The organism is Arcticibacter sp. (genome assembly GCF_053551015.1).
In genome coordinates, this window is the sequence record NZ_JBMQOB010000020.1 from 1 (window position 1) to 57,671 (window position 57,671).

A 57,671-nucleotide genomic window follows, 5' to 3' on the forward strand; every position below is an offset into this window, starting at 1 on the left:
ATTCACATAACGGAGCAGAAAAGAGCAGAAAGAAAGAGAATTCAAGATATCACTGAACCGGCCTCTGAATTATCAGCGGATATCAACAAATATTACACAACTAGTTCATTACTTTTGTCCAACTAATAAGGGGTCGGTACAATACTCCAGTATGTTCCCTGACTTCAGCTAAGTTGAAGAATAGGTATGCATCTAAAATCTCCTTGCGATAGCTTCTATTAAATCGTTCTATGTACTTATTCTGAGTGGGCTTGCCAGGCTGTGTATACTGGATACGGATACCCTGATCTTTTGAAGAAGAGCCTAGATTATTAAACCAAGTAGTCAAACAGAATACATAAGGATAATTTGAATATTCTCGCTAATTTTATTCTACCTAAATGCCTTAAAATGTTGACGTTTCAAATCCTTTCAGCGTTGTTTATCATTGTAGCAACGTTTATGTACGTACGATTCACACGAACACGGTCCTCACTTGCCGCATGTAGACTCGAATTAACGGAAGTGACTGTCAAGCTCGAAAAACACGAAAAGGATCTTCTTGATCTCAGCAAAAAGTACAAGCCTATAGTTGACATCGATTTTGCAATAAAAGAGAGAGAGGTTGATCTCAAACAAGTACAACATGATTTATCCGAGCTTCGGCAGAAGTATTCCAGCAGTCACGAGATATTTAAAGCTTTGGAGAAAGAGGTTTCTTTTTACAGAAGCGAACTCGACGTTATGGAGTTTGGTTTATATCAGCCACAGTTTGATTATCAAACATCAGAAGAATTTAAGAGGCATCTGGAGAAGAACTACAGGACGCAAAAGGAATGTATAAGCTCAAATGATGCAATCAGATGCCATACAAATTGGACAGTAGAGGGGAGTGCCGCGAAGGGAAGGCAGATGACAAAACAGTACTCGAAGCTTATGCTTTATGCGTTCAATGGTGAGTGCGACTCGCTCATTGCAAAGGTCAAGTGGAACAATGCTACCAGGTCAAAAGAGCAGATGCTGAAATCGTTCCGAAGTATAAACAAATTAGGAGAATCACACCAGATTGAGATTACGACAGAGTTTCTCGATCTAAAGCTACAAGAGCTTGCTCTCTCGCATGAATACGAAAATAAGAAGTTCGAAGAAAAAGAAGAACAGCGGCGAATTAGGGAGCAGATGCGCGAGGAGGAAAAAGCTCAGAAGGAATTCGAAAGGGCAGAAAAGGCGGCGGACGAGGAGGAGCGAAGGTATCAAAAAGCATTGCAGCGTGCAAAAAGCGACTTGGCAAATGCTAGTGTATCCGAGATAGAGATATTAAATGAACAAATCCAACTGCTGGAAACGAAATTGGCTGATGCCCATGATAGAAAGGAGCGCGCAATATCCATGGCTCAACTAACAAAGGTGGGTCACATATACGTAATCTCGAACTTGGGTTCGTTTGGAGATGACGTTTACAAAATCGGAATGACTAGAAGATTAGAGCCGATGGATAGGATCAAGGAGCTTGGTGATGCGTCTGTTCCTTTCCAATTTGATGTTCACGCCATCATCTATTCAGAAAATGCTCCCCAACTAGAATACGAAATACATAAGAAGTTCCAGGATAGAAGGTTAAATCGGATCAATGGGAGAAAGGAGTTTTTCAAGGTTTCACTAGACGAGATAGAAACATTTGTAAATGCTCATGCCGGTGCTGAAATTGAGTTTACTAAACTTGCTGAAGCAAAAGAATATAGGGAGTCTTTGGCGATGTTGGACCGTCTCCTGACGTCGGAGAGACCTGTGGAGAAGGTCGAGCTATTCCCGAGTAGTCTTGATTAATGTTAAAGATGGTCGACATATGCTGAATCGTACAATTGACGCAGTCTTGAACCGAGTGGCAGTCGACTCTTGTATTCTTGTTGGTATCAATTTACTTGGGCTGCTAATTTTCGGTACCGTCCAGGAGAGTGGCGATACAAACGCCGGAAGCATGTATGGCCTTTTTATTATAGCGTTAATACCGCTCATCATAGGGTCGGTGGGGATGATTCAGCTGGTAAAAGGATATTGCAACTTTTCACATCGGGTCAGTTCGTTTATGCCCTTATGTCTTTTAATATTTGGCATATGGTTAGATCAGAAGATATTGGCAATCTTTATTGCTGCGATATGTCTGGTAGTTCTATATAGCGTTCTCCGGCTATTGCTGAAGGTCTTTCTGAAGTAAATCGAGTTTGTACTAAGCAGATGCAGAAATCAGGGATATGACAGCGAAAAGTAAAATGGGACTTGCCGGTGTGACGGTGATGGCTTTGGTGTGGGATTAGGGTAGTGTCTTGAATTTTGTGTAAGTAAAAAAAAGTAGGCCATTTCTATTGTGATTAGAGAAAATGCAGAACTTTAATTACAACAAATGGAAGAGAACAAATTAGGATTACCGAAGGACTTTTTCAAGCAGTTCAAGTCCAAAGAACAGTTTCAGGAGTTCTTTCAGGAAATGTTCAAACAGGGTGTTCAGGAGATGCTCCAGGGGGAACTAGACGATCACCTTGGATATGAAAAACATGCCCCTGAAGGTCGTGGCAGCGGCAATTCCCGCAATGGTTACAGCAGTAAAAAAGTGAAGAGTGAAAGTCTTGGGGATGTGGTATTGGCCATCCCCCGGGATCGTAATTCCAGCTTTGAACCCAAACTGATTGCTAAGCACCAGCGGATGAGCGAACAGCTCGAGCAAAGTATCATTGGCATGTACTCCCGTGGAATGAGCACCCGTGATATCGAAGATCAGATCCGGGAAATGTATGGTGTAGAGATTTCTGAAAGTACAGTTTCTACTGTGACCAGCCGGGTGATTGATCTGATTAAAGAATGGCAGGTCAGGCCCCTGGAGCCTGTTTATTTTACCTGCTGGATGGATGGTATACAGTTCAAAGTCCGCCACAACGGTAAGGTGATCAGCAAGTGCATCTACCTGGTAATCGGCCTGAGGAATGACGGGCTCAAAGAGATACTGGGCATGTGGATCAATGAGACGGAAAGTGCTTCTTTCTGGTTAAGTGTGCTTACTGACTTAAAAGCCAGAGGTGTAGAGGATATCCTGATCGCTTGCACGGATAACCTTACCGGTTTTACCAAAGCCATAGCTCAGGTATTTCCGCAAACCATTACCCAGCTTTGTGTCGTCCATCAGATCCGTAACAGCTGTAAGTATGTGTCATGGAAAGAGCGTAAAGAATTCAGTGCTGATCTCAAGCAGGTTTATGGTGCTGTCAACAGGGAGGCCGCCAGAGCCGCTTTAGATGCTTTTACAGAAAGATGGGGCGGTAAATATGGCTATGCCATCACAAGCTGGGAAAACAACTGGGATGCGCTGACCAGCTACTTTGACTTTCCGCTGGAAATCCGCAGGATCATTTACACCACCAACGTAATTGAAAGCCTCAATAGCGGCATCAGAAAGTTCACTAAATCCAAGAACTTGTTCCCTGACGACCAGGCAGCCATCAAAGCCGTGTATTTATCCGTTATAAATATCCAGAAAAAATGGACCATGCCCATCAGGGACTGGGGCAGGATCATTAACCAGTTTAGTATTATATTTGAAAACAGATGTAGGATTTAATCGCACTAGGTTTGGCCTCTTACACAAAAATCTGCACAGGCTCGGTGATTACTTTCATTAGCATCAGACTTTCCGGACATCGCCATTCGACGGGAGTTCTTTTCCTAGGGCTGTTGTTTATTGACGTTTTTGCATTGTTAGTTGGCGCGTTTTTTCATGCGGTAAAGCTCCTTCAGTTTAGACATTTTTTGATTTTCTTTCAGTTCGTTGTGGCTACGATCGTTCTATTTTTACTATTTCATAGTAGCTACGATAGTTACCGCGAGACCAGACGCGTGTTCTGGGGGCTCAATGGCGAATAATAATCAACGATGAAAAAAGTAGCAGGCTCATCATTGAAGATTTTAGGACAAAGAAGACCATTATGCCTAAACGCTTTGTTGACGATCGCTTTGGCGATGTGCTTATGGTACTACGACCCGTTTCATAAAACGGTAGAACCGGTTGATAATCTAATCGGAAGGGACTACTCTTTTGCTTTGAATTACCTTGGTTCGGAACCAAACGACTGTTCTTCTTTTAAAACAACAGATGTATTGAACGAATTTCAAGCCGGAGTGCTTTCGGTGAAGGTAAAACCAATAGACAGCCGAATCAGTCAATGTACATGGAACTTCAGGAGACATAAAGTAACCATCTGGACCGCAAGAACAGCTAAGTTGCCAAATGAAATTATTGATGCAGTCAGATATAAGAACAACGTGCAATTCTGAAGGATGCTCAAATTCTTGCCAGTGTCTCTGGAGCCGCAGAATCAAAGTTCCGTTAGAACAAATTTCCTCGGAACTGTAAATTCTTTTTAATTTGAGTAAGGGTAAGATGACGTCTCATTGTCTAACAATTGATGAGGTCAATATCAAAGACAGATTGCAGTCCGACTACTTGCAGATAACATTTCATGACAGACTTAGATTCAGATAGCCAGAGTTTCGATCAGATCTATCTGGAAAACTTCAGGACTTTACATCGGTATGCGTATACTCTCCTGAGGGATAAAGAGCTTGCAGAAGAAATGGTGCATCAGGTTTTCCTTAAAATCCTGGAAAGGGCTGTGCCCTTGGATATCCATACTTCATTGAAGGCATACTTACTTCGGGCGGTAAATAATGAGTGCCTTAACTACATAAAACATCAGAAGGTTAGGCAAACCCACCAGTCATATACGGCAACTGTTATGCGGGATCAGGTTGAGCATCCATCTAACAGGCTTGCCTACCAGGAGCTGGAGCTGCATGTTGAAAAAGCGATCAATGATCTGCCGGAACAGTGTCGAACCGTGTTTCAGCTGAGTCGGTTTGAAGAGCTGAAGTACGCGGAAATAGCTGACCAACTTGGTATATCTGCCAAAACGGTTGAAGCCCACATGAGTAAGGCATTAAAGCGGCTTAGGCTGGAACTGGTAGACTATCTGCACCTTATTATGTTGATGCTGGTGATCAGGTTATGGTAATAAACGAAGAAAAATGGAAATCAACGATGATTTATTAATCAGTTATCTTCTAAATGAAGCATCAGATGATCAGGTTCGGGAGATTGAGATCTGGTTATTGAGTGATCCGGCCAATCAAATGAGGTTTAGGCAATTCAAGCTGACCTGGGAGGCTAGCAGGATGCTGGATTTGGATGAAGAGGTAGATCCGAAAAGTTCCCTCGAAAGGTTGAAGAGAAAGCTTCAGGATGGCAGGGAAAGGCGCTCGGGTATTCGTCTGCTTCAGAGAAGATCGGATTGGCTGAGGGCTGTTGCTGCTATTGTCTTAATATTTGTTGCAGCATGGTTTTACATCTCGAATCTACATGTCAGGGACCTGAAGTCTGCGACGGATCAGCTTGTTAAAACGGATACGCTTAGTGATGGATCAATAGTGACACTGAACAAAAACAGTGTGATTGAATATCCCTCAAGGTTTGTTGATGATAGCCGACAGGTAGTCTTACAGAAAGGGGAGGCGTTCTTCGATGTGATGCCTGATAAAAGCAGGGCTTTTTTGATTGAATCGGGACCCGTGTCGATCAGGGTTGTGGGTACCTCATTTAACGTCAAGCTTGTAGATGGGGCGGCAGAAATTATTGTAGAATCTGGCAAGGTGGAGGTGAATAAAGATGGCAAGAAGATCTTTCTTGAACCGGGTGAAAAGACTGTCGTGTCTAAGCATACGCGGGAGCTGGAAAAGATGGTTAATCCTGACCAGCTATACAATTACTACCGGACGAAGGAGTTCGTTGCAGATGATACTCCACTCTGGAGGATGGTTCAGGTATTGAATGAAGCGTATGGTAGTCGCATTGTAATCCGCAACTCAGCCATTAAAAACCTTCTACTGAATACGACCTTTAAAGATGAATCTCTGGAAGAAGTCCTACAAGTGATTAGCCGAACTTTCAACATTACCGTAGAAAAGAAAGGCGATCTGATTATACTCAAATAAGCGCGCAATCAATGTCCTGTTTCCCCGGATTTGGGAGATCTATCTCCGCAATCGTATTCTTGTTCCTCTTTATAGTTTCTTTTAATAAAGCCTTGGCGCAAAGTCTTTTAGACAGGCAAGTGTCTGTCCATGTGATCAGGCAGCCGATTGCGTCTGTTTTAACGGATATCGGCCTCAAAGGTGGGTTCTACTTTTCATACAATGGCAGAACTGTTCAAAAAGATAGCCTCGTGTCTTTTACCAGCAGCGGTCAAACTGTTTATAGAACCTTGATTCGCTTACTTGGCGAGGGGTATGAATTTGAGGAACGTAACAGTTATATCATTATCAGGCCGGCTTTGAGGCGCATGTCGTTCATTAATACGGATATCAACAGTGAAAGTAACAGCTATTCTATAAGCGGAATAATCGTTGACGAAAGAACAGGCGAACGGTTGGTGAACACGAGTGTTTATGAAACCGAGCAACTCGTATCTACCTTAACGGATGAACACGGATATTTCAAGTTGAAGCTTAAATCTGCAAACCTGGCCCAGGTTCGTCTGACTGCCAGCAAGGTCTTGTATCGGGATACCTCTCTTAACTTTTTGAAAACGGTAGAGATCTCCAGGCGAACGCGGGCTGGAAATCTCTACGACAGTGAAAAGGATGTTGGCAATAAGGAAGTGGGCCGGTTCTTCACGACGGCAGCGCAACGGTTGCAAAGTATGAATATCCAAAATTTCTTCGCAAGCCGACCATACCAGATCTCGCTGACTCCGGGAGTGAGTTCTCATGGAGCACTAAGTTCTCAGGTAGTGAATAAATTCTCGCTGAATATGGTTGGTGGATATACTGCGGGCGTTGATGGTTTGGAGATAGGCGGGCTCTTTAATATCAATAAACGGGATACGAGGTACCTCCAGCTCGCTGGAATATTTAATCTTGTGGGCGGAAGGGTAACGGGAATTCAACTCGCAGGAGTGAGCAATCAGGCCTTGGATACGGTAAAAGGGGTTCAGGTATCCGGCTTCATCAATAAGGCGGATAGTCAGGTTTCAGGACTTCAAGTTGCTGCATTGAATAACAAAGCTCAGGTATTGAAGGGAGTTCAGATTGGACTAGTGAACGTCGTTGATAGGTCTGAGGGTACTAGTATTGGATTGATTAATATCATCAGAAATGGCTTTTATAGATTAACCTTGTCGACAAATGATCTGACAAACACAAACGTTTCTCTTAAGACAGGAACGCATGGCTTTTACAGCACTTTGTTGTTTGGTGCCAACATATCGGGAAATAATAAAATGTACTCGCTTGGTATGGGCGTTGGGCACGATGAAATGATTACCGACCAGGTTTATCTATCGGCGGAAGCGGCTTATCAGTTCTCGTTCACGGGGCTTTGGGATGATAGGTGGGCGCAAGCTAAGCTTTTGCTGAATTGGCCGCTGACGGAGAGTCTTTATTTGGTTGCAGGACCAACCTATAACAAATACTCTTACACGGGAAGTCAACCTGGTTATCAAAGGAAGTTCGTTAAGTCCCTACATTACAATGGGAATAGCAATCCTGTTAAAAGGTGGGTTGGATGGGAAGCGGGGATCTCGACGACTTCAGTTTTTAGTCCAAAGCGCGATGTTAAGAAAGCACGTCGATCAAGCGATCTTTTTGTAGGAGTTGCCGCAACTGCAGGCTTCGGCTGGCATGGCCCATCAACCTTGGTAACAGGAGGTGAAATTCTTTTCCAAAAGGATTTTGGCGGTTCTATGTCTGGTACATTATCGGGCGGATACGTCTACCATGATGCTGATGGGGGTTTTGTATCAATCAATACAATACAAATGACTGAATTTCGGGTCCGAGGGTATAAAGCCATTCCATTTAAGGCTGGGATCAGAACCTATACCGGTAAGCGATTTTTCTTTTCTGGAGAACTAGGCGCAGCCGTAGGGCTAAATCAATCTGGGATTCTGACCGTGACTGATATGGTAAGTACTGAAGTCACTGTGCGCAAGGAGGATCGGGCTCACAGTTCGATTTTGTATGCTGTGTCTGGTGGATACAGTTTTGACAACGGATTAGAAGCGGGGATAAAATTCGAAGATTATGCGAGGTTCAACTACATAAAGCAGTTTAATATCCGTCTGGCCTACCGTTTTAAACTGTAGACATAACTCCGGGAAAATAACCTAATGGTTTGATAAGGGTAAGGCAGGGTGCTTGTTGTCTTGTTAGAAAGATCACACACATGAAAACATTCCACCTTATCGTTTTTATTTTATTTTCTGTTTCTCTGGCATCTGCAACAGGGAAAGATGGCACCGGCACTGATAGCCTAAGTTTTACGTCTGATCTGATGATGGGATCACGCTTAAACTCAAACCTTAATTTGGCCGATGATAGTTATGAGAGCCTCATCCTTGCTAAAAGAGAGGCTCGTCGGCCAAGCGATCTTTTCCTTGGCATTGCTGCGTTCGGCGGGTTGTCCCTGAAGGGGGCGCAGTCTTACGCACTTGGGGGAGAGCTTCTTCTGCAGAAGGATTTTGGCGCTTTGTTGTCTGGTACACTATCAGCCGGGTATGTTCGAAATGAGTTTGAGTCTGATCGGACGAGATGGGCTATCCACAACCGAATGGACCAAATAGATGAGTTCTTTGTTTCTGGATATGCAGCAATTCCCATAAAGGCTGGCATCAGAATCTATACGGGTAAACGGTTCTTTTTTGGCGGTGAGGTTGGCGGCTCCTTCGGCTTAAAACAATCAGGCATATTGCGCACGACTGATAGAAGTGGGAGCGTTGAACGGAGTGAGTCAAGAGTTTATAACTCTTTTCTATATGCGGTATCAGCAGGGTATAGCTTTGACAATGGCTTGGAAGCAGGTATTAAGTTTGAAGATTATGCCAAATCTTCAAAGCTTGAGAACCTGAGTGTTCGTGTTGCTTATCGTTTTAAGCTGTGAATGTTGGCAACGTTAGCGGACTTGAATTGGAACATGGTGGGGGAATTTGATTTGAAGGTAGGGTAAAGCAGGGCGCTTGTTGTCTTAATGAAGGAGAAGTTAAGTTGACAGGCGCACCGTATCGTCCTATTTAGAAGGTTTCGCCAGACCGGGTTTAGCTTCAATGATCTTTCAGCCTTCAGTGATTAGGATCTAGAGCAATATCTGGACTTAACAAAAGCCGTTGTACCGGAGGATACTGATCCCCGCAAGGCCCATTTTGATAGCTTAACCCGAATACTTCGGAAGTGAGTTAAAGCGCACCGGGGTTACCCGCCTGCTGTTCTGGTAGGAATATATCCGGGAGTATCCTGCGGGCTTTCAATACTCACGGTTTTGCGAGCTTCTCCAACAGCACTTTAAGACCAGAAACGCTGTTATGCATTTTGATCACCAGCCTGATGAAATGCTGCAGGTAGACTTTGCCGGAGATGAGCTGCAGTATATTGAATGCCTTGACAGGAGAGGTTGTTAAGTGTCCTGTATTTGTTGCTGTTCTTCCCTTTAGCGGATACGCCTATGTGGAGGCATTAAGTGATGCTAAGCTACCGCAGGTTGTCTCCGCCCTAAACCATGCGCTGGCATATATGGGCGGAGTGGGATCGCGTATTCAGTTATGGCCTTTTATCACCTTAAACCATTGCTAGCATAGAATTGCATCAGGAGGTAATAAGAGTATAGCTAACAAAATATGAAGCAATCTTGAACAGAATAGTAATCGCCTCTTGTATTCTCATTGGAACCAATTTTATTTGGTCTGCTGCTTTTTGGTACTATACAGGACCATGGCGATACAAATGCTGGAAGCATGTACAACTGTTTGGGAGAGATATCTTACGCTTTATATTCTAATAAGAAGCAACAACAAACTTTGGGGATAATTCGCTTTATTGTTCTACTACCTCCATTTTACTATCCGTAGGAAGCACCATTTCCTGGTTGAAATTTGGTAGCAGCTTTGTAATGGTTTGGTTGTTTAGTTGTTCAGATAAATTCAGAAAGGTCCATTTCAACCCATTGTCGCTACTTATGGCAAGAAGATAACCTTTTGTAATAATCTTTTTATCGGATCCATACTTCATGATAAGCTCTTGTGGGAGAAGACAATGTATTTCATTACCTGCTTTGAAAAAGTTTCCAGGTTGTCCCAGTTTAACTGAGTCTATCTGGACGCCTTGTTCGGTCATGGATCCCATGGTCGAGGTAAGGAACTTCAACATTGCGTCAGTTCCACCTGCCAGCTTGATAGCAGATGCATGTGTGTACTTTATGATGGTGGGGGAATCTAATGTCTTGGTAGCATTTGCGACTATGGTGGCCTGCTGTATAATTAAGTTTTTGTCTTGTGCCGCAGAGAGGATTGGGACTAGTAGTAACAGAACAAAGTGTAGCGTTTTTTTCATCTATTAAATATATGATAATTCGGCAGCTATACTAGGGTTCCGAATTGGTTCATTGGTTTGTTAGGGAGCAGAATGAGGATGAATATGGCAACATCACATCTTACGTGTTGTTAATGAGCCTATGCCTGTTTTGGCTGCTTTGCTGTGATACGTTTTCTAAATGCTGGGCAAGCTACAGCATGCCCGGCATTTAGTGACTATCTCGTTTAATCCGTATGTGATTTTATTTTAGTAGCCTAAACCTCGGGGGAGGTCAGCCTAAAGTTCGTGTATTATTTAGAGCTCTTTCAGTTCGCTTACTACTTTAGACATAGAAGACTTTGCATCTCCGAATAGCATTAAACAGTTTGGAAAGCCGAACAGTTCGTTTTCGATACCTGCATAGCCGGCGTTCATACTTCGTTTAGACACGATTACTGTACGAGCTTTGTCGGCATTTAATATAGGCATGCCATAGATAGGGCTTTGTGGATTGCTACGGGCGGCGGGATTCACTACATCATTAGCACCGATTATCAACGCGATATCGGTATTAGCGAATTCGTCATTAATGTCGTCCATTTCAACCAGCTTATCGTAAGGGATATTTGCTTCTGCCAAAAGTACATTCATGTGCCCTGGCATACGTCCCGCAACAGGATGGATAGCGAACTTCACAGAAATATTTCTTTTTTCTAACAGATCGGTTAATTCTCTTACCACATGTTGAGCCTGTGCTACCGCCATTCCGTAACCGGGAACAATGATTACAGAGGAAGCCGAATCAAAAAGCATAGCTGTTTCTTCAACACCTACTTCTTTGGTCACTATTTCCTGTTCACTTTTTGAAGAAGTTCCTACGGTTTGACCAAAACCTCCTAACAAAACGTTTGCTAAAGAACGGTTCATGGCTTTACACATAATTTGCGTAAGTATAATGCCCGAGGTTCCAACTAGTGCACCAGCGATAATTAAAACCTGGTTGTTTAATATGAAACCTGTTGCGCATGCTGCGATACCGGAGTAGGAGTTAAGAAGAGAAATTACTACTGGCATATCGGCACCACCGATAGGAATGACAACCAGTATGCCTAAAACCAATGCAAGAATTAGTAGGGAGAACATCCAGACTTCGGTGTTCGGACTGGCAACCATCATCGCAGATAAAACGATGATTACAACTAAAAAAGTTGCATTTAGAAAGTGTTGCCCTTTAAAGGTTACAGACCCTCCATTTACCAGGCCTTTAAGTTTGCCGAATGCCACCATTGATCCTGTGAAAGTGACCGAGCCGATGATTACACTTAAAGCTACCGTCACTGCAACAATAGGCTCCATGGTTAAAGCTGGATTATGTGCTAGTTTCCAGTATTCGGATGTAGCCACTAAAACAGATGACGCACCGCCAAAGCCGTTTAACAAGGCCACCATTTCGGGCATCTGTGTCATCTCTACCTTCCTGGCGATGTATAAGCCAACGGCAGAGCCGAGAAGGATAGTGATGAAAATCTCCGTAAAACTTAATACATTCTTGTCCAGAAGCGTTATCAGAACGGCGATTAACATCGCTGCAGAGCTAAGGGTGTTTCCTTTGCGCGCGGTTGCTGTTTTTCCAAGCATCTTGATACCTACAATAAATAGGACGGATGCCACCAAATAGGCTATTTTTATTATAATGTCTTGATTCATTTCTTCTTTTTAAACATCTGAAGCATTCTGTCGGTAACGGCATAGCCGCCTACCACATTTAGCGTAGCTAGAAAAAGTGCAGCTATTCCTAAGACTTTACTGGTCGACCAAACATCCGGACCGGAGGCTACAATGGCGCCTACTATGGTAATTCCGGAAATGGCATTAGAGCCGGACATTAATGGCGTGTGTAAAGTAGGAGGTATTTTTGCGATTAGTTCAAATCCAATGAAACTGGCTAACACCAGCACATAGAGTAGTACGATTAAGTTTTCTGGGTTCATGATTTATTTTTCTTGAGTATTTCTTTGGTAAATTCGTTCACAACTTCACCGTTATGGGTGATCAGGGATCCCTTGGTAATCTCATCATCCATGTCCCATTTGAAATTGTCCTTACCTGCCAGGTGTAACAATAAGGTGCTGATGTTTTTTGCGTAAAGTTCGCTGGCATTCACTGCAACCAGTCCCGGTAAGTTAGCTTCGCCAACCAACGTAATTCCATGTTTAACGATGGTTTGATTGAATTCGCTCAACTCACAGTTGCCCCCGCTTTCTACGGCCATATCAACAATCACAGAACCGGGTTTCATGGTTTTAACCATTTCTTCGGTAATCAGTAGCGGCGCTTTTTTTCCAATGACAAGAGCCGTGGTAATCACAATATCAGCTTCTGCTATATGTTTGGAGATAAGTTCTTTTTGCTTCTGTAAATACGCCTCAGAAACTTCTGTAGCGTAACCACCTTCGGTTTGAACACCATCTGACTCTACTTGTAGAAAGCGTCCTCCCAAAGATTCTACCTGTTCTTTGGTTTCAACGCGCACATCGGTAACTTCTACAACTGCCCCAAGGCGTTTAGCGGTGGCCACAGCTTGCAGGCCGGCAACTCCAGCGCCAAAGATCAATACTCTTGCTGGTGTGATGGTGCCTGCCGCGGTCATCATTAATGGAAATATTTTTCCTAATGCATTTGCGCCCAGCAATACTGCCTTGTATCCCGCTAAGTTTGCCTGTGAGCTTAAGGCATCCATCTTTTGAGCTCGGGAGATCCGTGGAACTGCATCCATTGCGAAGGTGGATATCCTTTTTGCATTACAGGCTTCCACGATTTCCGGGATAGTGTATGCATACATAAAAGCGATAATTACAGCGCCTTCCTTCAGAAGTGATACTTCATGGAGTGAGGGTGCATTTACTTTTAGTAGAATCTCTGAATCACCCAGTAATGATGCTCTGTCGTTTTCAATTACTGCGCCTGCTGCAACATAAGATGAGTCATAGAACCCGCTTCCATCTCCGGCAGAGGTTTCAATATGACATTTGAACCCTGCTTTAACCAGTGTCTTGACAACGTCTGGAGTTAACGCCACCCTTTTTTCGGGATTTTTTTGCTCTTTAAGAACTGCTATCTTCAATGCGCTATGAATTAAGTTTTTTCGATATGGTTTATTGGCTACTTGCTTTTAAGCTTATGCATCCAAAAGTAAGAGGAATGACCTTAACGCAAAATGTCTTACATCATATTTTAGGATGAAGAGCGTTGTTGGAAATCGGCAAATTGTTGGTGGGTCACCATTTTCGGTGCCATACGTTGATGCTTCAAGTGGCAGTTTTCATCTTCTCGCTGATACTCCATTCTATCCGAAGAATTTTCATTTGAAAATATTGAGGTAGTAGAGCGTAAATTTCGAGCGACCACGATCACTGTTGGAAGCATTGTTGTATATTTATTGTCTAATCCTCATGCGTGAACTTATAAAATCCTTTGTCATCTTTTGCACTGCCGGACTGCTTTCAGGGTGTAGTACAGTGCCCCAAAAAGCTAAGGTAGCGGATTCGTCTTCTGATGCTGCGGAGATCACTTTTTCGCGGGGTGATAGCGTAAAACAAGAGCAAAGGGAAGCTGCTGAATACACCGGTTTAGGCAGTGATGAGGTAGAATCGTACTACATTGTTATAGCTGACACGGGTTTGAGTTATTACAGCCTCAGAGATAGAATGTTATCGCTACAGCAAAAAATGAAGAACCCCATCGATACCATGGGGCGATTTTACAGTGTGGCAAAAGATCTTATTTCTTTACCCGACGACGATGAAGATGAAATTTACAGAGGTGATTACTTCCCCAGGCGTTTTCCTTCAAATACGCTGAGCTTAGAATATTTAAGTTCTTACGATACAGTTGCCGCTGGTAAGACTATTGCTCTTGTTGCCGGCATATACGAAAGCGAAAATAGTGCTGATAGCGCATTAGCTTCAGTGAGGAAATATATGAAAGATGCCTATACCTTGAAAGCTGACATGTATGTGGGCTGCATTCATTAGGAGAAACTGTGATCAAGTTAAATTAACTGATAAACTAGCGGGGGTGCCTTGATCTTTCTGAAGCATTATAAGGGTTAGCGAACAGCGATCAAGCGACTAATAATTTCCTTTCTATGAAAATAATTTTTAGCTCTCTTCTGCTTATTGCCTTTTTCGGAGTGACAAATGCACAGACAAGGTCCGTAACTATCAAGGGCCATGCGAAAGTTAAGGTAGGCAATCAGGAATATTACCAATTCGAAAGCGTTTATCGTATATTCATATACTCACATAGGGACGTAAATTCTGTGCTGTTATTTAATTATACTGAATTTGAACAGCTTGCTAATTGATCAGTTCGTTTTTACGGTTGAAGGACAGCGGTATTTGAAAAGTTCTCACTATTTTATCCTGTTCGTACCATGATAGCGAGCATACAACCATGTACTGTAATAATGAACGACGATATCAGAACATACAATGACAATCAAGCGGACGGAGATAAGGAAATTTGCGACCGGCTTGCCACGCTGATCGATAGCGGATTAGAGGAAGCGGAAAGCAAAATCTGGCATTCGCATCCGGTATGGTTCCTGAACGGGAACCCTATTGTGGGTTATAGCAAACAAAAAGGAGGGATTAGACTGATGTTTTGGAGCGGTGCCGACTTTGGAATCGAACGATTAAGTCTCAGGGGAAAAAAGTTTAGAGATGCATCCGTTTTAATCGATAGCGCTTCTGCAATAGATGCCAGGGAACTCGAAAGCTGGCTGCGATTATCCAGAGAAATTCAATGGGACTATAAAAACCTGGTAAAGAGAAAGGGAGAGTTGAAAAGATTGAAATAGTACAAAGTTTAGCGGATTCTGCTAGTCTTTCTGCAAACATCATTCTTGTATTGATTTGTTGTATATTTAGAATGCACTCACTCATCAAGCATGAAGATGAAATCGTTTATCAAAGGAGTTTTCTGTCTTTCTGTAATTTGGTTCTCGTATTCTGCAATCGGGCAGGCCCAAATCATAGTCAATCCTGACGGTACGCATTCTGTCGTGACAGGAAACATTGTGGTTAATCCAAATGGAACACATTCCATTATAGCAGGAAACATTGTGGTTAACCCGGACGGGACGCATTCTGTTGTGGCAGGAAATGTTGTGGTTAATCCCAATGGAACCCATTCAGTTCTTACGGGAAAAACGTCGGCTGATCCAGGTGGCGCGAATAAGATGCTCCCAGATGATTCAGATGATGAGAATACGTCTCGCATACGGACCGGAAGCTCCGTCGATGGAGTTAGAACCTGGCTTGAATATCGCCAGTCCAGATCAGCCCGTAAGGAGGAGAGGCAAAAGGCGCGCGCGATCCGCCGTTTGACGGCTAAGGAAAATAGTGGGGATACTGAAAGTCCTAAGTAAGTTATACGAATACTGAACAAGTCTTATTAATACATCGGTGTGAGTTAGAAGCCCAAAAAAGAATTTATGAGAGCAATAAATCCCTGGATCAACTTTAATGGAAATGCTGAAGAAGCATTCACTTTTTACAAAGCAGTTTTTGGTGGAGAATTTGTAAAAGTTATTCGTTTCAAGGACTTAGCCAGCGATGAATTTACTGTGCCCGATAATGAGGCAAATAAAATCATGTACATTGCTTTGCCTATTGGTGAAAACAACGTATTAATTGGCAATGACGTTCCTGATTTTATGGGGCGGGTAAATGAAGACGAAAACAGGTCTAAGATCTCCATCAGCGCAGAGAGTCGGGAAGAAGCTGACCGACTATTTGTCGGGCTATCAGCGGGTGGAAGTATTGAAGGGGAAATTGGGGATAGCCCATGGGGTACTTACGCCGGAATGTTCAGAGATAAGTATGGCATTGAGTGGATTGTGGAGTGTGAGTAAAAATCAATTTCAATTAATCTTAAAACTTGAGGCAAGACCTGTATATTGTCTTAAGTTAATTCCATCGTGTACTCTAAAGTTTTTATGAAATATATTTTGTTCCTGCTTGCATTCTTAAATGTAGGTCTCTTGTACGGTCAGAAAGCCGGTGATGAAAAAATGAAATGGCTGAATCCGGCACAGCTTGGCTTCTCTGTTCTCGAAGGTCAGGCCTGGCCTGCTGAAGTAAAGAATTTTTATGATCGTTTTCCAGCTAAGGCAGAGAAGTCTGTAAGGAAAGAAGTTTGGCAACTATCGCGCAATGCTGCAGGAGTGAAGTTGAGATTTAAAACTGATGCGAAAAATATTACCGTACGATACAAGGTAGAGAACAAGAACTACGCTATGAATCATTTCCCGGCAACGGGCGTAAGTGGAGTAGACTTGTACTCCCGGAATCGGGATGGAAGCTGGGCCTGGGCAACCGGTAAATACAGGTTCGGGGATACTATCTCCTATAGATACCAGAACCTGGATCTGGACAGTGAGAAATATCCAGAAGGAAGAGAATTTCATCTGTATCTGCCCCTGTATAATACTGTGAGTTGGTTGGAGATCGGAGTTCCTGAACAAAACTCATTTGAGATGCTTCAGCCTCGAAAAGAGAAGCCGATCGTGGTGTATGGAACATCAATCGCCCAGGGAGGATGTGCGTCGCGACCTGGTATGGCATGGACCGCTATTCTGGAAAGAAAGCTGGAAATGCCTCTTATCAACCTCGGTTTTTCGGGTAATGGCCGTTTGGAGAAAGAGGTTGTTGATCTCCTGTTAGAAATCGACGCCGGTGTGTACGTTTTAGATTGTTTACCTAATCTCGAGGGATTTGAGTCTTCGGAGGTCGAAAGTCGCATTCTGGCGACGGTGAAGGCGATAAGAAAAAAAGACCCACGCGTGCCGATTGTGCTTACTGAGCATTCAGGGTTTATAGAAAATCGACTTGACTCTTCCACCCGTCAATCGCTAAATAGAATCAATGGTGTTTCAAAAGCTGCTTTTCGGAAGTTGCGCGCCGAAGGGATCAAAAACATACATATGCTTCCAAACAGTAAAGTGACGATGGGGACTGAGGGAACAGTGGATGGGGCCCATCCGTCGGATTTAGGAATGATGCTTTATGCAGAAGCGTATGAGAAGTTAATCAAATCCATCCTATGATGAAATAACGTCCAGGGGTGTATAAGCGCGACCAGATTAAATTGAATTGCTACCTTTGCGCTCCAATAATTTTAACATCATGAACGAACTAGCACCTTGCCCGATCTGCAAATCTCCCTATACTTATGAAATGGAAAGCCTACTGGTTTGTCCGGAATGCGGACATGAATGGAAAGCTGTTGAAGAACAGGATGGTGAGACCGCCTTTGTTGTAAAAGACAGCAATGGAAATGTCCTGGCCGATGGTGATTCAGTGATCACGATCAAAAACCTTCCGGTAAAAGGCAGCCCTAAATCTATCAAAGCTGGAACAAAGGTCAAGAATATCCGCTTGGTAGATAGCGACCATAACATTGATTGCAAGATAGAAGGGTTTGGTGCGATGGCGCTTAAATCGGAATTCGTTAAAAAAGCCTGATCTTCAAGTTTGTTGACGACCAGGCTTCAGATTTGATTTAACGGCTTAAATTATGCTTCCGCTTGCAGGAGGTTGAAGCCGCTTGCAGCAGCACAAGGGTGTGGATAGGGCTTAATGAAAGTTCTATTTTGCCCAGTCTTTTCCCTCTGGGGTAAACCTCCATTTGAAGTAAGAGTCCAGTACGTTCAATGATTTTTCATCGGGAACAGGACCGACATGAGGTTTAGCGGTTAAATACATTACCTGAGGACTTGTGCCCTTAAAGGCTGGCCATTCGGGTACTCCATTTCCGTTCGGATTGCCGGTTTTTGCGAAGTTTGTCCAATAGGTGCCGATCATATCTGAGAGTTGCAGGTCTGAAGGCGTGATATCAGGATTCTTCTCGTTCAGGGTTTGAAACACATAGGCTACATCCTGGCCATGAGGTGAACCTTGTCCATATCTTGGAGAGTTTTCCGGATATGCGGGATGCTGGTCAAAGTAATAAAGATAGACGTTGGCGCGGCTGGTTTGAGATTGAAGCTTTGCCCAGCTCCAGGTGTGCCAGCCGAAAGCTGCATCGCGGTGTAGGTCGCGGGCAGATTTAGGTATGCCGTTTTGGGAAAGAGGATAGGCAGCTAATAGCGGACCTGCATGTTTTCCAAAACGTTTTTCGACATTGGTTTTGAATTCCTGTGGGTCCTTCTCACGGGTAAAGCTAAGTCCCTCATCTGAATTGTAGCCAATGAGCACAGGTATGATGTTGTACTTTCCTTGGCTGTAAAGCTTATATTGATCATCTGGAAGGACATAGCCGTCGATAATTGGCCATGCGCCGCCCATATTCATACCCATCGGCAGTTTTTCAGCATCCAACTCGCGCAATTTAGCCAGGGAAGTGGTATTTACGGATTGAGCATAACTTAGTCCGTCAGCTTCTGCCTGCTTGAGGGTCTTCATGTTCTCGCCGGGATATGTGGTAGCGCGTGTTGGACCGAATGAGCCTCCGCTTTGGGAGATAGCTCCATGGAACAAGCCTTTGGCTAAAGGAGATGCACAAAGCATACTTACAGATATTCCGCCGGCCGACTCTCCGAATATGGTTACTTTCCCGGGGTCGCCACCAAAGGCTTTAATATTCTTCTGCACCCATTTCAGTCCTGCTATTTGGTCAAGCAGTCCATAATTTCCGGATACTTTGTTTGGATCTTCGGCGCTTAATTCGGGATGAGCCATGAAGCCTAACTGACCAACCCGGTAAGCCACACTCACCACAATTACGCCTTTTTTGGCGAGGTGAGCACCGGTGGTGTTGGGGTCGGCCGTCGTTCCAAAGCTAAATCCGCCGCCATAGATCCAAACCATAACGGGTAGCTTTTCTGTCGGTGATTTTGCAGGTGACCAGACATTTAGGTACAGGCAATCTTCACTCTTACCAGCAGCAGGAGTTCCGGGCTGGTAGGGGGAAGGGGCGAATTCAGTCGCTTGCTTGACGCCTTCCCATTTTACGGGTTGTTGAGGAGCTTTCCATCGTAATGCTTTCACTGGTGGTGCCGCAAATGGGATTCCTTTGAACACAGCCAGGCCATCTTCGGCCTTGCCTTGCAGGAGACCTTCCTCTACTCTGACCTGGAGAGGGGCTTTTTGTGACTGCGCATTGGTGGTCAAGGCAATTGACATAAGTAAAATACCTAAAACTTTAGCTTTCATTTGTATGGTTAATTAGTTGGTTAAGTTATTTGATCTTCTGTTCATGTGGAATGTTTTGGCTGATTTGAAGAAGAATTACCTTGTTTGTAGGTTATTCCAAATGGGCGGTGCCTGACAATCAGAGCTATTTCTCTTATTTTATTCATTTAGGTGGTTTTGGACGGGTAAAGGGTACAGAGCGCGAGTACTTACCTGTAATTGGTACCTGGATGCAATTTATTATTTAAAGCGGAATATTTCCAGGAAGAGAAAAGATGATTTAAGCACACAACAAAAAATCGTTCAAAAGCCCCTTTGAAATCCGTAGTTTTGGCTGTACGCAAGTGGATAGTAAACTGCTTCAGTTTCCTGATAAGCTTGTAGTGAAGAGAGATATCCATCCCCCTTGAGGTATATCTGAATTAAAAAATGAAAATGAAAAAGCTTTTAACGTGTTTAATTGGAATTATCCTGTACTCTTCGGCAGTAGCACAGAGCTCCCGGGGAAGTCGTAAGTTTTTGCTTAGGGATGAGGGACTGTCTCAGGTTTGCTTTGTCAACCTTGATGATTCGACTGCTAACTGGCAGGTAAAAGTACCTCCTGGCCGTGATCTGCAACTGGTCGGCAAAGGAAGCGTACTCATTGGTACGGGGAATGGATATCAGGAAATTGATATACGTTCAGGAAAGACGCTGAAAGAAATTTCTAATTATTCTGGATCGATCATGGCCCGACGACTGAAGAACGGCAATACGATGCTCGTTGGTTTGAATTGGGAAAACAAGAAAGGTATTGTTCTGCTTGAAGTTGCCCCTGACGGTGCAAAGAAGAAGGTTCTGAATTTTCCTGAATATAATTATGTGCGTCTGGTAAGAGAAACTCCTAAAGGAACTTACCTCATCACAGCGAATAATGTGGTGTTTGAATCAAATTCAAACGGGGAGATTATATGGAAAGCTAAACTCACCGGACCTGAGAAGATTCATGCATGGCAGGCGCTGCGTTTGAAGAAGAAAACTGTTGTTAGCACGGGCTATGGGGTTAATTTTCAGGTTCTCAAGAAGGACGGTACTCCGGAAAAGATCTTCACTGGCCCTGAGCATGTGAATCCACATTTCTTTGCAGGTTTCCAGGTTTTAAACAATGGGAACTATCTGGTCTCTAACTGGCAGGGGCATGGTGTGGGTCATGGCAATAGCGGGAACCAGCTGCTTGAGTTCACGCCCAATGGCAAATTGGTATGGTCATGGAAACAAGATCCTGCAAAGTTTTCTTCGTTACAGGGTGTTCTAGCGCTGGATGGCTTAGATCCACAATACTTATATATCGAGGGTAAGAACGGTAAGCTCAGGAAGCAAAAGTAATCAAGCTTTTGTTAGGTCTATTTTGAGCATACGATAAAAGTCCTTATAAAGTAGAGGCGCGGTTCAATTTGGTGAACCGCGCCTCTTTTATTTAGTAATCACTTGATATTTAGAATCCGTACCGTAAACCGAGTTGGAACTGGTAAGGGTTGCCGGATGGGTTTACAATACCAGCATTGTTCACCCGGTAGTTGAACGAACGGGTTGCTGCATCATAGTTCGGCACGGCAGGAACTTCAGGCGTAGTAGCAGTAGCTTCTACTTTTGGCTTTCCGTTCAATGCATATAGTGCTTGATTTCCCAATGATTTATTTACGCCCCAATCCTTATTCAGGAGATTTGCAAAATTGAATATATCGCCTGATACTTCAAGAGTATGGGTGTTGTACAGCTTGAACTTCTTGCTGACTCTCAGATCTACAATTCCGAAGAATTCATTGATCCCTCCGTTACGTTCTGCAATTTGTCCGGAGTATTTATTAATATAATCCTTTAAACTCTGACTAGCTTCAGGATTATCCATTATGGTCTGTAATCCGGTACGCACGTTTTGGGGTACATTGGCATTGTTCCTGTCAAAGATAAAAGCCAGGTCATTGGTAGCTACGAAGTCCCCATTGTTGTTTGTGCCTGATAACAGGCTATAGCGTGTGCCTCCGATTCCTGAGTAGCGAACGCCTACCGTTACGCCGTAGAATGTAGGCAGCGTACCATAGATGACGACCTTATTTCTGAAATGATTGTCAGAATAGCTCATATTGCTTAGGTTCCTCGGATCATCTTTTACCGGAAGAGAAAGCGTTGCCGAATTGGCCACATTACCGTTGAAAGAGGTATTGTCTTTCGTATCATTCCAGGTATAGCTTGCTGAGATTTCACCATCCCTGAAGTATTGCCATGTTGCGTCTACAACGACGGCAAACTGGTTTACTTTTCCTTTGCTGTTTAGTTCCAGAACGCGACCGAACTTTTCGCTGATGCGTCCTGTCTTCCAGTCGGGGGTTCCGTTGGAAGGCATTACGGGTACAAACACGCCTCTGTCTGCCTCGTTAGGGAGTGTGAAATAGGCGTTAGCAGCCATATTGCGGTCCACATACATGTAGTTGTTCCGGCCAAATGTTGCATAGCCCGTTACTCCGAGTTTTAGCCTGTTTGTGATGAGCTTGCTATATGACAAATTTGCTTTATAGACGACCGGAATCTTTGCATCTTCTGCATAAGTGTTAATTGTTGGTACCTGCAGGGCGGCTAAATTTGGTGCCTGTACGGTTCCATTTCTGTACCCTATGAAGTCTGGGGTAGGTACATTGGCACCGAATACGTCAACTGTTGCCAGGTGTTTACCATCAAATGTCAGGTTGTTGATCGTTACGTAGTTGTTTACATCAGATCCGAAGATACCTGCTCCAAAGCGTACGAAGTCTGTTCTGTTTTCATTGATATCCCAGTTAAGCTGGATTCTGGGTTGAACCAGGAACTGCTGCAGTTCATTATCTGTCCTTACACCAACTTCATCCATCAAGGTCTGATTAAGTGGGGAGGTGGGATATTTGCTGTAGTCGACCCGCAGACCTCCGATGAAGTCTAATCCTTTAGCTAATTTCGTCTGCATTTGTCCGTAGAGCGCCGTGTTCCAGATTCCTGCTTTAACCGTCGGATCATCCACCAAAGGCACCTCCCGGTAAAATCTGTTTGGAACCAGATTGTTGAAGTTCTGAAGGGATGTAGCCGAAGTGGAGTTGGTATATTCAAAACGTCCGTTCACTTCACTTCCATAAAGCGACTTGGCATGGGTGTACATCAGGTCGACACCAAAAGTATAATTGATCTTATCGGTATTGTAGTAGAAGTTATCGACCAGCTGGAACACGTTGTTCGTAAACCCTTCCTGAGCAAAGCGGTGCCCACCGATCTGTATGGCTGTGTTGGCTAATGATCCGTCAGACAAGGTTGATTGAACGTTTCCTACAATCGCTCTGGGGATGGCGAAACCGAGCTGATCATTCTGCGTACTTGCCTGGTAGGTGTACAGGTGCTGCACTTTTAGTTCATTGGTGACTTTGCTGCTTAGCGTAGAACGCAGGGTTGCGAGTAAGCTATTGTCAATATTCTTATCGTTACCGTAGCTCTCAAAGAAGTTGATTGCAGTGTTGTCTCCAAGGCCCAGCGGATTTCTGTCGTTGGTGTAGTTGTCGCGGACAGTTAGTAGGTTGCGGTCGTTGATCTGCCAGTCTAAACGCGCAAATGCGGCATCACTTCCACGTTTTTTGTCGAAGGTGCCATATTGTGGGGAGTTGGATACACCGTATTTTGCCCTCGCGATGGCAAGGAAGTCAGTCAGCGTAGTATTAGAAATACGGAATCGTGCTTCATCTGCAGGTCCGTTAACATCTGCAATAATCAAAGGGCGCGCATCTTTCTGATGGTCTAACCCGACAAAGTAGTGGAGTTTGTTCTTAATGATCGGTCCGCCTAAAGTAAATCCATACTGATAGGTGGAGAAATCGTTGTCCCGTTTGATCCCTCTGATATCGTATGGACTAGCTAGCCAATCTGCGCGGCCATACATGAAGGCGCTTCCACTGGTGGTATTGGTTCCTGATTTGGTTACCGCCGTTACAGTACCGCCACCTGCTCTCCCCATGGTTACATCATATTGGTTGGTCACGACTTTGAATTCGCGCACTGCTTCGATGGAGATGGAGTATGGCGCACCACTTCGGCTGGTTGTGCTACCTGCGGAGGTGGGGTTCTTCGCCGTCATACCGTCAATGGTGTAGTTGGTAGATGAACCGAGCTGGCCTGAGATACCTCCGCCGCGACTTAAGGGAGAGAGGTCCATTAAGTTAGAGAAGTTCCGTCCATTTACGGGCAATTGGTTCATGGTTTTCGCGGAGATCTCCGTGGAGGCACCGAAGTTCTGAACCTTATTCTGCAATCCTGATGCTACAACCTGAACGGCTTCCAGGTTGTGCGATGCTTCCTCAAGAATAATATTTGCGCGCACCACATCTCCGAAGTTGAGCATGTAGCCTGTTTTGGTTTGTTCTCCGTATCCCATGAAGGCTACTTTAACAGAATAGGGGCCACCAAGAGGCAGTTCCCGCAGGGTGTATTCTCCTTTTGCATCGGTAGAGGTTCTTGTGGTGAAGCCGGTGGAGTTATTTGTTACTTGCACGGAAGCTCCCGGAATGGGTTTTTTATCCTGTCCGGTAACAACACCTAGAATAGATGCCTGTGTGGTTTGCGCAAGCAAGGTATTCTTGATGCAAAGACACATGATAAGCGCTGTAAAAAGCAAATTTTTGACCATAATAGTTAAGTGGTTTTATGGCACGAAGATGAAGCTGTGATGTTAACAGGAGTTTTTGTACAGATTAAGAAATGGTTCGGGAGGTGTTATTTTGATGAGGCTAGAATTTCTGTCAAGACTAAAGGCCAGTAAGTAGCAATGTTGCCCGCAGTGGCAGGCGATTATATGCTTACTGTCAGCCAGGTAGGAGCTGTTCAAAAATCTTGACGGACTAGAATTATCCACCAGAGTGAGGAAGTGGCTACTTTCAGCTAAAGAGACACTTTCGGAGCTTTACTCAAATTTAGGAGGTTAGATTTCGAAAGCGACGTTGTAGGGTTTCCTATCAGAACCGTAGCTGCTTCCGGGTTCAGCCTAGTCGTTCAGTGAAGTGATGCCTCGATCCAGAAGTTTGGAAATGCCCTCACGCATGATTCTAATCTGTTCCGGATCATGTCCGTGCCAGGCGCTCACTTCACCAACAACTTTGAAAGGGTGGACTGAACGATATGACTTTGTCGGGTTGCCCTTGAACTTCCTATCCGTTAAATCAGGGTCGTCCTCTATCGGTCCGGTGGGTTCTACTAAATAAATTCTTTCGCGTGCTTCTCCAAAGGCTAGTTCCGCTCCCCAGATAGCGGCATCCAGGGTCGCTGATAAAAAGATGTATCTGGTCTTCTTTCGCTGACCGAAGTTTGAGCTGAACCCGGGTTTTATGTAATCCCCGATTTTCAGGTTTGCTTTGGTGCCGTGGAAATAGGTTTGAGCAAAGGGTGTCGCTTTGGTGCCGGATAGTTCGTTTGGATCTCTTTCATCGCTATTGAATATCTTATACCTAAGGTATTGATCATGTTTTTTCAAAATGCAGGTTTGATAGTATATTTTTTTTAAAGAAATATGGGAATAACCTTCACGTTATGTTTACAACGGAAGTGTTAGAAAATTAATGTTATATTGGCAACGGATCATCCGGCACCCTATTTAAAGGTGAATGAGTCCTGCTATGGTAAAGGAAATTAATTGATCTGATTTTACAACCTTAGCTAAGTACCCAGATTAAACCTTAATCAATCAATATGAAAGTCTCTATTGTCACACTCTTCTTTGTATTATGCACCCTTGTATCGTTCGGTCAGGAAAATAGCAGCTACAGGTCGTCGCTGATGAAACTGATACAGATATCGGGATCGGAGTTGGCGTACAAAGGCGCTGTAAGTCAGATGATCTCCATGTTCAAGCAACAGCAATCGAATGTACCCGAAGAATTTTGGAACGAGCTATCTGCGGAAATGAACAAAGATGTAACGAATCAGCTTCTTAACTTGCTTGTGCCAGTATACCAGAAGCATTTAACTGAACAAGACATACTCGGCGTTGTCGCATTTTATAAGACTCCTGTGGGTAAGAAGTTCGCGGAGAAGACCCCGCTGATCACCCAGGAATCCATGACTGCAGGTCAGGAGTGGGGTAAAGAGATTGGTTTAAAAATTGTGCAGAAACTAAAAGAGAAGGGATATAGTCAGAATTAGGCTTCTGAACACATGGGTTTCTTAAGTTGTGTTTGATCTACTAAATTGGTTATTACATGAAGAAAATTGGCTTCTTATCATTCGGACACTGGTCCAATCATCCGTCATACGCAACTCGTACAGCGGGTGATACTTTGCTTCAGTCTATTGATCTGGCTGTTGCCGCGGAGGAACTCGGTTTGGATGGTGCCTATTTTCGCGTTCATCATTTTGCCGCACAACTGGCATCTCCGTTCCCGTTGTTGGCTGCAGTTGGCGCTAAAACGCGTAGTATAGAGATCGGGACAGGGGTAATTGATATGCGATATGAGAACCCTTTGTATATGGTGGAAGATGCCGGTTCTGCTGATCTGATCTCCCGTGGCCGTTTGCAGCTCGGGATAAGTCGGGGTTCACCAGAGCAGGTGATTGACGGGTGGCGTTATTTCGGTTATGAACCTGCAGAAGGAGAAACCGATGCCGATATGGGGCGTAAAAAAGCATTAGAGTTTTTAGATAAGCTAAAGGGTGCTGGGTTCGCCAAGCCTAATCCGAATCCCATGTTTCCTAATCCGCCGGGTTTGTTACGACTGGAACCTCATTCAGAAGGTCTCCGGGAACGTATTTGGTGGGGAGCTGCATCTAACGCTACGGCGGTATGGGCTGCTGAAAACGGAATGCACCTCCAGAGCTCAACCTTGAAATATGATGAAAGTAGAAAGCCATTTCATGTGCAGCAGGCCGAACAAATCAGACTGTTCAAAGAGGCCTGGAAAAATGCTGGTCACGAGCGTGAACCGCGTGTGTCCGTAAGTCGTTCTATTTTCGCATTGGTTACTGATCAGGACAGACATTACTTCGGGCAGCAGGGCGGTGGCAGTGACAAAATTGGCTATATCGAAAGCGATAAGCGGGCAATTTTTGGAAAGAGTTATGCTGCGGAGCCTGACCGGCTCATCAAAGAGCTTGCTGAAGATGAAGCGATTCAGGAAGCGGACACGCTGCTTTTGACGATCCCTAATACATTGGGGGTTGACTACAATGTGCATGTACTGTCGTCGATTCTGGAACACGTTGCGCCAGGATTAGGCTGGAGGTAGCCGGTAAGCGTCTGTCTGAAGAGACAGATCTGGATCTGAGCGAAACTAATTGTGAGTTTAGATGTTTCATGTTCAGATGATTACCTGAAATGTTCAGGTGTCCGTACAAGAAGCCCTTATTAAACAGAGATGGTAAAAGCAGTCTCCAAAGTATCTGGTTTATGGATGTACGTGCTTGTGGCGGCGGGTCTGCTAGTCTCCTGTACCAATAATGATCCTGTTCAACAGCAGTCTGCTGCTGTTGAACAGGGATTTCCTCAAAAAAGCTCTTCTGGTGCAGTCGCACCAGGTAATGACCATTCTGCTGAGGCGGCGAAAGCCGCAACACCCGGGGTGGTTCACATCAAAACGTCTTATAGTGGCAGTCATCATGCAGAAGGATTGTTCGGCGACCTTTATGGTCGTGATGATGCGCCTGCTGCCGGATCGGGGTCAGGGGTTGTGATCAGTTCTGACGGGTATATTGCCACTAATAATCACGTGATCGAAAATGCGGAAAAGGTAGAAGTGGTATTCCCTGACCGACGTCTTTTTACAGCGAAAGTGGTGGGGATTGATCCCAATACGGACCTGGCTTTACTAAAGGTTGATGCTAAAGATTTGCCTTATGTGATGCTTGGGAACTCTGACGACGTTCAGGTCGGTGACTGGGTTCTTGCAGTAGGTTATCCTTATTCCCTGAATACTACAGTGACGGCCGGGATCGTTAGCGCAAAAGGGAGAAGTATCGGAATTATAAACGGCTCTTCTTCCCGCGGCTCCGGAAAGCAAACCAGTAGTGCGGTGGAGTCTTTTATTCAAACTGACGCGGCGATTAACCCGGGTAATAGCGGGGGGGCATTGGTTAATATGAATGGGGAATTAATTGGAATTAATACTGCCATTGCTTCACTCACTGGTAGTTATGCCGGCTATGCTTTCGCGGTTCCGGTGAACCTTGCAAAAAAGGTCCTGGATGATATGAAAGCATTCGGGAAGGTGAAGCGCGGGCTGCTGGGGGTATCATTCCCATCCCCGCAGGTCGAGGACGAGTACCTTAAACAACAAGGTATTGCGCCAGGCTCTGTAAAAGGGATTTTAATTACAGGAGTGCAGAAGGGGAGTGCTGCTGATGGTGCAGGCCTTCGGCAAGGCGATATTATTCAGCGTCTGGATAGTGTTGAGTTGTCGTCGTCTGCTGAGTTCTCCGAGCGGATCGCCCGGCATCGTCCCGGAGATAAAATTAAGATTGACTTCATCCGTAACGGGAAGGAACAAAGCACTGCTGCTACTTTAAAGGAAGAAGTCGTGCAGCTTGCGGCGGCTGATAACAAAGAGTCTCTCACAGATATTTATACTCAGCTAGGTGCTACGTTTGCTCCTCTTGATGACCGGCTCAAAAAACGGTTCGGTATCCATGCAGGCGTGGTTGTGACGCGGATACTAAGGGGCGGATTTTTCAATCAACTGGGAGTGCCGCCGGGCACCGTCATCGTGTATATCAATGGTAAGCCAGTGAATAGTCCCCAGGATATCGACACCGCCCTCAAAGCAGCCAAGGCTTCGAGACTCCAGATCTTAGGAATTGCGCCGGATGGTTCACGGATTGCATTTAACTTTTCTTTGGGTACTTAAAATTCTTATGCGGGAGGTAGTTGCGGGACGATCGTTGGTTTTGTATTGACCTACTTCCTGACTTTACCTGATATGGGTATGATGGGTATGTCATCAGATACCGTTGTGCTACTATGCCGCTTAACGTATGTTTCTATAGTGCTCATTCAATTAAATTCTATTCTGAAGTTTTTTTCAAAGCAGGATATAGGTCAGATCGGTTGAGACGGTGATTTGATTGTTTAAGGCTGCTGCGAGAACTGCCTGGCTGTTCATCTGTCTTGCTATGAATGCTCAGATGACAAATGTCCTAGAAATTTTGACAAAACTGCGATTCCCCACCGCTTTTATCCATTACTATTGTGGAATCCCGATTGCTTGTCAACCAGGGAGTACGCTAATCTTTTTCTAATCGACTAAATTATAAACCACAGAGATCTTCTATGAATAAGAAGTACGTAATGGCCCTGCTTCTCGCGGGCGTTGTTTTTTCATCGGAATTAAGGATACAAGCCCGTTCAGTAACTGCAGAATTTAAGAATAAAGTCATTATCCAGCGCGATTCAGTCGTGGGAATTGATGCTTATTTCACTCCCTCAACATCGTCTAAAAAGGCGCCTGATGCGGAAGGATTCATTCAACGATGGCTGCTCCTGGAGCCGATTAATAAGCCAAACCGTAGCAACACAGTTTTTACCGACAGCTATTTAAGAGAAGCGTTCGCAACCAAGTACTTTCCTAATCAGTTTACCGTCATTCCAAAAGACGGAGATATGGTCAAAGCCGGAGACCAGCAGTTAAAATGGCATGCACTCGACAGCAAAAACTTCAATGTGAAGCTATTTAGGTTTGCTCATGGCCTGGAGAAACAGATTTATGGAGTGTTATTCTGGGCTGTGACTGTAGTAGATAGTCCGCGGGAAATGCAAAATGTGCGGATGGCTGTAGGCTCTAACTCAGCGTCGATGTGGTGGTTAAACGGAAAGGAGACGTTGCTGCTTTCTGGCGACAGGCGTATGGTAATGGATGATGGTGTTTCTAAGCGAATAACGCTCAACAAAGGGAAGAACATCATTCGCGGTGCAGTGATCAACGGCCCCGGTATGAGCGATTTTTGTGTTCGCTTCCTGGACGAAAAGGGTCAACCCATCAAAGATCTGCGCATTACTAACAAATAAAAGCCATCCTATTTATCTCAACATACGGAATTGAAGTTACTATGATCAAAGGAATTAACAACATCGGGGTATTAACCCTTTTAGCTTATTGTTTAACAGGAACAGCAGTCGCACAGGTTGGCAAACCATTTATACATGATCCTTCAACCATTATGGAATGTGATGGTAAGTATTACACGTTTGGCACAGGGTCGGGCGGGTTGATATCTGAGGATGGCTGGACCTGGAATAGTGGTGGAGTTAGGCCTGGCGGAGGTGCGGCACCGGATGTACTGAAGATCGGCGATCGTTATCTTATAGCTTATGGAGCGACTGGCGGTGGATTAGGTGGTGGTCATAATGGTAGGATACTGACCATGTGGAATAAAACTCTTGATCCTAAGTCGCCCGATTTTAAATACACGGAGGCTGTTGTTGTGGCCTCATCTGATGGAACCGAAGATTGTGATGCCATTGATCCAGGACTTCTTCTTGATCCAACAGACGGACGGCTGTGGCTGTCCTACGGAACATATTTTGGTTTCATTCGCCTTGTAGAACTTGACCCGAAAACTGGTAAACGCGTTGAAGGCAATGAAGCTATCAATATTGCCATTGACTGCGAAGCCACCACCTTGATGTATGAAGATGGATGGTATTATCTTCTGGGAACGCATGGAACCTGCTGCGACGGGCCTAACTCCACTTATAATATTGTAGTTGGGCGCTCGCGTAAAGTAACTGGTCCTTACCTCGATAATATTGGAAGAGATATGTTAAAAGGGGGCGGGAAGCTGGTTATCGCCGCAGGTGGCAGGGTTAATGGACCTGGTCATTTTGGCCGGATGATTCTTGGTAATGGTATAGAAAAGATGTCATGTCACTTCGAAACAGATCTCGATCAAAGTGGTCGCAGTGTTTTAGGTATAAGACCTTTACTCTGGAAGAACGGATGGCCTGTGGCAGGGGATCAATTCAAAGAAGGAACCTATGAGATAGAATCAGAGCGAAGAGGTTATGCATTGGAATTGGCTGTCGATTTTACAAGAATGCCAGGCGGAATGCGTGGGTTCAACCGCGATAATAACGAACCAATAAAACCTGTGCCGTCGCAGCAGCTTGCTGATGTGATTAAATTATGGCCTACAGGGAATATTGATGTAAGAATAGGTGATTACATGTTCCGCCCACATCAGAAATGGACTATAACAGCAGTGCCGGGTGCGGGAGGTTATTTAGGTGCTCCCTACTATAAAATAGTCATTGAGGGAACCGGGCGAGCTTTAGCGGCTACTGTAGAGAGGGAAGTTATTTCGGTTTCTGAGTTCTCAGGAGCACCGGAGCAGCTGTGGCGTATAGATCAGCTGACTGACGGAACTTATCGGATCATGCCTAAAGAGGTTCCGGGGTCACAAAAGCAACTCGCTCTCGTGTCTTCCGGGGATAGTACTCCTACACTTGCGGAGTTTGATATGAAAAGCGATAATTCGAAGTGGAATTTCAAGGCGCATTAAATTGTTGGCATCATGTCGTTTGATACAGGAGAATTATACATTTGTGATTCAAATATTCTTGCCAAAAACTAAATCACATGAATACTCTTGATTTGCTGTACAAAGAAGCACCAGACGTTGCCACCGCTTTTGATGGACTGATTGATGCACTGAAAAATACCACAGGATTAGATGCCAAAACTAAGCAGTTGGTCTACATCGGCATTAAATCTTCGATGGGAGACACTTCAGCGGTGTTTTTCCATGTTCAAATGGCAAAAAGACTAGGAGCAACCAGGGAAGAAATCCGGGATACGATTCTGATTACGCTATCGGTTTGCGGACTAAAGGGCGTAGCGAGCTGTCTCGAGTCTGCATTGGAGGTTTATGAAAAGGCTGAGTAGCCGTTTGACTGCTTGGAAAAGTACCTAATTCTGCTGATTAGCCATCTTATACTTAAGAAGCTGATTGGTGTTGAACACAACAAGGGCCAGAAAGATCAGTACATAAGCGAAGATCTGCAAAGATCCTAAAGGTTCATGATAGACCAGTCCCGATAGAATAAATGCGATTATTGGGTTTACGTTTAAGATCATACCAACGCTTGATGAACTGATGCCGCTTAATGCATACAGGTTTAAGAACAAAGGCACGATCGTGTACAAGACAGCAATGATCTCCACGTAAAAATAGAATTGCAATTTTGTGGGGATTGGACCAGCGTAAACCGGATAAAAAGGCAGCAGGATCAGAGCGGATATGAGAATATGGAAATTGAGAATTAGAAATTTATCGAAGCCAGCGTTTTTGTTTTGACTGATGAGGTAGCAAGCATATGTAAGACCAACAAAGGTGCTATAGAGCATCGTTGTTACGCTGGTATACGATAGCAGCAGGCACCCTAGAAAGCTCAGCCCAACAGAGAACCATTTGGCCGGACTTAAGCGATCGTGCAGTAAATAGTAGGCGAGGACGGTCGTTAAGATCGGGCATACGAGGTAGGCAATCGACGTTGCCCTTACACTAACATGGTTCATTACGTAGATGAAAGAAAACCAGTTAACTGTTAAAAATATGCTGGCTCCAATGTTTAGCCAAAGGATCATGCGCTGCTTCTTCTTCGGTAAAGATCTAAAAAGGGTATGTGTGTCTTTTATGTTCTCTCTTTTAAAGACGACAGAAATAGCAGACATGATCAGCGCGCAACTGAATACCCGATAAAACAGGATATCCAATGATGGATATGTATGCAGTGGCTTCAGTACAAGGCTGAAGAATCCCCATATAGAGAAGGCGAGTATAGCAGCTAAATAATATTTTAAATTTCCCACAATTTGCACCAGATAGAATCTGGAACTAAAATACAAAAGACCGTTCAGGTGAACGGTCTTTTGTGTTTTTTCAGACTATGATCTATAAACAGGCTTTCTCCTATGGTTTATCCCAGAGCAGGCGGATAATCGGGTTGTCGGGATGTTCCGGGAACGATTGCATAATTAGTTAATACGACTTTCTTGGATTTACTCTTTTTAACATGTAGAATTGTGCTTGAAGATCAATATAAGCAATATGCCTTATATAACCAAATAAACATAATTAAAAATTAACCCTTGAATTAACCAAAATCTCCCATTGGGCAAAGGGGGATTATAGAAAAGACCGTATTACTTGAGCAAATCTTTTCCAGGAAAGGATTTGTAGCTGTACTGTTGCATATGTAACGAATTCGCGTGAAGGGGTCTATTCCTTCCCAATATTTAAACCTAGTAATCAAATTATGAAATGTTTTTACCCAATAGTAGGCCAACCAGCTATTAAAAAACTCATTCAGTCGACAAAAGCTACCGTAGTGGTTTCTTGTCTGCTCTCCGGGTCTCTACCCGCTTTAGCTATAAGCCCTATTTCACAAGCTCATGCTGTAGGATATACAGCCGCCGCCGACATTGTTGTTACCGGTAAAGTCGTAGACGCTACGGGAGAAGCCCTGATCGGGGTTTCTGTAAAGATAAAAGGAACAAATCAGGGAATCTCAACGGATGTTAACGGGAATTTTCGCTTAACAACTAATGAGAATGCTACACTGGTATTTAGTTACGTTGGCTATGAGCCCCTTGAGATCGCCGTACGCGGACAGAAGGACCTAAGGGTCGTGTTAAAAGCGTCCTCCAGCAATCTGGAAGAAGTGGTGGTAGTTGGTTACGGTACTGTGAAAAAGCGTGACCTAACCGGTTCGGTAGGATCGATCAGTTCTGAAACGATCGCAGCGAGAGGTTCGACTTCTGTCATGTCTGCCTTGCAGGGATCAGTCGCCGGGGTTAATATCAGCACGGCATCTGCAAGGCCAGGAGCCTCTTTTAACATACAGATTCGTGGACAGAATTCAATTAATGGTAATGTGCGGCCGCTATATGTGGTTGACGGGATCGTTATGGATAATATCGACTGGCTTAATCCCTCTGATATCAGCAAAATTGACGTCTTAAAAGATGCGTCGTCAACAGCGATCTACGGGTCACGAGGTTCAAGCGGGGTGGTGATTGTCTCAACAAAAGGCTCCACAGTAGCGAATGTCAATAAGACAAGTTTCAGCTATGATGGGTTTTACGGTGTCCGGGATCTTGCCCGCATTCCGGAATTCCTTGATGGAAGAGACTGGGTTGATTTCAGAACTTCCAACTTTTATACTTATAATGCTGGAAAGGGAGCTTACGAGCTAACTTCGGCTAACCAGGGATCTATTCTGCAGTCCAGCAAGGTTATACAACAGCGATTATATGATCAATCGTATACAGATTGGTTAGAACTGGGGACAAAACAGGGCTCCCAGCAAAATCATTTTGTTAACGTGAATGGAATCAACGGTACTACTACCTATAACGTGGGTCTGGGGTATCAGAGTGAAAAAGGTAACTTTACTAATGAAGACCTTAATAAATACACGCTGAAACTTGCGCTTAACAGTAAACCATCGAAGATTGTAACGCTAGGAGCTTCGGTGAATTTAGCGCAAAACATCCGAAACAACGGAAGCCAAAACGGTTATCAGGATCTTTTCAGGGCTGCTCCGGTATTGTCGCCTTATGATAGTCAGGGAAATCTGGTTCCCCAGCCAGGTGTTGCATCAGCGATAGAAGGATCCGCGAACTTTACCAGTTCAGGTAATCCATTAATCGAGATAGAAAGCGGAAACAGGGAAAATCGTCGTTTCGATATCCTGGGTAGCGCTTTCGCAGCTGTGAGCCCAATTCAGGGATTAGAAATCAAAACAACGTTTATGCCCCGCCTTAACCGGGTTCGTGATGGCTATTATTATGGTGTAACGCCTGATCGTACTCAAAGTACTGCTTTTCAGCAGAATGATGAGTCTTTCGAATGGACATGGGACAATCAGATCACCTATAATAAGCAATTAACACCTGACCATACGATCAACGCTACCCTGATTAACAGCTTTTATAAAACGCGTTATGAGAGAGCCAGGATTACATCTAATAACCTTCCTTATGATTCTGAGTGGTACAATCTGGGCATGGGTACGATCGTTCAGTCGGGAACCGGATCATACTATGAAGAGTCCACTCTAACATCATATGCAGCCCGTGTGCAATATGACTACAAGAGCAAGTACCTTTTAACCGGTACTGTCAGATACGACGGTGCCTCCAGGCTGCGGGACAAGTGGACAGCATTTCCATCCTTTGCACTCGCCTGGAGAGCTAATGAGGAAGAATTCTTGAAAAAGGACTGGTTATCTGATCTGAAAGCGCGCTTTAGCTTCGGTTACTCCGGAAGTAATAGCGGTATATTACCCTTCGGAGCGATGCAAACCCCAAATCTGACGAGTCAAAATTTCTATGACTATGGCGATGGTAAGTTAGTTACAGGCGCGATGACCGGACTTCCCGTGAATCCATTTATTACCTGGGAGAAAACAAGAGAGTTAAATTACGGTCTTGATTTCGGATTTTTCAATCAGCGGATTTCCGGTACTGTCGATCTGTACAACAAGCTTTCTGATGGATTATTGATGTCGAGAAATCTTGCCGTGGAATCGGGAGTAACATCGATGACAGATAATATCGGCTCGGTATCCAACAAAGGAATTGAAGTTGCCCTATCCACCGTCAATGTGCGTACGACTAATCTAAACTGGACAACCTCATTTAATTTTGCTTTCAATAAGAATGAAATTAAAGAACTTACCTCTGGCTCAACTTCAGACGTAAGTAACGCTTGGTTTGTCGGACAGCCGATAAATGTTATTTATGACTATCGGGTAGCTGGTATTTGGAGAAGTGATCAGGTGGCTGAAGCTGCGAAGCTGGGACAACAACCAGGGCAGGCCATTCCTGTTGATGTAAACGGAGATGGTAAGTTTAGTGGTGATGACCGTACGATACTGGGGCAAGTTGATCCTAAGTGGACCGGAAGTTTTACATCGACATTAAGCTATAAGAACTGGGACCTGGGTGTCAATTTATACGGCAGATGGGGAACATTCGTGAGTGACTACTTTCTTGCCGAGTACAGTACAGCTGCTAATAATGACCGGGGAAGACCTAAGATCGCAGTTGACTACTTTGTTCCCGCTAATGTGCCAACAATTGACTGGAACAACTGGGATACTTCTGGCTCAACACCCGCAGTAGTATGGGGTAATACAGGGGCAGGAAATGAGAACGCTTCGCTGCCGGTATTCCGTAATGCGGGTAATTACTGGGGTAATAACGGACGTTACACAAAGGCAGACTTTGTCAAAGTACGCAACATTACTCTTGGTTACAGCTTTGGAAAGAAAGTATTAAACAAGACTAAACTGAGCGATCTGCGTATTTACGCTAATGTGTTGAATCCATTTACATTTACCAGTTACAAAGGATGGGATCCTGAGTATGCTACCACAACGCTGGTAAACGGAAATGGACCAAGCAGTGTGATCTATCAGATGGGTGTGAACGTTAAATTTTAATTAGGATGAAAAAGCTATTCAAATTATTCATATTAAGTTGCTTCTTATTTACGGGGTGTTCTGACTTCCTTGAAGAGGATAACAAGTCTGGGATAACCAATGATGAGTTTTACAAATCGGCTGCAGGTTTCCAGTCTTTAATGACGGCTTCTTATAGTGGACTCCGGAATATTTTCGGCCGGGACGGTGAAAACGCACCATACGTGTATTTTGCAGGAACAGATATTTATGAGTCGACAAGGAACACGAGCACGGACCGTGGTATTCTGACTTACAATGGACTATTCCCAACTGATGCACGAGTAAATAGTTTCTATACAGCGGTGTACGCCAATATCCAAAATGTAAATATGGGCCTGAAGTACATAGATGGAGCGCAGATCAGCGATGCTCTTAAAACGCAGTACAGGGCTGAACTCACCTGCTTTCGTGCGATTCTACATTTTTGGCTGATTGAGCAGTTTGGAGGTATCGTCATTACGAAGGATGCAACGCAAACGGCTGTAACCAGCATTCCACGTAGTTCCCTTCAGGATTCCTACAACTTCGTTATCTCGGAAATGGAGTCGCAGGTAAATAATCTGACCACTGACAACAAGCGTTTGGGGAAAGAGGCCGGTTTTCATTTTCTGAGTAAAATGTATTTGACCAGAGGCTGGGACTTGAATGACCAGGCATCGTTCACAAAAGCGAAAGAGAATGCCACGAAAGCAATTAACGGAAAGACCATTACTATTCCTTTTGAAACGTTGTGGAATCCTACAAACGAAAATAACTCTGAGTTTTTATTCTCTGTCCAATATGATGTGGCGTCACTGCCTGCAGTTACGGAAGGGAATTCACAACAAAGTATTTTCGGCGCTTACCTGGGAGGTACAGAGACCGGATTAGGAAAGTATCAGACAACATTGGTCTATCCGTCCTGGAGCTTACAGAATTTCTATCCGTTCAACGATAAGCGTTATGAGGGGACTTTCATGACGACAATTTATAATAATTACTATGATTATTATACGCCGGCGGATACTGCGTCGAAAGCTATTTACGCATACTTTCCGAGAGCTAATGGTCGTGATTTCTCTTCTGCCGATTCTATTGCCTGGGTAACCAAATATGCGAGCCGGTTGAAGAAGTCTGATAAGGGAGCGCTACTCTTTAAAATGCGTCCATTTAAATCTAAAGAAACTGCCTACCGTTGGGCCTGGTCTCAAGATTTTTATAGTCCGGTTATCAAGAAATTTGATAGTCCTGCAACCAAGGCGACCTGGTCCACCCGTGCCAGTGCCCGGGATATCGTTCTTGCACGTCGTGCAGAAACCTACTTTTTGTATGCTGAAGCCTGTATTGGTTTAGGTCAATTTGCAGAGGCGCAAACCTATTTGGAAGCAGTGACGCGTCGTCCTGGTAATACAAAAGATGGCAGTCCGCTTGTTCCTGTTACCAATATATCCACAGCTTCGAGCCAAAGTGCTGCATTAGACAGCTACCTGATCGAAAGTGCTAAGGAATTTGCTGGAGAGTACCTCCGTTGGCCAGAGCTGCGCAGAACAAAGAAACTGAAGGAATTTGTTGGAAAGTATAACTTTGATATCAGAGTGGATAATGGCGGCGTAGAAGCTGTTCTCCCTGGAGATGTTGCGAAACGTTATCGTCCAATTCCGCAATCTGCTATTGACAGGAATGAGGCTTTAACCGAAGCTGATCAGAACCCTGGATATTAGTCGGATCAATTTAACCAATAACAAAAGAAGCTGCCTCAAAAAGGCAGCTTCTTTTGTTATTGAACAGGCGCGATCTTAACTCAAGAGTGCATTTACCTGAAAGTACATCATTTAAAAGCCACAGAAACAAAGAAGCCGCCTCATGATCTAATATGAGGCGGCTTCTTTGTCTTTATGGCTTATCCCAGAACACCCGGGTGAGCGGATTGTCGGGGCCGAAGCTGGCAACAGCTGCCTGGTAACTTTCGCTGTTTCTTGCTGACTCTTCGTTGGGATAGGAGAAGCGTCTGGCAAATCCTCCCTGAAGATTGTTATTGTAACTGTTCGGTGTAAGTGCCGGATATCCGCTTCTGCGGAAGTTGGCGTATGATTCAGCGCCGTTTCCGAAGGATGCTATCCAGTACTGGGTATTGATCCGGTCAAGTGCATTCGCCTCATTGTACGCTACGTTTGCCTGATTCAGATAACTATCCTGCGTCGCAGTTGGAATTGCCGGATTTGGTACGGTCGGATATAGGGAATATTCATCCATAGACGCCTTAACACCCGCGTTGTAGTATTCTCTCGCAGTTGAGGCACCTGCGGGCAACCAGCCACGGAAAGCTGCTTCCGCCAGAAGTAACTTAGTCTGGGCGTTTGTTACGTAGAATAATGGGGCTGTTGCACTTCCGAACACCCTCAAGTTAATCTGAGAGTAGTTCTGACCTGTACCGGCGGTTCCTCTATAGCCAGGAGCGTTCTTCACGCTCGTTTGATCGTAGCCTACAGGGAAGCCGAACTGATTGGCCATAGTGGTATCCGGAACTTGTGCCAGAGCCTGATTCGGATCAGCATATTTCCCCGAAATATACTTCAGTCTTGGATCTGAAGCCGCCTTCAATCTGTTTACAAATGGTTCAGCCAAATAGAAGTAGTACACGTTACCGGTTCTCACAGCCGCATTCAGCGGATTGTTGTATGTTGCATTAAATACCAGGAACGCATTGTCAGCATTGGATGCAATAACACCACCCTGATATGCCTCCTGCACTATGGATGCAGCCTTAGTAGGGTCAAGTTTTGAATAACGCATACCCAAACGAAGAAGCAGGGAATTCCCAACTTTCTTCCACTTTTCGGATTGTATGGCGGCAGAGCCGGTAGTGCCAAAAAATAGCTCTTCTCTTACCTGGTCCTTGTCGGGAGACAGGGTGGCGACTGCCGACTTGATCTCGTTATAAAGGTCTTCGTAAATGACTTCGTCCTTATCGTATTTTGGATAGTAAAGACCTCCTAAATACGCTTTTCCTGCTTCACTGTAGGGAATATCGCCGTATGTATCCACTAAGGTCATATAGATGTATGCCCTCCAGATTCTCATCTCGCTATACAGGTTGGTGCGTGCAGGATCGTCTTTAACCAGCTGGATCGCCTGCTCGAGAAACTTAATAGGTCCCGGATAGTTATCGTTCCAACGAGGTACGTTGAAAATGTTATTATCCTCATTGAAGTTGAATCCTGCAGTAGCGCCCAGATTATATGCATTAACAAATTGCTGAACAACTGTCTGCTCGGCTTCATAGAATCCTCCGCTAGTAAGGCGTTGGGCATTGGCAAAGAGCAATGCCGGGTTGATATCCGTAAGTGCGTACGGATTGGTATTTACTTCTTCGAAGTCCTTGTCGCAGGCGGGCAACAAAAATATAATCAGGAATGAGTATATATAGTATTTTAATCTGTTCATGATAATAAGTCTTAGAATTTCACATTTAGGTTAAGCCCGTAAGTTCGCGTGGTTGGTAGGGTAGTTTGTTCGTAACCAACACGATTATCCCCTGATGACGCGAATGCTTCAGGGTCCAGGTCATCTATGTACTTTTTGATGATGAGTACGTTACGGCAAGAAGCAGCTAATGTGAGTCCTTTAACAAACTTCCATTTTGTCCCAATCATGTTCGAAAAGTCGTAAGCAAGGGTGATATTCCTCAATTTGATGAAATCTGATTTGTAGATAAAGGGATCTGCTATCTGTAGGGTACGGTAGTCGGTATAGAAGGTCTGAGGATCAACTGCTGTCGTGTTCGGAGTTCCATCAGCTTTTACTCCCGGGAATATAACTCCGCCTTCACGGCCAGCTAAAGAAGCTTTAGTATGTCCTTGTCTTAAACCGTTCAGCGCTGTAGAGGAGAGGATCTTGCCTCCGAATTTGTAGTCTAAATGTACTAACATAGTCAGGTTCCTGTACCGGAAAGTGTTGTTCCAACCACCAGTATATTTAGGCGTACCGCTTCCGAAAAGGACATCGCTGTTGTTGGCCAGAAGCCTTCCGTTATTTCCCACGACGATCTCGCCATTTTCATTTCTCAAATATGTTCTGGCGGCAAGCTGATTCAGCGGTTTACCTACTTCATATACGAGAGAGCCAATAAACTCATTTCCTCCGAACTGAGATACGATTTGACGATTTACACCCGGTGCTAATGCAAGTACTTTCGAGTTATTTAAAGCTGTATTGAATGATGTATTCCATTGAAAGCTTTGTGTATTTACCGGGACCAGATCCAGCATCACTTCCATTCCCCGGTTTTCAAGTGATCCAAGATTCAGCGGAGTACCAGTGTATCCGGAAGCATTTGAAACTGGTACTATAATGATCTGGTCACGAGTCTGTTTATCATAGAATGCTATGTCGAGATTGACTCTGCTTCCAAATGTTTTTAGTTCAAGTCCAATTTCTTTTTCACTAACACCAAAGGGTTTTATCAGAGGATTAGGACTGTTAGCGTTGCGGATAGTTCCAAGGCTTACTGAGTTAAAGGGGTTTGGTTCCACTCCATAAGCAAGACGATTGGAAAATGCTCCAATACCGTTTGCGCTACCCACATCGGCGTAAGTAGCTCTCAGCTTACCATAGTTAAGCCAGGAGGAGCCTTTTAATAGTTCAGAGAATATGAAACTACCGCTTACAGAGGGGTATAAGTACGAGTTGTTTTCAGGATCCAGTACCGAGAACCAGTCTTGTCTCGCGGTAACGTTTAGGTAGACCAGGTTTTTGTAGCCTATATCAGCAAACGCGTATAGTGAATTTACCTGCTCGCGGTACACACCGAAGTTTTGGTCTTTTGTTATACCATTTTCGATAGAGTAAAGGTTGAGTGCCGTAAAATCGGTTACACTTTGAGTGACGTTGTTGTTCTTTATGGTAAATCTGTTTCCTCCGAAGCTTGCATCCACGCTAATGTCGCCAAACTTGTGACTTACGCCCAGCAAGAAGTCCATATTCATTTGTTTTTCGGTACTAGAATTCACCGCATAGGCGCCGTTATATCCCGCACCGGAACCATTGAGAGCAGTGGATGTTCCCATACCCGTCGGAGTGTTCCGTTCAAAAAACGGGGTTGCATAATCCATGTTCACGCGACCCTGTAGATAAAGCCAGTTGAAGAAGTCATACCTGACCGTGGTCGTTCCAAGGAAGCGGTCACGGTTGTTTCTAATAAACTGCCGAGGCATCAGAAAGTAAGGGTTTATTAATGTTGTCTGGAACCCTGAAGTCTGTCTTTCCGTGATGCCGTTGTCGGCAAGCGCTTTCTCCTTCAATACGTCCAGCGATATTGAATTGGCCAACCGATAAAGGAAGTTAGGAGCACCCATACCCTGGATACCTACTTCAGGTGGATTCTGGTTCTTTTCGTTGGTATAGTTGATGTTTACCTGAAGCGACAACTTCTCGGTGATATTCTGATTTACTCCCAGGTTGAAGATCTTTTTGTGATAGTCATTGTTGGGTGAAATGCCTTTTACGTCCTGATTTGAAAAGGATGTACGAAAACTGCCTGTTGCGTTTCCTCCGGACAATGCTATCGTATTGATAGCCGAAGTTCCAGTTCTGTAAAAGTTTGTTATTCTGTTTTTCTGAGGCAAGTAGGGTCTGAGTTCTCCGTCGAACTGAATAGTTGGGACGCCGTCGTATTTCTCTCCCCAGCCGAACTGTCCGGTGCTTATAGCAGCTCCCTGCGTTGCGGGGCGTACGCCTGCCTGGCCCTGTCCGTATTCATATTGAAAATCCGTAAAATCCAGGACTTCGTCTGACGTGAAGTTAGAGGTAACCTCCACTCCGAACTTGGCGTTCTTCTTACCTGTCTTTGTTGTGATGATGATTGCGCCATTTGCAGCTCTTGATCCGTAGAGTGCGGCCGCTGTAGCGCCCTTCAGGACTGTCATGGTTTCAACATCATCGGGATTGATCTGCTGCATGTTATCACCAAGGTCAAGACCGTTGTTTCCGTCCGCTCCGCGTGCTCCCTGATCCATCGGTAAGCCGTTGATTACAATCAGAGGAGAGTTGTTCGCTCCTGAAAATGCTGCTTGTCCCCTTAGACGGATTCTGTTACTCCCCCCTGCGCCGGAAGAAGGTGGAGCGATTTCCAGTCCCGCTATTTTACCTTCGAGAGAGGTCATCACATTCGTGGTACGATTTTGCTGAATCTCCTGCATTTTAACAGTTTCTGCAGCGTAGCCCAGCTTCCTCGAGTCCTTCTTGATACCCAGGGCGGTCACCACCACTTCGCTGAGGTCCTGTGAGTCTTCGATCAGCTGTACGTTGACGAGGGTTCTTTTATTCACCGGCACCTCGATCCGTTTAAAACCCACCATGTTGAAAGTAAGAGTTGCGTCGGGGGCTGCCTGAATGGAGTACTCGCCCGATACACTGGTACTGGTTCCGGTGGTTGTTCCTTTAACCACTACGGATACCCCGACCAGGGGTTCGCCCTTTTGGTCTTTTACGGTTCCTCTAATCGATTGTGCCTGAGCTGTATAGGCTGTAAGGACTAAAATTAATACAGACAATAAGTGTCTACTCCGCATACTGCGGTAAAGGCAAGATAGTTTTGCGGCCATAATTCGGAAGAAGGTTAGTTGTTAGATTTATGATCTTTATTCCGATAGTAAAAGTATAGCCGCAAGTGTTTAAATACTTCCAAATATTTTCGGCGGTGGATGTTATACAAAGATAGCCATGTTGTTACAATTCGTTTTCCTGCTGAAGCGCGGAGATTGCCTCGAATTCATCCTCCAGCTTTACGCTGAGTCGCTCAAATATTTTAAAGTATTGACAGTACGTTTTGTGGTTCTGCTTATTGGGCTTATAATCAACAGGAAGTGTCACGGATCGCGCCGCCTCATCTATATTGTGATAAATCCCCATATTAATGGCGCTAAGTAAAAACGCTCCTTTACCGACGCTATTACGTTCGCTGATAATGCCCACCGGCTTGTTGAAAATATCTGAGATCATCTGAGCGCAAAAAGGGATGGTGGCGAAACTGCCGTTGAGGGACAGCGAGTCAATTGTGCGATGTGCTTCCATGGATTTTCCAATGTTGTAAATGCCGTACAGAATTCCTTCTATGGTTGCTCTGATCAGATGTTTACGCTGATGACGAATATTCAGCCCAAAGTAAACTCCACGGGCATTAGGATTCCAGATTGGAGCACGTTCACCAAGTAAATACGGCAAGAATATAGCGCCATTTGATCCTGCAGCGACCTCTGCCGCTTCTTCGATCAGACCTTCGGCCGACAGGTCAGTATTGAAGCCGGTTTTAAGATCACCGAACTGGGTATTAAACCAGTCAAAGATCAGGCCTCCGTTATTGGTTGGTCCTCCTGATATGATGTGCTTGCTGGTTAGTACATAATTAAACAACCGTTGATTCTCGTCGTGGATCGGTTTATTACTCAGCACCCGCAAAGCACCGCTGTCTTCGATCGTAATGGTGGCTTTATTGCCGTCCCATATTCCCGCGCCAAGCGTTGCCATACATCCGTCACTCGAGCCGACAATTATTTGCGTATTGGGGTCGAGCTTCAGCGTGTTCAGATATTCCTTTCTGAGCTTTAGATCAGAGAAGAAAACTTCGCATAGATCAGGAAGCTTATCCTTGTTAATTCCTGCATAATCAAGCGATTTCTGCTCCCACTGCAAGTCATGTATGTTAAAAAGACCTGTAGCTGAAGCTATGCTCTGGTCGATAACATACTGGCCGGTCAGCTGCTGGATAACGTAGCTCTTAATAGACAGGAATTTCCATGTTTTTTTAAACTTATCGGGTAAGTTGTTCTTAATCCAGGCAATCTTAACAAGAGGCGACATCGGATGAAGTGGTGTCCCCGTCAGCCTATAAATCTCCTTACCAAGATCGGAGTTCTTAAGCTCAGTCGCTTCTTTCTTCCCCCGGTTATCGGCCCAGGTTATTGCATTCCCGATAGGTACCCCATTTTTATCTACTGCAAGTAGACTATGCATGGATGCGGAAAAGCAGATGCTGTCCACACGATATTTTTGGGGATGAATCTTCTCTATTAAAAGGTTTTTCAGAACAAACAGCATGGTTATGAACATTTGCTCAGGGTCCTGCTCGCTATAATCCTGTTCGTCGTGAAAAGTAGGGTAGTGTCCTTTGCTGGAGCCAATCAACGTTCCGTCGGTCTTAAATGCAAAGATCCTGACAGCATTGGTACCCATTTCGATTGTAATGATGCAATTCATATTATTCAGATAGATTCTTTTTACGGAACTGGCTGGGTGTATAACCTGTTAATTTCTTGAATGTTGTTGAAAAATGTTGTGAAGAGTAAAATCCGGTGCTTAGCGCAATCTCCGTTACATTGGCATCACATTTCTTCAGCTGCTTAATTGCCTCCGAAATTCGAATATTAATCAGATAGTTCAGAGGGGAGAACCCGGAATAATTTTTCACTTTCTCTGTAAAGGTCGTCGTCCCCATGTCTGCTATAGCTGCCATCTCTTCGACCGTCCACTGATGTCCCAGATTCTGACGCAGCGTCTGGTCAAGTTTCAGGAAGATCTGCGGAAAATCGCGGGTGGAGGTACTTTGATTGATGATGTTCCGGGTGAATTGAATAAACAGCTCGGCCAGCATGGAGTTGATACGCGTATAGTGGCCAATTTCGCGATTCATTAACTCCACGTAGATAGCGTTAAACAGGGCTCCTGCGTCCTTGAGTTTCATGATGGAACGGCCGTGCTTGATATTGAGGGTTCGCCAAATTTGCTGAATATCCGGATGAGTGAGCCCGCTCCATTTACTCATGCTGGGTTGGTTGGAGCTGTTCGATACCTTGATCTTCAACCAACATAAGGTTCCAACATTGAGGATGCGTTCCTGACCCATTAGTTTCTGTTTAGGAAGTACCAGTAATACGTCGCCCGGATAAAGCGTGTGGTTCTGATCCTGTATCTGCCACTCAAATTTACCTTCAATAATGTAATATACACGAATCAAATCAGGAGCCTCCTGATAAAATTCATCCAGTTGGACAGTGTTAATTCGCTTTAATGCAAACTCAATCAGGTGAGGGAAGCGTTCCAGTTCCCGTGAGGTACCCTGCTGCAGTAAGAATTGGTTCATTTACATGGTTAGTGGTTGGCAAGGATTGTATGTCTCAACACAAGTTTACGCAATAAGAACAGCTTTTTTGTACAAAAATCAACGGCGATTTTTATTGGAATCGCTGATTGTATAAAATGTGAAACTTGCATACATAAACTAACTGACGCAGGCATCCCTTGTGAGGGTCGCTTCTTTCGGACTAAATTTTAAACCAATTATGCATGTATATCGCACGCCAGATTCGATTCTAGTTAACTTTTCGAACAAATCTTATTCATTTCCCGACCGTGATTGGGACAGCTTTATCAATCGACCTTCTTTATACTCTTGTTTGCTTGAGGAAATAAATAACTGCCCCCAGGCCAACCAAACAGAATTAGCTATTCCGGAGACCGTTTTGGCGCCATTGAATTCCCAGGAAGTATGGGCATCTGGCGTGACCTATCTCCGGAGCCGGGAAGCGCGGATAGAAGAGGCGAAAGATGCCACCGGAGGAGATTTTTACTCGCGGGTATATGATGCAGAGCGGCCTGAACTTTTCTTCAAAGCAGCGCCCTACAGAGTCACCGGACATAATGGAATGGTACGCATCCGTAAAGACTCTAAGTGGAATGTTCCTGAGCCAGAACTAACATTGTTCATGTGTTCAGAAGGTTCTATAGAAGGATATGCAATTGGAAACGATATGTCTTCCCGCGATATCGAAGGTGAGAACCCCTTGTATCTGCCTCAGGCAAAGTGTTATGATGGCGCCGCAGCCGTAGGGCCGTGTTTGTACGTGCCGGAAAGTCCTATCAACCAGGATACAAAAATAAGTCTCTCAATCAAGCGTGATGATGTTGAGCTTTTTTCAGACACAATCTTGTTGAGTAAAATGAAAAGATCCTTATCGGAGCTTTCTTCTTATCTTTTTCGGGAGATGTCATTTCCCAGTGGGGTATTCCTCATGACGGGAACCGGAATTGTTCCATCAGACGACTTTTCGCTTGCTGTTGGAGACAACATTAGCATAAGCATCGAAGGCATCGGTACACTAACCAATACAGTTTCACAATAATTGAATATGGATATCCACACTATCAATGGAAAGCAGTTAATCGGGTATGAGGAATCGGCTGAGGGGAATGAATATTTCCATTCGGTTGATCCTTCGTCCGGTACTGAATCTCCCTCTCGTTTTTACAAAGCCACATCCGATGAAGTAAATCGGGCTGCTGAATTAGCTGAGCGCGCTTTTTCTATATACCGCAAGATCTCTGGTCAGGATAGATCCGCGTTTTTGCTTAGGATTGCTGATGAGTTAACGCAGGATGCTGCCGAGTTGGTTCGGATTTGCGGATCAGAGACTGCTCTACCTCAGGGACGGCTGGAAGGAGAGGTAGTACGTACCGTCAACCAGTTAAAGCTGTTTGCGAGCGTTATTAAAGAAGGGTCATGGGTAGATGCACGAATTGATACTGCTATTCCCGACAGAGCTCCACTTCCTAAGCCGGATCTCCGTTCCATGCTCATTCCTCTGGGTCCCGTAGCTGTATTTGGCGCAAGCAATTTCCCATTTGCTTTTTCTGTAGCCGGAGGAGATACTGTTTCCGCACTGGCTTCTGGCTGTTCTGTTGTATTCAAGGCCCACCCAGCTCATCCTATGACGAGCGAATTGGTTGGCAAAGCCATTCTAAGAGCAGCAAAAGCTTCTAATCTCCCCGAAGGTGTGTTTTCCATGGTTCATGGCGACGGGCCTACCACCGGCGCAGCGCTTGTTGTACATCCCTCCATTAAAGCTGTGGGCTTCACAGGATCCTTTAAGGGAGGAAGGTCGATTATGGATGCTGCGTCTAAGCGGCCGCATCCTATCCCGGTGTTTGCCGAGATGGGAAGTTCAAACCCTGTTTTTGTATTACCGCGTGCCCTTAAGCTACATCATGAGAAAATAGCAGCTGCCTATGTGCAGTCACTTACACTAGGAGCGGGGCAGTTTTGCACTAACCCGGGGCTTCTGGTTTATGAGGAAGATAGTTCTCAGGAAACCAATGTATTCCGTTCTGCATTAAAGGATAGCATTAGCCAGGCAAGCACACATCCGCTGCTTACTGAAGCAATCGGCTCAGCTTTTTCGAAGGGAATTGAGGAGCGAAGCGCTCATCAGGGGCTTGCGGTACTTGCCAGTAGTACTGCTGCGGAGAAACATCCCGTTCCAACGCTGTTTTCCGCTGACTATACTGCTTTCCTCGAAAACCCAACCCTGGAAGAAGAATTATTTGGCCCCTCAGGCATCGTAGTCAACACGCCATCTAAGAATGAGCTTCTTCAATTTGCCAGAAATCTTTCCGGTCATCTTACGGCTACCGTGCATGCTACTGATGAAGATCTGGAAGAATATAAAGAGCTGTTTGATATCCTCGAACAGAAGGTGGGGAGAGTGCTGATAAATGGTTTTCCTACCGGGGTAGAGGTCAGCCACGCAATGGTACACGGAGGACCCTATCCTGCAACAAGTGATTCCCGTTCCACATCGGTCGGCACCGCTGCTATTTACAGGTTTACCCGGCCGGTTTGTTACCAGTCATTTCCCGGCTCACTGCTTCCGGATGAATTGAAGGACGAAAATCCGCTAGGTATCTGGCGTCTATTGAATGGTGTACGTACTAACTAATTATATAACCGAAATTTATGTGTGCTTACAGAAGCTCCGAATGGTTCGGAAAAACAGGTAAAATGGGTTTCCTTTACCGAAGCTGGATGAAGAATCAGGGTATACCGGATGACATGTTCGACGGTCGGCCCGTGATCGGAATTTGCAATACGTGGTCTGAGCTTACTCCCTGTAACGCTCACCTCCGCGACATTGCCGAGGCAGTAAAAAAGGGTGTTCTTGAGGCGGGAGGCTTTCCTGTAGAATTTCCAATCATGTCTTTAGGTGAAACATTGTTGAAACCTACTGCCATGCTCTTTCGCAACCTGGCGAGCATGGATGCGGAGGAATCTATAAGAGGGAACCCGATGGATGGAGTAGTACTCCTGACGGGCTGCGATAAAACTACTCCTTCTACCATGATGGGAGCTGCAAGTGTAGACCTGCCGACGATCGTTGTTCCGGGTGGACCGATGTTAAACGGCCACTATAATGGCGAACAGATCGGATCAGGTACTGCGGTATGGAAATTAACAGACGATCTGAAATTAGGTAAAATAACACAGGACGAATACCTGGCTGCAGAGAGTTGCATGTCCAGAAGTGCCGGTCATTGCATGACAATGGGCACGGCTTCAACCATGGCCTGTATGGTAGAGTCGCTCGGTATGTGCCTCCCGGGAGGAGCGGCTATTCCAGCCGTTGACTCAAGGAGAAAGGTCTTAGCCAGAATGTCGGGCAGACGGATCGTTGAAATGGTGAAAGAAGATCTGCGTATGTCGAAGATCCTGACACGCGATGCGTTTGAGAATGCCATCAAGGTAAATGCGGCGATTGGTGGATCATCCAATTTTATCATCCATCTGACAGCGATTGCCGGACGTATCGGAGTGGATATTCACCTGGAAGATTATGATAATCTGGGAAGTAGTATTCCCTTGCTTTTAAACCTAATGCCATCAGGAAAGTTCCTGATGGAAGATTTCTACTACGCAGGCGGCATTCCTGTAATCATGAACGAGCTAAACGACAAGATGAACCTTGACACGCTTACGGTAAATGGGAGATCGCACAGAGAAAACATCGTTGGAAAGTGCCGGTGCCATAACCGTGAAGTGATCACCACCTATGAGGAACCTCTTATTCCCGAAGCCGGAATCGTCGTGCTGAAGGGAAACCTGGCTGTAAATGGTGCTGTGATGAAGCCATCTGCTGCCACACCGGCACTGATGCAACATACCGGCAGGGCAGTGGTCTTTGGAAATATTGAGGACTACCATGCCCGGGTGGATGATCCTGACCTGGACATTGATGAGACATGCGTGATGGTACTCAAACACGTAGGGCCTGTCGGATATCCAGGAATGCCGGAAGTGGGGAACATGGTACTGCCCAAGAAGCTTCTTGAAAAAGGAGTGACCGATATGGTCAGAATTTCCGACGGAAGGATGAGCGGTACTGCATTCGGGACTGTTATTCTGCATGTGTCACCCGAATCAGCCATCGGAGGAAACCTGGCACTGGTACAAAACGGAGATATGATTACGCTCGATACCAGGAACCGATTGATCAATGTAGATGTGTCTGACGAGGAGCTGTCGCTCAGACGAAAAAACTGGCTTAAACCCGCTTATGTAACAGACCGGGGGTATGTGGGAATGTACGTAAGACATGTTCAGCAAGCTGACAAGGGAGCCGATCTCGACTTCCTGACAGGTAAATCGGGAGATGAGGTGTTGCGTGATTCACATTAAGATACTTCCCCGCCTATGAGCATGATTATTCTCGTTTCCTGCATCACCCTTCTTATTCTTCTTATCGCAAGATTTAAGTGGAATGCGTTCCTGGCCTTTCTTGTCGTTTCTCTTCTTTGCGGTTTGCTGTTGGGCATGCCGGTCAAAGATGTAGTTGCATCAGTGAATAAGGGCGTAGGAGACACGCTGGGTTCCATTCTGGTGATCATCGTACTTGGTGCCATGCTGGGCCGTTTGATTGGTGAGAGTGGAGCTGCAGATCGCATCGCAGGAACTATCCGCGAGCTTTTTGGCGAAAAATACATAACCTGGGCAATGGCCTTTACGGGCTTTGTGGTGGGTATCCCACTGTATTATAACGTTGGGTTCGTATTACTGGTGCCTATCATTTTTTCCGTGGCTTATCACTACAAACTATCCAAGGTTTATATTGGTTTGCCTATGCTCACAGCGCTTTCGGTGATGCACGGCTTTTTGCCTCCTCATCCCGCTGCCATGGTACTTGCCATACAATTCAAAGCTGACCTGGTAAAAACCTTCATATACGGTGTTATTGTTGCCGTTCCTGCCATCGTTATTGCGGGTCCTCTTTTTGCTTCTTTTTTCAGAAAAAGGCAGGATAGGGAATCTTCGGTGATCGTGGTGCCGGCGCCCCGTGAGGGTTCGATTCCCGGAATTGTAAATGCTGTTTGCTGCTCATTGTCCCCGGTGCTTTTTATTGCCTTTGGGTCAGTGCTTGGATTCATGAGCAACGGAAATCCAGTGCTTAAAGATACGGCCGACTTCCTCTGTCAACCTGCAATTGCGATGCTCTTGTCTTTGATCGTCTGCAGTATCAGTTTGGGACTGTCTGCAGGGATCAGCTTAAAAGATTTGATGACCAGCTATGCCGAATCGGTGAAAGAAATTGCGATGATCCTGATGATCATTGGAAGTGCCGGAATGCTGAAGCAGATTGTTGTCGACAGCAGCCTCAGTGTGGAGATCACCTCCTGGATGCAGGATTGCCCGTTACCTCCTCTAGTCCTTGCATGGCTGATCACTGCAGGATTAAGGCTGAGTCTTGGGTCTGCTACCATCGCAGGATTAACTGCTGCAGGCGTGATTTTCCCGCTCGTAGCGCAGACGGGTGTTCCTCCTGAGCTATTCGTGCTAGCCGTTGGCGCAGGGAGCCTCTTCGGGTCTCATGTGAATGACACAGCCTTCTGGATGTTTAAAGAGTATTTCAATCTGACCTTGAGAGAGACATTTCTGTCATGGACAGTTATGGAGAGTATGGTATCCATTATTGGCTTGATAGGGGTGCTCGTTATACAGAACCTTATTGCTAGTTCCTAAATAAAAAAACTAACCATGAATATGATGAAATCTACCATTTTTCTGGCACTGGCTGTTATGGCAGTCATGCCGTTGCGGACTTTTTCACAACAGATCTCCAAAGATGAAATGCTGTTCCTGACACCGCTATGGAAAGGAGAACGTTTTGCAGATGGGCGCCCCAAAGTAGCAGACGACCTGTTGAAGCGAATTAAACTGGTCACGCACGAAGAAGCATGGGCCGTGATGAAAAATAAAGGCTACGCGTATCAGTATGCTGAAGGTTGGGAAACAATCAACAGGGACAGCGTACTGGTGGGAAGAGCCGTTACCGCTACATTCATGCCCGGAAGACCTGATATCTGGAAAGCCATTGATGATCGTGGAAAGAAAGAAGGCAAGCGCGGGCAAAATAGCTGGCCGGTTGATCTTCTTGTGAAAGGGGATGTATATGTGGCGGATCAGTTCGGTGCACACATTGACGGGCCGACTATTGGTGACAACGTAGCCAATGCGATATACGCAAAAACGGGTAACGGCATCGTCTACGACGGAGCGCTACGCGATATATCAGGATTGAAGGAACTGGGTGGCTTTACATCGTTCTTTACCAGCTATCATCCATCTTATCATAATCCCAATCCAAATGCTCTGAATACGATGTTGATCGGGATCAACCGTCCTACCCGCATCCGAAACGCAACAGTGATGGCGGGCGATGTCGTCCTGGGACGCGATGGAGCTGTAGCATTCATCCCGGCACACCTGGTAGAGGAAGTTGTCAAGACCTCCGAGGTTGTTCGTCTCCGGGATTTATTTGGCCATGAAAGACTTAGAGAAGGTAAATATACCGCGGGACAGATCGATGCCCGCTGGTCTGAAGAAATAGAGCGCGACTTCTCCAAGTGGCTCAACGCACATATTGATGAACTTCCTGTTCCGAAAGAACAGATCCAGGAGCTTCTCAAATCCCGCACCTGGTAATCAGCATATAACATCCTCAAATTATAAACCGAATAATATGTCATTAAAACAGAACCGGCGTTCCTTTTTAACTAAAACTGCTTTGGCCGGGGCGGGAATATTGAGTGCGCCTGCACTTAGCTGGGGGCAAGGATTAATTGATGCAAATGAACGTACGTCAAAGGCTTCCGCGCCTTCAGACCTTAAAATTACAGCCGTTAACTGTGCCTTTTCAGCAGGCAGTCTCTTCGTTAAGATAAGCTCCAACCAGGGCATTACCGGCTATGGCGAAGGAGTTGATGCCGTCGGCGGAACTTACCACCTGGTAAAGCGCCTTGGTATGCAGATCACCAACCAGAGTCCGCTTAATCCCAATCGTCTCATCGAACAACTCAGAAAAGGAGCCTTCTTCGGGGGAGCACAATCGGGGGTGTATATCGCCGTTCTTTCTGCTATAGAAACCGCCTTGTGGGACCTCACAGGAAAGGCGCTGGGCCTGCCTGTTTACCAGCTGATGGGAGGGAAGTTCCGCGACAAGTGCCGGGTTTATTGCGATACCGCCCTGTACACCCGTAATCTGCCTACTCCTGAGGATTATGCAAAAGCAGCCGCAGGCTCGGTGGCAAAGGGATATACCGCCATCAAGTTTGATATAGATGCAGGGAATGATCCCGCGAAATATGATCGTTTCAACTGGACAGCCGGTCCTGCCGAACTCGAACGGATGTATAATTCAATCGCTGCTGCGAGGAAAGCAGTTGGCAATAAAATAGACATCTGCGTGGACATGCACGGCCGCTATGATGCAACTACGGGGCATCGCGTCGCCAAACTCATGGAGCCGCTTAATTTAATGTGGCTCGAAGAACCTGTTCCCGCAGACAATGTAGATGCCTATAAACACATCACCAAAGAAACAAGCACGCCCATCTGTACGGGTGAAAATGTCTATCTGGCTTACGGCTTCAGCCGCCTTCTATCTGATGGCGGGGTAGATATCGTCATGCCCGATCTGCAAAAGACGGGAGGTCTGGGCGAAGGGCAGCGCATCGCCAACCTGGCAAACCTCTATTATGTTCCTTTCTCTCCGCATATGGTGGCCTCGTTCCTGGGAGCGATGGCATGCGCCCACTGCTGTGTGTCGGTTCCCAACTTCCAGATCATGGAATGGCAGACTTACTTTGACGTGGATGCCAAGTGGAAGGATATCGTGATCTACGATAAGCCCTGGGTGGAGAAGGGATTTCTAACGGTATCAGACAAGCCCGGCATCGGAGTCGATATCAACGAAGAAGGACTCAAGAAATATGCAATTCCGGGCCTTCCATATTTCGAATAGTTAACGACCAGTCTCATGCAAAGCCGGAATAATCACCCCGGCTTTGCTATAAACCTAAGCGATGAAAAAAAGAACTATCTACAAGTCAATACTCGTGTTGGCACTCCTCTTTCTGCTCGTATCAATCGGCGTAGCATTCTCGGGCAACGTGCCCGGATCAGGGATATTCCTTGTCCTGGCCTTTTTAGCGCTGGCTACCGGATTCAGAGGATATGACTCTTTGAAAGGTTACTCATATACAGTAATGATCTTCGCCGCGGCAGTGTCAGCCTTGTTCTATCCACATCTCTTTGTTGAATGGAACGGGTTCAAGTTTGCCGCGCTTATTATTCCTCTAATACAATTGATCATGTTCGGCATGGGTACCTCCATGAGCTTTGATGATTTTGTCGGCGTCGTTAAAGCTCCTAAGGGAGTTTTCATTGGCGTGGTCAGCCATTTCATTATTATGCCTTTGTTAGGCTTTAGCTTGGCTAATGCAGGGATGAGCTTCTTTAATTTCAGTCCGGAGATTGCAGCCGGAATTATCCTAATCGGATGCTCGCCAAACGGAATGGCATCTAATGTGATATCCTATCTGGCGAAGGCGAATCTGGCGCTATCGATCACCATTACTGCTATTTCAACGATGCTGGCACCACTGGTAACCCCTTTGTTAATGAAGCTACTCGCAGGTCAGTTTGTGGAGATCAACGTGCTGCATATGATGTGGGATATTCTAAAAATGGTCATTATCCCAATAGGTGCGGGATTGCTGTTCAATAAGCTCTTTAGCGGAAAAATGAAGTGGTTTGATGCAGCTATGCCATTCCTCTCTATGTTCGGGATTATCGGGATTATCGTGATCATCACAGCAGCCGGAAGGGATAGTTTATTGAACGTAGGTCTTATTCTCGTTGTGCTCGTACTTGTACACAATGTGTGCGGTTATTTGCTGGGTTACTGGTCTGGCAGGTTGTTTAAAATGAACGAGCGGGATTGCCGTACAATTGCCATAGAAGTTGGGATGCAGAATGGTGGCCTGGCTTCAGGCCTGGCAAAGGGAATGGGGAAAATAGCGACCGTAGGTTTGGCGCCGGTAATCTTTTCTTCATTCATGAATATTACAGGTTCCTTGCTTGCATCCTACTGGCACCGAAAGCCCGTTATTGAGGATGGTGAGGAAAAGTTCGAGGGAAATAATGCTGACGTATCAGAGCCGCAGAAATCACTCTAATTCGCTGATAACGAAATTATAGTAGCGTGCTGAGCTCTGTTCAAATGATAAAGTAAGGGCCGGTTCTTTTCTAATGAATATGAAATGTTCTTAATGTATCTGGATCACAATCCTTTTCATATTTTTACCGGACTTAAACTTTATCATGAATAAATTGAGTCGAACCAGCTTAGATCTATGGCGAAGTCTTTAAGGGACTAAAGATAGATTTGTCAACCAAAATCATTCTTCAAGCCACTTTATAAAGCAAACATGACCTATACCCCCGCTACAAACCGTTATCAGGGAATGGAATACCGCCGTTGCGGAAAATCCGGACTTAAATTATCAGCTTTCTCTCTAGGCTTATGGCATAACTTCGGCTATGTAAATAACTTCGAGAATTCGAGAAATCTTTTGAAAACGGCTTTCGATAATGGTATTACACACTTCGATCTGGCAAATAATTATGGGCCCCCTACGGTTCTGCCGAAGCGAATTTTGGAAAGATCCTGGATCTCGACTTTCGTCCATATCGTGATGAACTTATTATTTCCAGCAAGGCAGGTTATGATATGTGGGAAGGGCCATACGGAAACTGGGGATCTAAGAAGTATCTCGTAGCAAGTTTGAATCAGAGCTTGAAGAGGATGAACCTGGACTATGTCGATATATTTTATCATCATCGCCCGGACCCTGAAACTCCGCTGGAAGAAACCATGTCAGCTCTGGATCTGATTGTCCGTCAGGGTAAGGCTTTATACGTTGGCATTTCCAATTACAGACCGGAAGAAGCCGCTAAAGCTATCCAGATCTTAAAAGAGCTTGGAACTCCCTGCCTGATCCATCAGCCCAAGTACTCGATGTTCGAACGTTGGGTAGAAGATGGCCTGCTTGATCTGCTTAGCCGGGAAGGGGTAGGCTGCATTCCGTTTTCACCACTGGCACAGGGACTTCTTACTGATAAGTATCTCGATGGAATACCCGAAGATTCCAGGGTGAAGACAAGCGGTAAGTTTTTAAACGAGAACCATATCACCGCTGAAAACCTGGGGAAGATAGCTCGATTGAATCAGCTGGCACAAGAAAGGGGACAGAAGCTCGCTCACATGGCTCTCGCCTGGTTGCTTAAGGACGCGAGAGTGACCTCAGTGCTTATCGGTTCAAGCAAACCTGAACAGATAGTCGATTCCATTCATGCACTGAAGAATACGAGCTTTACAGCAGATGAAATCCGGACGATTGATTCCATATTGAAATAGGCTTATTGCAAGTGCTTTGGCTTTTTCTTTTGAGCTGCTAACTCAACAATTTCGCAGATCCGCCTCTGACGGGTTTCCGGCAATCTGGCAAGTACGAGCCATTGGAGAATGGCTTTTCTGGTAGACTTGCTTAAGCTCAGGAAGAACGATCCAGCATCTGGATTATTGTCAAATCTCACTTGAAGTTCTTCTGGTGTCTTTAGCGCTTCTACGTCGTCTAAGATAGTCCAGGATCCATTTTGTTTGGCAGTTTCGATGCTTTGATAACCTGCCGGAGCCATCAATCCCGTACTGATTAGCGCTGCTACTTTTTCTTTGTTAATCTTCGACCAGGTGCTGATAGCCTTCCGCTTGCTAAAAAACTGCTGCGACATTTCCTGATCAATCTTAATCTTTTTACTGTCTATCCAGCCAAAACAAAGGGCCACATCTACTGCTTCACTCCAGGTGAGCGAATCTTTTCCTGAAGCCTTGGTATAAAACGTGAGCCATACCGCTCGTTTGGAGATATGGTTTTTTTCCAGCCAGTTTCGCCATTCCGTCGCGTTAACCGGGTAGAATCTGTCAATTTCTTCTTTCTCCATTGTTCAAACAAAATAGCTTTTGAATATAGGTATTGCTTTCTTCTAATGCGAAGATAAACCTGCTGAGTGACAAGCGTATGTCAGTATCATGAAGAAAACAAGTTTCCCCTCGTCGTCTAACAAGGTCCTACCAACTACGAACCTTTAGTTCCTGAAATTCTGTGTGATCATCAAACCACGAATACCAGCATCTAAGATGCCGATACCTACCCGGCCAAAGCCCCTGTTGAGAATGTTGGCGCGGTGGCCCGGTGAATTCATCAGACCGGTGTGTGCCTGATCCAGATTAGGAGCAAGCGCCAGGTTTTCACCTGCCGTAATAAAGCGCACTTTCGCCTTATTGATCCGGTCAAACGGACTGAGTCCCTCGGGCGTGTAATGAGAAAAATAGCCTCTGGCCAGCATATCTCCTGAATGTTGAAGGGCTACAGCTGCCAGCTCGGCGTCAGCCTTCAGCGTGTTTAGGCCTCTTTGTGTTCGTTCTTTATTGATCAACACGAGCATTTCTGCTGCTAAGTCCGGTCTTGTTTTATTGTTTTTAGTGGTAAAAGGAAGTTTGATTGTTTCTTCATTACTACTTTCGATCGTGGTTTTGCGAGCTATTTTATTCAAGGCTTCGCTGAATACCGGTGATAGCTCGTTTTGTAACCAGCTGATTTTAGATACCAGTACTTCTGAAAATTTACTTTCGTGGGTCTCTGTTGATATTTTTGTGAGGGGCATCAGGAGAAACATGCTGGCGACTAAAGCTGCCCAAATAAGCGCGTTTACCATTCCCGGGATAACGCCTAGTATTTTGTTTAGCATGTGCCGGTGTGTTTTTAAAGGTACTCGCTGCACGATATCAGAGCTCAGTAGCTCCAGTATAAGCCGGGAGACAATAAGCGCGATAAGAAATGATAGGGGATCTGCCCAGTAGTTTAGAGATGGTGCTAGTCTAAGCAGGATACTACTTAAAGGCGCATAAGCTAAAAAAGCAATCACTAAGCTGCCGATCCAGGTTAATAACATCAAAGCAGAGAGTATAAAACCACGCCGATAGTCCGTCCAGATGAGGAATGCAACGATCGCTACTAAGATGAGGTCAATATAGTTCATACTGCTTTTATTGAGCCACAATTAAGAGAAACTTATGTTTGTTTTCAACTGATCTTTCAACGGATAATAGATGTGAGTGGTTTTGAAAACAAAAGCCTATCTTTATTAAAGCTGAACCAATAGCTTTTTAAACCGCTTAATCATGAAGATCCTCAACCTGATCAGATGAGCTATGAAAAGAACCTTTTTCTGTTGCTTTCTTCTTCTTCTTTTCTCATCCCTGCAGAGCACCGGTCAGGGGTATAAGAACCCTGTATTACCAGGATTTTATCCTGATCCGAGCGTGTGCCGGGCAGGCGAATACTACTATCTGGTAAACAGTAGTTTTCAGTACTTTCCAGCCGTTCCCATTCACAGGAGCAAGGATCTGATCAAC

General features: G+C 45.0%; 47 protein-coding genes and 1 pseudogene (1 of these 48 running past the window's edge). 33 read left to right on the plus strand and 15 right to left on the minus strand.

The window, feature by feature from the left end; all coding sequences use genetic code 11:
- Positions 1–148: 148 nt before the first annotated feature.
- Positions 149–283: pseudogene (locus ACO1NU_RS13310) on the minus strand (integrase core domain-containing protein); the annotation flags it as partial.
- 221 nt (positions 284–504) lie between these two features.
- On the opposite strand from ACO1NU_RS13310, the gene ACO1NU_RS13315 reads away from it, so the two are divergent.
- From ACO1NU_RS13315 to ACO1NU_RS13350, 8 genes are all read left to right on the plus strand, one after another.
- Positions 505–1,806 carry a DUF4041 domain-containing protein gene (locus tag ACO1NU_RS13315; protein WP_448818982.1) on the plus strand — a complete coding sequence of 434 codons (1,302 nt, stop codon included), beginning with the start codon at positions 505–507 and terminating at the stop codon, positions 1,804–1,806.
- Between the two features lie 574 nt (positions 1,807–2,380).
- Positions 2,381–3,589: an IS256 family transposase gene (locus ACO1NU_RS13320; protein ID WP_448818983.1), complete on the plus strand. Its 1,209-nt coding sequence runs from the start codon at positions 2,381–2,383 to the stop codon at positions 3,587–3,589.
- 311 nt (positions 3,590–3,900) lie between these two features.
- On the plus strand, positions 3,901–4,302 hold the full coding sequence (locus ACO1NU_RS13325) for a hypothetical protein (protein WP_448818984.1): 402 nt from the start codon (positions 3,901–3,903) through the stop codon (positions 4,300–4,302).
- A gap of 185 nt (positions 4,303–4,487) precedes the next feature.
- Complete coding sequence (locus tag ACO1NU_RS13330) at positions 4,488–5,039, plus strand: RNA polymerase sigma-70 factor (RefSeq protein ID WP_448818985.1); 552 nt, start codon at positions 4,488–4,490, stop codon at positions 5,037–5,039.
- 13 nt (positions 5,040–5,052) lie between these two features.
- Positions 5,053–6,015: a FecR domain-containing protein gene (locus tag ACO1NU_RS13335; RefSeq protein ID WP_448818986.1), complete on the plus strand. Its 963-nt coding sequence runs from the start codon at positions 5,053–5,055 to the stop codon at positions 6,013–6,015.
- Between the two features lie 92 nt (positions 6,016–6,107).
- Positions 6,108–8,165: a hypothetical protein gene (locus tag ACO1NU_RS13340; protein ID WP_448818987.1), complete on the plus strand. Its 2,058-nt coding sequence runs from the start codon at positions 6,108–6,110 to the stop codon at positions 8,163–8,165.
- 80 nt (positions 8,166–8,245) lie between these two features.
- A complete protein-coding gene (locus tag ACO1NU_RS13345) occupies positions 8,246–8,959 on the plus strand; it encodes a hypothetical protein (protein WP_448818988.1) in 714 nt (237 codons plus the stop codon).
- A gap of 470 nt (positions 8,960–9,429) precedes the next feature.
- On the plus strand, positions 9,430–9,645 hold the full coding sequence (locus ACO1NU_RS13350; RefSeq protein ID WP_448818989.1) for a hypothetical protein: 216 nt from the start codon (positions 9,430–9,432) through the stop codon (positions 9,643–9,645).
- Positions 9,646–9,885: 240 nt separating this feature from the next.
- Here ACO1NU_RS13350 and ACO1NU_RS13355 read toward each other — a convergent pair whose 3' ends face one another.
- The 4 genes from ACO1NU_RS13355 to ACO1NU_RS13370 form a co-directional block, all read right to left on the minus strand.
- On the minus strand, positions 9,886–10,401 hold the full coding sequence (locus tag ACO1NU_RS13355) for a hypothetical protein (RefSeq protein WP_448818990.1): 516 nt from the start codon (positions 10,399–10,401) through the stop codon (positions 9,886–9,888).
- A gap of 276 nt (positions 10,402–10,677) precedes the next feature.
- Positions 10,678–12,069 carry an NAD(P)(+) transhydrogenase (Re/Si-specific) subunit beta gene (locus ACO1NU_RS13360; RefSeq protein WP_448818991.1) on the minus strand — a complete coding sequence of 464 codons (1,392 nt, stop codon included), beginning with the start codon at positions 12,067–12,069 and terminating at the stop codon, positions 10,678–10,680.
- Positions 12,066–12,353 carry an NAD(P) transhydrogenase subunit alpha gene (locus ACO1NU_RS13365; protein ID WP_448818992.1) on the minus strand — a complete coding sequence of 96 codons (288 nt, stop codon included), beginning with the start codon at positions 12,351–12,353 and terminating at the stop codon, positions 12,066–12,068. Before ACO1NU_RS13365 ends, ACO1NU_RS13360 begins: the two co-directional genes overlap by 4 nt.
- Positions 12,350–13,486, minus strand: a complete 1,137-nt coding sequence (locus ACO1NU_RS13370; protein WP_448818993.1) for a Re/Si-specific NAD(P)(+) transhydrogenase subunit alpha — start codon at positions 13,484–13,486, stop codon at positions 12,350–12,352. The genes ACO1NU_RS13365 and ACO1NU_RS13370 overlap by 4 nt, the downstream gene beginning before the upstream one ends.
- A gap of 328 nt (positions 13,487–13,814) precedes the next feature.
- Here ACO1NU_RS13370 and ACO1NU_RS13375 point away from each other — a divergent pair, with 328 nt between their 5' ends.
- The 6 genes from ACO1NU_RS13375 (at position 13,815) to ACO1NU_RS13400 (ending at position 17,891) form a co-directional block, all read left to right on the plus strand.
- Positions 13,815–14,396 carry a hypothetical protein gene (locus ACO1NU_RS13375; RefSeq protein WP_448818994.1) on the plus strand — a complete coding sequence of 194 codons (582 nt, stop codon included), beginning with the start codon at positions 13,815–13,817 and terminating at the stop codon, positions 14,394–14,396.
- Between the two features lie 434 nt (positions 14,397–14,830).
- A complete protein-coding gene (locus ACO1NU_RS13380) occupies positions 14,831–15,223 on the plus strand; it encodes a DUF1801 domain-containing protein (RefSeq protein ID WP_448818995.1) in 393 nt (130 codons plus the stop codon).
- A gap of 96 nt (positions 15,224–15,319) precedes the next feature.
- Positions 15,320–15,793 carry a hypothetical protein gene (locus ACO1NU_RS13385; protein ID WP_448818996.1) on the plus strand — a complete coding sequence of 158 codons (474 nt, stop codon included), beginning with the start codon at positions 15,320–15,322 and terminating at the stop codon, positions 15,791–15,793.
- A gap of 66 nt (positions 15,794–15,859) precedes the next feature.
- Positions 15,860–16,279 carry a VOC family protein gene (locus tag ACO1NU_RS13390; RefSeq protein ID WP_448818997.1) on the plus strand — a complete coding sequence of 140 codons (420 nt, stop codon included), beginning with the start codon at positions 15,860–15,862 and terminating at the stop codon, positions 16,277–16,279.
- A gap of 84 nt (positions 16,280–16,363) precedes the next feature.
- Positions 16,364–17,473, plus strand: a complete 1,110-nt coding sequence (locus ACO1NU_RS13395) for an SGNH/GDSL hydrolase family protein (RefSeq protein WP_448818998.1) — start codon at positions 16,364–16,366, stop codon at positions 17,471–17,473.
- Positions 17,474–17,552: 79 nt separating this feature from the next.
- A complete protein-coding gene (locus ACO1NU_RS13400) occupies positions 17,553–17,891 on the plus strand; it encodes a zinc ribbon domain-containing protein YjdM (RefSeq protein WP_448818999.1) in 339 nt (112 codons plus the stop codon).
- Positions 17,892–18,014: 123 nt separating this feature from the next.
- Here the strand turns inward: ACO1NU_RS13400 and ACO1NU_RS13405 are convergent, their stop codons facing one another.
- The gene (locus ACO1NU_RS13405) at positions 18,015–19,580 is read right to left on the minus strand and encodes a carboxylesterase/lipase family protein (protein WP_448819000.1); all 1,566 of its coding nucleotides are present in this window, start codon (positions 19,578–19,580) and stop codon (positions 18,015–18,017) included.
- A gap of 414 nt (positions 19,581–19,994) precedes the next feature.
- Between ACO1NU_RS13405 and ACO1NU_RS13410 the strand changes: the two genes are divergently transcribed.
- A complete protein-coding gene (locus ACO1NU_RS13410; RefSeq protein WP_448819001.1) occupies positions 19,995–20,924 on the plus strand; it encodes a hypothetical protein in 930 nt (309 codons plus the stop codon).
- A 109-nt stretch (positions 20,925–21,033) separates the two neighbouring features.
- Here the strand turns inward: ACO1NU_RS13410 and ACO1NU_RS13415 are convergent, their stop codons facing one another.
- Both ACO1NU_RS13415 and arr read right to left on the minus strand, forming a co-directional pair.
- Positions 21,034–24,237: a carboxypeptidase regulatory-like domain-containing protein gene (locus tag ACO1NU_RS13415; RefSeq protein ID WP_448819002.1), complete on the minus strand. Its 3,204-nt coding sequence runs from the start codon at positions 24,235–24,237 to the stop codon at positions 21,034–21,036.
- 354 nt (positions 24,238–24,591) lie between these two features.
- Positions 24,592–24,951, minus strand: a complete 360-nt coding sequence (arr, locus tag ACO1NU_RS13420; RefSeq protein ID WP_448819081.1) for an NAD(+)--rifampin ADP-ribosyltransferase — start codon at positions 24,949–24,951, stop codon at positions 24,592–24,594.
- Positions 24,952–25,292: 341 nt separating this feature from the next.
- On the opposite strand from arr, the gene ACO1NU_RS13425 reads away from it, so the two are divergent.
- From ACO1NU_RS13425 to ACO1NU_RS13450, 6 genes are all read left to right on the plus strand, one after another.
- Positions 25,293–25,745, plus strand: coding sequence for a DUF2059 domain-containing protein (locus tag ACO1NU_RS13425; protein ID WP_448819003.1), 453 nt, complete (start codon positions 25,293–25,295; stop codon positions 25,743–25,745).
- Positions 25,746–25,801: 56 nt separating this feature from the next.
- Entirely contained in the window at positions 25,802–26,824 is a 1,023-nt protein-coding gene (locus tag ACO1NU_RS13430; protein ID WP_448819004.1) for an LLM class flavin-dependent oxidoreductase, read from the plus strand.
- Positions 26,825–26,953: 129 nt separating this feature from the next.
- Positions 26,954–28,438, plus strand: coding sequence for a trypsin-like peptidase domain-containing protein (locus ACO1NU_RS13435; protein WP_448819005.1), 1,485 nt, complete (start codon positions 26,954–26,956; stop codon positions 28,436–28,438).
- A 422-nt stretch (positions 28,439–28,860) separates the two neighbouring features.
- A complete protein-coding gene (locus ACO1NU_RS13440) occupies positions 28,861–29,595 on the plus strand; it encodes a hypothetical protein (RefSeq protein WP_448819006.1) in 735 nt (244 codons plus the stop codon).
- Positions 29,596–29,636: 41 nt separating this feature from the next.
- Complete coding sequence (locus ACO1NU_RS13445) at positions 29,637–31,088, plus strand: family 43 glycosylhydrolase (RefSeq protein ID WP_448819007.1); 1,452 nt, start codon at positions 29,637–29,639, stop codon at positions 31,086–31,088.
- A gap of 77 nt (positions 31,089–31,165) precedes the next feature.
- Entirely contained in the window at positions 31,166–31,471 is a 306-nt protein-coding gene (locus ACO1NU_RS13450; RefSeq protein ID WP_448819008.1) for a carboxymuconolactone decarboxylase family protein, read from the plus strand.
- A 24-nt stretch (positions 31,472–31,495) separates the two neighbouring features.
- On the opposite strand, the gene ACO1NU_RS13455 is transcribed toward ACO1NU_RS13450, so the two are convergent.
- Positions 31,496–32,398: an EamA family transporter gene (locus ACO1NU_RS13455; RefSeq protein WP_448819009.1), complete on the minus strand. Its 903-nt coding sequence runs from the start codon at positions 32,396–32,398 to the stop codon at positions 31,496–31,498.
- A 446-nt stretch (positions 32,399–32,844) separates the two neighbouring features.
- On the opposite strand from ACO1NU_RS13455, the gene ACO1NU_RS13460 reads away from it, so the two are divergent.
- Positions 32,845–36,036, plus strand: coding sequence for a SusC/RagA family TonB-linked outer membrane protein (locus ACO1NU_RS13460; protein WP_448819010.1), 3,192 nt, complete (start codon positions 32,845–32,847; stop codon positions 36,034–36,036).
- A 5-nt stretch (positions 36,037–36,041) separates the two neighbouring features.
- Positions 36,042–37,757 carry a RagB/SusD family nutrient uptake outer membrane protein gene (locus ACO1NU_RS13465; protein WP_448819011.1) on the plus strand — a complete coding sequence of 572 codons (1,716 nt, stop codon included), beginning with the start codon at positions 36,042–36,044 and terminating at the stop codon, positions 37,755–37,757.
- 172 nt (positions 37,758–37,929) lie between these two features.
- On the opposite strand, the gene ACO1NU_RS13470 is transcribed toward ACO1NU_RS13465, so the two are convergent.
- From ACO1NU_RS13470 to ACO1NU_RS13485, 4 genes are all read right to left on the minus strand, one after another.
- Positions 37,930–39,480 (minus strand): SusD/RagB family nutrient-binding outer membrane lipoprotein, encoded by a 1,551-nt coding sequence (locus tag ACO1NU_RS13470; protein ID WP_448819012.1) that lies wholly within the window; start codon positions 39,478–39,480, stop codon positions 37,930–37,932.
- 11 nt (positions 39,481–39,491) lie between these two features.
- A complete protein-coding gene (locus ACO1NU_RS13475; protein WP_448819013.1) occupies positions 39,492–42,587 on the minus strand; it encodes a SusC/RagA family TonB-linked outer membrane protein in 3,096 nt (1,031 codons plus the stop codon).
- A gap of 175 nt (positions 42,588–42,762) precedes the next feature.
- A complete protein-coding gene (locus tag ACO1NU_RS13480; protein WP_448819014.1) occupies positions 42,763–44,289 on the minus strand; it encodes a gluconokinase in 1,527 nt (508 codons plus the stop codon).
- A gap of 1 nt (position 44,290) precedes the next feature.
- A complete protein-coding gene (locus ACO1NU_RS13485) occupies positions 44,291–45,172 on the minus strand; it encodes an AraC family transcriptional regulator (protein ID WP_448819015.1) in 882 nt (293 codons plus the stop codon).
- A gap of 313 nt (positions 45,173–45,485) precedes the next feature.
- Between ACO1NU_RS13485 and ACO1NU_RS13490 the strand changes: the two genes are divergently transcribed.
- The 9 genes from ACO1NU_RS13490 to ACO1NU_RS13530 all read left to right on the plus strand — a co-directional run bounded on the left by ACO1NU_RS13490 (position 45,486) and on the right by ACO1NU_RS13530 (position 55,613).
- Positions 45,486–46,211, plus strand: coding sequence for a fumarylacetoacetate hydrolase family protein (locus tag ACO1NU_RS13490; RefSeq protein WP_448819016.1), 726 nt, complete (start codon positions 45,486–45,488; stop codon positions 46,209–46,211).
- A 6-nt stretch (positions 46,212–46,217) separates the two neighbouring features.
- Entirely contained in the window at positions 46,218–47,804 is a 1,587-nt protein-coding gene (locus ACO1NU_RS13495) for an aldehyde dehydrogenase (NADP(+)) (RefSeq protein ID WP_448819017.1), read from the plus strand.
- Between the two features lie 17 nt (positions 47,805–47,821).
- On the plus strand, positions 47,822–49,537 hold the full coding sequence (locus ACO1NU_RS13500; protein ID WP_448819018.1) for an IlvD/Edd family dehydratase: 1,716 nt from the start codon (positions 47,822–47,824) through the stop codon (positions 49,535–49,537).
- A gap of 15 nt (positions 49,538–49,552) precedes the next feature.
- Positions 49,553–50,875 carry a gluconate:H+ symporter gene (locus tag ACO1NU_RS13505; protein WP_448819019.1) on the plus strand — a complete coding sequence of 441 codons (1,323 nt, stop codon included), beginning with the start codon at positions 49,553–49,555 and terminating at the stop codon, positions 50,873–50,875.
- 15 nt (positions 50,876–50,890) lie between these two features.
- On the plus strand, positions 50,891–51,838 hold the full coding sequence (locus ACO1NU_RS13510; RefSeq protein ID WP_448819020.1) for an RraA family protein: 948 nt from the start codon (positions 50,891–50,893) through the stop codon (positions 51,836–51,838).
- Positions 51,839–51,875: 37 nt separating this feature from the next.
- On the plus strand, positions 51,876–53,156 hold the full coding sequence (locus ACO1NU_RS13515; RefSeq protein ID WP_448819021.1) for a mandelate racemase/muconate lactonizing enzyme family protein: 1,281 nt from the start codon (positions 51,876–51,878) through the stop codon (positions 53,154–53,156).
- A 61-nt stretch (positions 53,157–53,217) separates the two neighbouring features.
- Positions 53,218–54,372, plus strand: coding sequence for a bile acid:sodium symporter family protein (locus tag ACO1NU_RS13520; protein WP_448819022.1), 1,155 nt, complete (start codon positions 53,218–53,220; stop codon positions 54,370–54,372).
- A gap of 288 nt (positions 54,373–54,660) precedes the next feature.
- Positions 54,661–54,975: an aldo/keto reductase gene (locus ACO1NU_RS13525; RefSeq protein ID WP_448819082.1), complete on the plus strand. Its 315-nt coding sequence runs from the start codon at positions 54,661–54,663 to the stop codon at positions 54,973–54,975.
- A complete protein-coding gene (locus ACO1NU_RS13530) occupies positions 54,864–55,613 on the plus strand; it encodes an aldo/keto reductase (RefSeq protein ID WP_448819083.1) in 750 nt (249 codons plus the stop codon). Before ACO1NU_RS13525 ends, ACO1NU_RS13530 begins: the two co-directional genes overlap by 112 nt.
- Before the next feature lie 2 nt (positions 55,614–55,615).
- On the opposite strand, the gene ACO1NU_RS13535 is transcribed toward ACO1NU_RS13530, so the two are convergent.
- The gene (locus ACO1NU_RS13535) at positions 55,616–56,197 is read right to left on the minus strand and encodes a YdeI/OmpD-associated family protein (RefSeq protein ID WP_448819023.1); all 582 of its coding nucleotides are present in this window, start codon (positions 56,195–56,197) and stop codon (positions 55,616–55,618) included.
- Positions 56,198–56,341: 144 nt separating this feature from the next.
- The gene (locus ACO1NU_RS13540) at positions 56,342–57,295 is read right to left on the minus strand and encodes a CvpA family protein (protein ID WP_448819024.1); all 954 of its coding nucleotides are present in this window, start codon (positions 57,293–57,295) and stop codon (positions 56,342–56,344) included.
- A 172-nt stretch (positions 57,296–57,467) separates the two neighbouring features.
- Between ACO1NU_RS13540 and ACO1NU_RS13545 the strand changes: the two genes are divergently transcribed.
- Positions 57,468–57,671, plus strand: the beginning of a protein-coding gene (locus ACO1NU_RS13545) for a glycoside hydrolase family 43 protein (protein ID WP_448819025.1). Its footprint extends 1,371 nt past the window's final position; the window shows 204 of its 1,575 coding nt (coding positions 1–204); the start codon lies at positions 57,468–57,470; its stop codon lies off the right edge, out of view.

Bases quoted from the DNA above. Each gene is read 5' to 3' on its own strand.
- ACO1NU_RS13320 (WP_448818983.1), top strand. From the start codon at position 2,381: ATGGAAGAGAACAAATTAGGATTACCGAAGGACTTTTTCAAGCAGTTC.
- ACO1NU_RS13325 (WP_448818984.1), top strand. From the start codon at position 3,901: ATGAAAAAAGTAGCAGGCTCATCATTGAAGATTTTAGGACAAAGAAGA.
- ACO1NU_RS13330 (WP_448818985.1), top strand. From the start codon at position 4,488: ATGACAGACTTAGATTCAGATAGCCAGAGTTTCGATCAGATCTATCTG.
- ACO1NU_RS13335 (WP_448818986.1), top strand. From the start codon at position 5,053: ATGGAAATCAACGATGATTTATTAATCAGTTATCTTCTAAATGAAGCA.
- ACO1NU_RS13345 (WP_448818988.1), top strand. From the start codon at position 8,246: ATGAAAACATTCCACCTTATCGTTTTTATTTTATTTTCTGTTTCTCTG.
- ACO1NU_RS13350 (WP_448818989.1), top strand. From the start codon at position 9,430: ATGAGCTGCAGTATATTGAATGCCTTGACAGGAGAGGTTGTTAAGTGT.
- ACO1NU_RS13355 (WP_448818990.1), bottom strand. From the start codon at position 10,401: ATGAAAAAAACGCTACACTTTGTTCTGTTACTACTAGTCCCAATCCTC.
- ACO1NU_RS13360 (WP_448818991.1), bottom strand. From the start codon at position 12,069: ATGAATCAAGACATTATAATAAAAATAGCCTATTTGGTGGCATCCGTC.
- ACO1NU_RS13365 (WP_448818992.1), bottom strand. From the start codon at position 12,353: ATGAACCCAGAAAACTTAATCGTACTACTCTATGTGCTGGTGTTAGCC.
- ACO1NU_RS13375 (WP_448818994.1), top strand. From the start codon at position 13,815: ATGCGTGAACTTATAAAATCCTTTGTCATCTTTTGCACTGCCGGACTG.
- ACO1NU_RS13380 (WP_448818995.1), top strand. From the start codon at position 14,831: ATGAACGACGATATCAGAACATACAATGACAATCAAGCGGACGGAGAT.
- ACO1NU_RS13385 (WP_448818996.1), top strand. From the start codon at position 15,320: ATGAAATCGTTTATCAAAGGAGTTTTCTGTCTTTCTGTAATTTGGTTC.
- ACO1NU_RS13390 (WP_448818997.1), top strand. From the start codon at position 15,860: ATGAGAGCAATAAATCCCTGGATCAACTTTAATGGAAATGCTGAAGAA.
- ACO1NU_RS13395 (WP_448818998.1), top strand. From the start codon at position 16,364: ATGAAATATATTTTGTTCCTGCTTGCATTCTTAAATGTAGGTCTCTTG.
- ACO1NU_RS13400 (WP_448818999.1), top strand. From the start codon at position 17,553: ATGAACGAACTAGCACCTTGCCCGATCTGCAAATCTCCCTATACTTAT.
- ACO1NU_RS13405 (WP_448819000.1), bottom strand. From the start codon at position 19,580: ATGAAAGCTAAAGTTTTAGGTATTTTACTTATGTCAATTGCCTTGACC.
- ACO1NU_RS13410 (WP_448819001.1), top strand. From the start codon at position 19,995: ATGAAAAAGCTTTTAACGTGTTTAATTGGAATTATCCTGTACTCTTCG.
- ACO1NU_RS13415 (WP_448819002.1), bottom strand. From the start codon at position 24,237: ATGGTCAAAAATTTGCTTTTTACAGCGCTTATCATGTGTCTTTGCATC.
- ACO1NU_RS13425 (WP_448819003.1), top strand. From the start codon at position 25,293: ATGAAAGTCTCTATTGTCACACTCTTCTTTGTATTATGCACCCTTGTA.
- ACO1NU_RS13430 (WP_448819004.1), top strand. From the start codon at position 25,802: ATGAAGAAAATTGGCTTCTTATCATTCGGACACTGGTCCAATCATCCG.
- ACO1NU_RS13435 (WP_448819005.1), top strand. From the start codon at position 26,954: ATGGTAAAAGCAGTCTCCAAAGTATCTGGTTTATGGATGTACGTGCTT.
- ACO1NU_RS13440 (WP_448819006.1), top strand. From the start codon at position 28,861: ATGAATAAGAAGTACGTAATGGCCCTGCTTCTCGCGGGCGTTGTTTTT.
- ACO1NU_RS13445 (WP_448819007.1), top strand. From the start codon at position 29,637: ATGATCAAAGGAATTAACAACATCGGGGTATTAACCCTTTTAGCTTAT.
- ACO1NU_RS13450 (WP_448819008.1), top strand. From the start codon at position 31,166: ATGAATACTCTTGATTTGCTGTACAAAGAAGCACCAGACGTTGCCACC.
- ACO1NU_RS13460 (WP_448819010.1), top strand. From the start codon at position 32,845: ATGAAATGTTTTTACCCAATAGTAGGCCAACCAGCTATTAAAAAACTC.
- ACO1NU_RS13465 (WP_448819011.1), top strand. From the start codon at position 36,042: ATGAAAAAGCTATTCAAATTATTCATATTAAGTTGCTTCTTATTTACG.
- ACO1NU_RS13470 (WP_448819012.1), bottom strand. From the start codon at position 39,480: ATGAACAGATTAAAATACTATATATACTCATTCCTGATTATATTTTTG.
- ACO1NU_RS13480 (WP_448819014.1), bottom strand. From the start codon at position 44,289: ATGAATTGCATCATTACAATCGAAATGGGTACCAATGCTGTCAGGATC.
- ACO1NU_RS13485 (WP_448819015.1), bottom strand. From the start codon at position 45,172: ATGAACCAATTCTTACTGCAGCAGGGTACCTCACGGGAACTGGAACGC.
- ACO1NU_RS13495 (WP_448819017.1), top strand. From the start codon at position 46,218: ATGGATATCCACACTATCAATGGAAAGCAGTTAATCGGGTATGAGGAA.
- ACO1NU_RS13500 (WP_448819018.1), top strand. From the start codon at position 47,822: ATGTGTGCTTACAGAAGCTCCGAATGGTTCGGAAAAACAGGTAAAATG.
- ACO1NU_RS13505 (WP_448819019.1), top strand. From the start codon at position 49,553: ATGAGCATGATTATTCTCGTTTCCTGCATCACCCTTCTTATTCTTCTT.
- ACO1NU_RS13510 (WP_448819020.1), top strand. From the start codon at position 50,891: ATGAATATGATGAAATCTACCATTTTTCTGGCACTGGCTGTTATGGCA.
- ACO1NU_RS13515 (WP_448819021.1), top strand. From the start codon at position 51,876: ATGTCATTAAAACAGAACCGGCGTTCCTTTTTAACTAAAACTGCTTTG.
- ACO1NU_RS13520 (WP_448819022.1), top strand. From the start codon at position 53,218: ATGAAAAAAAGAACTATCTACAAGTCAATACTCGTGTTGGCACTCCTC.
- ACO1NU_RS13525 (WP_448819082.1), top strand. From the start codon at position 54,661: ATGGAATACCGCCGTTGCGGAAAATCCGGACTTAAATTATCAGCTTTC.
- ACO1NU_RS13535 (WP_448819023.1), bottom strand. From the start codon at position 56,197: ATGGAGAAAGAAGAAATTGACAGATTCTACCCGGTTAACGCGACGGAA.
- ACO1NU_RS13540 (WP_448819024.1), bottom strand. From the start codon at position 57,295: ATGAACTATATTGACCTCATCTTAGTAGCGATCGTTGCATTCCTCATC.